We start from the raw sequence: 47,087 nt of genomic DNA on the forward strand, positions 1-47,087 counted from the left end.
GTTTCCGCAGCGCCGGCCGCACCGGAACGGACCGCCGCGGCGGCCGCCCGGATCTGCGGCGTCACCAGCATGACCTGCCCCAGCACGCCGTTGACGAACGCCGGCGAGTCGTCGGTGGACAGCTCCTTGGCCAGCTGCACGGCCTCGTCCACGGCGACCGGCTCCGGGACGTCGTCGGCGTACAGCAGCTCCCACACCGCGACCCGCAGGATGGCGCGATCGACGGCGGGCAGCCGGTCCAGCGTCCAGCCCTGCAGGTGCGAGCTGATCAGGTCATGCTGGTGACGCCGCAGATCCGGGCGGCCGCCGCGGCGGTCCGTTCCGGTGCGGCCGGCGCTGCGGAAACCGAGGAACGCCAGGCGTGACCCGGCTGGAGCTGCGCGCCGTCGTCGCGGGGTTGCTGGCCGCGACGGTGGTGCTGGGCGCCGTCGTATGCGCCGCCTTCGGGTGGACCATCGTCGCGTCGGCGCTGTCGATCTACGCGCTCGCGGTGGGCGCCTGGCTGTATCACTGCGTCGAGCGGCTGATCGTGGCCCGCCGCATCAGCACGGTTCGCACCGCCGCCAGGCCGCTGCAGCCGCTGCTGCCGGTGATGGCCGCGCTCATGGGCCTGACGCAGTCGGTGGTGCGATCGCTGTCCGACGTCACCGAATTGCCGGTCCGCCGCTGGGAGCTTCCGGTGCTGCGCTGGGTGGACAGCACGCGCGCCAACCGGCGCATCGTGGACGCTGACGAGGGTGACGACGAGCTGGACAGCTGAGGAGAGCTCACGCGAAACGATCACGTGGGCGGCGCGGCGGGGTGAGAATACAAGTCGCTCAGAAGAACAGGTGAGGTCATGACTCGATACACCACCCAGCCGCGACGACTCCGCGTCTCCGCGCTGGCGGCGGTGGCCAACCCGTCCTACGCCCGCGTCGACACCTGGAATTTGCTTGACGATGCGTGCCGCCACCTCGCCGAGGTCGACCTGGCCGGGCTCGACAAGACGCACGAGGTGGCCCGGGTGAAACGCCTGATGGACCGCATCGCCGCCTACGAGCGCTACTGGCTGTATCCGGGTGCGGCGAACCTGGCGACCTTCCGCGCGCACCTCGAGAGCCTGTCCACGGTGCGGCTCACCGAAGAGGTTTCCATGGCCGTCCGGCTGCTGAGCGAATACGGCGACCGCGCAGGGCTTTTCGACACCTCGGCGCCGCTCGCCGACCAGGAGCTGGTGGCCCAGGCCAAGCAGCAGCAGTTCTACACCGTGTTGCTCGCCGACGACGCGCCCGCGACGGCTCCCGACTGCCTGGCCGAATGCCTGCGGGAATTGCGCAACCCGTCCGACGATGTCCAGTTCGAGATCCTGGTGGCGCCCAGCGTCGAGGACGCCATCACCGCGGTCGCCCTCAACGGCGAGATTCAGGCCGCCATCATCCGCGACGACCTGCCGCTGCGGTCCCGGGACCGGCTGCCGCTGATGAACAGGCTGCTCGGGCCCAACGAGGACGCGAAGGACGTCGTCCCCGACCGTGCCAACGACTGCATCGAATGCGCTGAATGGATCCGGGAGCTGCGGCCCCACATCGACCTGTATCTGCTCACCGACGAGTCCATCGCGGCGGGCGATGACACCGAGCCCGACGTCTACGACCGGACGTTCTACCGGCTCAACGACGTCACCGACCTGCACAGCACCGTGCTCGCCGGACTTAGAAACCGTTACGCCACACCATTTTTCGATGCGTTACGGGCGTATGCGGCGGCGCCGGTCGGCCAATTCCACGCGCTGCCCGTCGCGCGCGGTGCCAGCATCTTCAACTCGAAGTCGTTGCAGGACATGGGCGAGTTCTACGGCCGCAACATCTTCATGGCCGAGACCTCGACCACGTCGGGCGGCCTCGACTCGTTGCTCGACCCGCACGGCAACATCAAGAAGGCGATGGATAAGGCCGCGCACACGTGGAACGCCAACCACAGCTACTTCGTAACCAACGGGACGTCCACCGCCAACAAGATCGTCGTCCAGTCCCTGACCCGGCCGGGCGACATCGTGCTGATCGACCGCAACTGCCACAAGTCCCACCACTACGGGCTGGTGCTGGCCGGCGCGTACCCGCTGTACCTGGATGCGTATCCGTTGCCGCAGTTCGCGATCTACGGGGCGGTGTCGCTGCGCACGATCAAGCAGACCCTGCTGGATCTCGAGGCGGCCGGTCAGCTGGACCGGGTACGCATGCTGCTGTTGACCAACTGCACCTTCGACGGCGTGGTCTACAACCCGGTGCAGGTCATGCAGGAGGTGCTTGCGATCAAGCCGGACATCTGCTTCTTGTGGGACGAGGCGTGGTACGCGTTCGCCACAGCCGTGCCCTGGGCTCGGCAGCGGACCGCGATGGTGTCGGCCGAGCGCCTCGAGCAGATGCTGGCATCACCGGAATACGCTGCCGAGTACCGAAATTGGGCTGTGTCGATGGAGGGCCTGCAACAAGGGGGAGATCGGTCGGAGTGGGTCGACCGTCCGCTGTTGCCCGACCCCGCCCGCGCGCGGGTCCGCGTGTACGCGACACATTCGACGCACAAGTCGCTGTCGGCGCTTCGGCAGGCGTCGATGATCCACGTCCGCGACCAGGATTTCAACGCGCTGGCCCGCGACGCGTTCGGTGAGGCATTCCTGACGCACACCTCGACCTCACCGAACCAGCAACTCCTGGCCTCGCTGGACCTGGCGCGCCGGCAGGTCGACATCGAGGGCTTCCAGCTGGTCCGGCAGACCTACGACATGGCGCTGGTATTCCGTCATCGAGTGCGGCGAGACCGGTTGATCAGCAAGTGGTTCCGCATCCTCGACGAGTCCGACCTGGTGCCCGAGGAGTTCCGGGCGTCGTCGGTGAGCTCCTACCGCGAGGTCCGGCAGGGGGCGCTGGCCGAGTGGAATGAGGCGTGGCGGTCCGATCAGTTCGTGCTGGACGCGACGCGGGTGACCCTGTTCGTCGGCAAGACGGGCATGAACGGGTACGACTTCCGCGAAAAGATCCTGATGGACCGATTCGGCATCCAGATCAACAAGACGTCGATCAACAGCGTGCTGCTGATCTTCACCATCGGTGTGACGTGGTCCAGCGTGCATTACTTGCTCGATGTATTGCGCAGGGTGGCAACCGATTTCGACCGCGCCGCGAACGCCGCCAGCGTCGCCGACCGGGCGTTGCAGGAGCGCCACGTCGAGGAGGTCACACAGGACCTGCCGCACCTGCCCGACTTCAGCGAGTTCGACGTCGCCTTCCGGCCCGTCGACGCGTGCATGTTCGGCGACATGCGGTCGGCCTTCTACGCCGGATACGAGGAGTCCGACCGCGAGCATGTCCTGATCGGCATGGCGGGGCGACGTCTGGCGGAGGGCAAGACGCTGGTGTCCACCACGTTCGTGGTGCCCTACCCGCCGGGCTTCCCGGTGTTGGTCCCCGGTCAGGTGGTGTCCAAGGAGATCGTCTATTTCCTGGCCCAGCTCGACGTGAAAGAGATCCACGGCTACAACCCGGACCTGGGGCTGTCGGTGTTCACCGAGGCGGCCCTGGCGCGGATGGAGGCCCAGCGGAACGCGGCGTTGGCGGCGGTGGGCACCGCGTATCCCTCGTTCGAGTTGCCGTCGGATGCCTCGGGCATGAACGGGGCCCGCAATGGCGACCGCGCCGCGCGAGCCGTCGGCGAAGACGCCCGGGGCTAGGAACGCGGCGGGACCGAGCCCTGTGGTGCGGGCCCGCCGAGCTCGCCGGCCCGGATCCCTTGGGTGATCTCGTCGCTGCGGGCCGGGCTGCCGGCCGGGGCCGTCTCCGGACAGCTGCAGCTGAGGGTGCTGAACGGGCTCGGGTCGGCGCCGGCGGGCGCCGCCGCCACCAGCCCGGAGCCGACGACGATGGCGACGGAGACCAGCATTCGTGTCGTTACGCGGTTCTTGTGACGCGCCAGGCGTGCAGTACCTCTCATGACGGGGTCAGCCTAGGAGGCGCTCGCTGAGAGGCCGCTGAGAAGCCGGCTGAGCTCGGTGTTTTCCGGCAACGCTCGCCCCTGCAGAATCGGTGGTGTGCAGTCGCCTCGCCTCCCGCACTGGGGCATCCCCGCCCGCTCGGCCGCGGTGTCCGCGGTCGTCGTGCTTTGCGCGCTCGTCCTTGCCGGGGCGGGGTTGGACGCGATCCTGTACCGGTCGCTACTGGTGGGTGTCGATTATGCCGCCGCCGAAAGAGTTCGCGACCTGGCGAAGGCGTTGCAGGCCGAGCCGCCGGCCGGCCTAGACGCCACCCTGTTGATCACCGACCCGCGGGTGGTTGCCGTGCAAGTGATCGCCCCCGACGGCAGGGTGGTCAAGCGGTCCCGCTCCGCACCCGCCACGCCGCTCGTTCCCGTGAGCGAGTTCGATTTCGCTTTGCGCCGCGGTCTGCCCGACGACGCGGTGGCGGGCGACGACATGCGCGTCAGCGGTCAGCGGGTCGCCACCGCATCCGGCGATTACACGGTGCTGGTGGGTGGGGGGAGCGAAGCGGTCGAGGAGACCGCGCGGACCGTCGCCCTGCTCCTGGCGGGCGGTGCGCCCATCGTCATCGCGGGGGCAGCGGCCGCGACGTTTCTGCTGGTTCGCCGATCGCTGCGATCGGTGGACGCGATCCGCGCGCGCGTGGCCGAGATCTCGACATCCGACCTCGCCGAGCGGGTGCCGGTGCCGGCCGGCCGCGACGAGATCGCCGCCCTAGCGGTCACCATGAACCAGATGCTGTCCCGTATCGAGGCCGGCCACCGCGCGCAACAGCGCTTTCTCGGCGACGCGTCGCACGAACTGCGCAGCCCGCTGGCCACCATCATCTCCGGGCTGGAAGTCGCCGAGGCCCACCCGCACCTGCTCGACGCCGAGTTGGCGGTCAACACCCTGCTTCCCGAGGCGCAACGCATGCACACGCTGATCGAAGACCTGCTGCTGCTGGCGCGCGCCGACGAGCAGAGCCTGATGCGGCGCAAGGAAGTGCTCGCCCTCGACGAGGTGGCGGAGGTCGAGGTCGCCCGCTGTCGACGTCAGGCGCGCTGCGCAATCGACGCCGACATCCGCCCGGTGCGTTGCGCGGGCGACCCGATGGCCATCTCGCGAATGATCCGTAACCTGGTGGAAAACGCTGTCCGCCATGCCACTTCGCGCGTCTACGTGGAAGTCGGCGGCAGCGATGGGACGGCCATCCTCACCGTCAGCGACGACGGGCCGGGAATCTCCCCGGCCGACCGGAGCCGGGTGTTCGAGCGCTTCGTGCGACTGGATTCCGACCGTGCCCGCAGCGGCGGGGGAGCCGGCCTGGGTCTCGCGATCGTCGCCGAGGTCGTTGCCGCTCATGGCGGTTCGGTCACGATAGCGGAGCGACCGGGCGGCGGAACCCGAATGAGGGTGTCCCTGCCGCTACGCGGCCCTCAACGCAGCAACCGGTAACCCACACCCCGAATCGTTTCGATGGTGTTGGTACCGAAGGGAATATCGATCTTGCGACGCAGATATCCCACGTAAACCTCGACCACGTTGTCGGGGCCGCTGTAGTGCTCGTCCCACACGTTGCGCAATATCTCGGCCTTGGTGACAACCATGTCCTTATTGCGCATCAGAAACTCGAGCACCCCGAACTCGCGGGGGGTCAACGTGATCGGGGCGGAATCGCGGTGCACGGTGTGCCGCGCGGGGTCCAGCCGCAGCGATCCCACGCTCAGCACCGCCGGCCGCTCCGGCACCCCGCGACGCACCAGGGCGCGCAGCCTCGCCACCAGCACCCGAAACGAGAACGGTTTGGTCAGGTAGTCGTCGGCTCCGAGGTCGAACGCGTCCGTTTCGTCGTACTCACCGTCCTTGGCGGTCAGCATGAGGACCGGCGTCCACACGTTTTGCGCCCGCATCCGGCGCAGCACCTCGTATCCGCTGTGGCCGGGCAGCATGATGTCGAGGATCACCACGTCGAAGCCGGTCTCGACCGCCTCCCGAAGGCCGTCGACGCCCGTGCCGACGGCCACGACGACGAATCCCTCCGCCTTGAGCCCCCGGGCAAGCGTGGCCGACAGTCGCGCTTCGTCCTCGACGAGAAGGACCCTCATGCCGTCACGCTTCTTCGTCGGCCGCCCCCGGGTGGCGACCCGGACGCTGCGGCAGGACGACGATCAACGCCACGATGATCGCCGCGATCACCGCCGAGGCCAGCGGGCGGCTCAGGTTCAGGCCGCCGTCGGCGACCGGCTTGTCGATGAAGTCGCCGATCGTCGCGCCCAATGGCCGGGTCAGGATGAACGCTACCCAGAACAACGCGACCCGCGATATGGCGGTCCAGTAGTACAGCGCGATGACCACGGCCAGGCCGGCGGCGAACACCAACGCTCCACGCTCGTAACCGAATCCGCGGGTGTCGGCGAGCCAATCGCCGAGCGCGGTGCCCAGGGTCTGCGAGAAGGTGATGGTCGCCCAATAGAAGGCCTCGACCTTCGGCGTCGAGACGGTGGTGACCGAGACGGTGCCCTCCGACCAACGCCAAAGGCCCAAGGTGGCCAGGAGGCAACCCAGGAGCAGGAGCGACCCGCCGGTGTAGCCGATGCCGAGCGATCGATCGGCGAAGTCCGCCAGCGTGGTGCCGAACGTCGTCGAGGCCACGATGGTCGCCCAGTACAGGGTGGCGTGGAAACTTTTCGCGAAGATCTGAGCGGCGACCAGTACCACCAGCGCGACGCCGAAGAGCGCGACCCCGGCCGCGTAGCCCCAGTTCAGCGTCATCGTGACGGTGTCGCCGCCCGTCTCGCCCAACGTGGTCGCCAAGATCTTGATGATCCAGAAGCCCAGGGTGACAGCCGGCACCTTGGTCAACGCATGGCGCGTAACGTCACTCATCCACAGTCATCTTCCGGTGTCGTCGTTGATGCATTCCTAGGGTAGCCGCGCTGAGAAATCACTGAGTGCCCGGACAAGAACCGCTGTGTCCATACTGCGAGTCGCGGTCTCGAATAGCCATCCGGTCGCCAAACAGCCACGAGCACAATTCGATTCGCAGGTCAGGCTATCGCAGCAAGTGCATGCATGCTGAGTTTTCACGTCGATTGCCTTAGTAATTAATAACTTACAGCGCTCTTGGCGCGCCAACCTCCCAGCGAACGCCGTGCCACGATGGATTGCACGTTTTCCGAGGCCCGCGCGAGCCAATTGGGCGCAGGCGCGCGGTGGTTCGGTCAGCCCTGCGGACAGGAGAGGCCGGAAAGTGCTGCGCCATAGCGAGTTACGCCGAATCTGGAGGTGATTGGCGCTTCGTGTGATTGCGCTCGGGAGCCTACGCGCGCCGGGCGCTCGACCGAAGCCGGGTAGCGGCGATGCAGTGTGCACCGAGGGCTTCGAGTGTGCGTTCAGGGCGGCGACACGCCGGCGACTCCCGCCCTGGACGCGCACCGTGCTCAGCGCAGGATCCGGGCGTAGAGCAGGCTGTCCTGCGGCTCGGGCCCCAAGTTGGGGTAGACGGCGTGGCGGGCCAATCGCCCCTCCAACACGAAACCGGCGCGTTCCAGCAGCCGCGCCGAACGCTCGTTCTCCACATTGCAGGTGGCCCACACCCGGTACACCGCCCGATCGTTGTCGAGCGCCGTGAGCAACATGTCGATCACCTCGGCCATCAAGCCCTTGCCCCACCACCGTCGACCCAGGCAGTAACCGATCTCGACCGAGTGCGGGACCGGACGCCGGCAGCTGGTCAGCCCGACGACCTCACCGCTGTGCCGCAACTCGATCGCCCAGGTCCGCTCGTCGAGCGTGGCGTTGAGCTTTTCGGTGATCACCCGCCGCGTCGCCGCCACGTCGGGGTGCGGCGCCCACATCAGGTACTTGGTGACCTCGGGGTCGCGGGCCACCCGCTGGAACAGTGCCCCGGCGTCGTCGAGCACGGGGCGGCGCAGCACCAGCCGGGGCCCGGTGATGCGGTCAGGCGGGTAGTCGGCCACAGTGCTAGAGGCCGAGCGCTTGATAGGTGCGGCGGACGAATTTCGGTTGCGCCGATTGGAGTTTCGCCAGGGAGGTGTTACCGGCCACCGCCGCCGCCACGTCCGCGGACATGTCGGGCAGGTTCTGGACCAGATAGAGCAGGATCAGATCGGCGCTCGGATCGGCCTGCCACCACGTCCCGTAGGCGCCCGGCCAGCTGAACGTCCCGAGCCCGCCCGGGCCGAACAGCGGCGCGCTCCTGGCGGGGTCGGTCACCACCGACAGGTTCAGGCCGAAGCCGCGGCCCACCCAATACGGCGCCCCGAGGAAGTTGTGCCGCTTCTGTTCGTCCGTGAGCCGGTCGGTGCGCATCAGGCGCGCGGACTCGGGCGACAACACCCGCACGCCGTCGATCGTCCCGTCGCCGAGCAGCATCCGCACGAACCGCAGGTAGTCGTCGGCGGTCGACCAGAGGCCGCCACCCGCGTTGGGAAAGGACGGCGGCGTGATGTGCGGCGGCCCCATCACGTCGTGGTGCAGCCGGCCCTGCTCGTCGAGCCGGTACATGGTCGCGGCGCGGCGACGGGTTTCGGGGGACACGAAGAAGCCGGTGTCGGGCATGCCCACCGGCCCCAGCACGCGTTCGTCGAGAACCTGGTGGAACGGCTTGCCCTCGATGCGTGCCGCGATGACGCCCAGCAGGTCGATCGAATGGCTGTAGGTGAGCCGGTCGCCCGGCTGATGCACCAGCGGCAGCTTGGCCAGCTCGGCCAGCCAGGCGTCCGGGCCCTGATTGAACGGCAGCCGCACGTAGGCCTTGGCGATCGGCCCCGACACCGAGAATCCGTAGGCCATGCCGCTGGTGTGGGTGAGCAGATCCTCGATGAGGATGGCGCGCCGCGCCGGATGCGTCCGGTCCAGGGGGCCGTGCGGGTCGTCGAGCACCCGCGCGTCGGCCAGCTCCGGCGCCCATCGCACGACCGGGTCTTTCAGCGTCAGCTTGCCCTCGTCGACCAGGCTCATCACCGCCGCGACGGTGACCGGCTTGGTCATCGAGGCAATCCGGAACAGCGTGTCGCGCCGCATCGGCAGGCCCGCGTCCACATCGCGATGGCCGATTTCGTTGACCTGCAGCACTTCTCCGCGCTGCCACACCACCGTCAGCGCACCGGCGAGCAGGCCGGCGTCGCACACTTCGCGGATGGAGGCCGCGTTGCCGTCGAGATTCACCCGATTCACGTTAGCGGCGGCCCCGGGGGAACCATCGTCACACCAGGGCCGTCACGCGTCGAGCGCCTCGTTCACGGTGGGATAGAGGTCGATGAACTCGTCCAGCCCGACGATGCGCAGCGGCCGGCTGGTGGCCGAGCCGTCGGCCGCCACCCGCAGTGACGTCGGGCTGTTCTCGGTCAGGCGATGCACCTCGACCAGCACGGTGATGCCCGCCGAGGACAAGAAATCGACCTCGGTGAGGTCGATGACGAGCACCGCGGGCGTGTCGGCCAGGGCAATGTCGATATGCGTGGCAAGCGAGGGCGCGGTGATGATGTCCACCACACCACTGACCTGCAACACCACCGCGTGCCCGGCATCACGGCGGGTAACCCAGAACTCCTCGCTCCGCACCACCCGAACCTACTGTCTTCTCCGCGACGGCCGATCACCCGGGCCGAATCTCGCCGCGGTGGGCCGGGACGGTTCGCTCAACGCCGGTGCGCGCGGACGTACCAGAACGCCATCTCCACCTGCGCGCCATCGACCTCGCGGCGCATCGTGGCCGGTTCCAGCGACTCGATCTCCCAGCCCCCGCCGCCGAGGACATCGCGCAGCGTCGGCTCCGAGACCGAGGGTCGGGGCCAGCGCTCGTCGGGGGTGTTGGCGTCGGAGAAGCAGCTGATCAACAGCGTGGCGCCCGGCCTGGTCGCGCGGTGGACGGCGGCGGCGTAGTCGCGCTTGCCGTCGTCGTCGAGGCAGTGGAACATTCCGCTGTCGATAACGGTGTCGAACGCATCGGTGTAGCCCTCCAGCTTGGTGGAGTCGGCCACCGCGAACGTCACGTCCACCCCGGCGTCATGGGCCCGGCGCTGGGCAGTGACCAGCGCGGTGGGCGAGATGTCCAAGCCGGTGACCCGGAACCCGTTTTGCGCCAGGTAGATGGCGTTGTCGCCGAGCCCGCAGCCGATGTCCAGGACGTCACCGTGGACCCAGCCGCCGCCGTGCCACGCGACGACATTGTCCTTGGGCGCCTTGGTATCCCACGGGGGTGTGGCCATCGGGGGGATGCCTTCGCCGGGACTCTCGCCGCGGTAGAGCGCGTCGAAGTCCATCCGCTGCAGTCTGGAGAAGCCCGAGCCCGTCATTTTCGCCAGGGTAGCCCGCTCCCAACGGGCGGGGCCAGCGCGCGTCGGGGCTCCAGCGCCGGAGACGGGCATCGGTGAATCGAGGCCAAAATTTCATGACGGTTTCGGTTGGGCAAAGGTACGGCAGCTCACCCGCGCTGCGCGGGTCGGTATCGCCTGGCTGGCTCTAGTGTTGGCTGCTATGGCCGGACTGGACAACTACGTGAAGCGCTGGCGCGCAGCGCTTCACGTATTCGTGTCGGCGTTGATGGTTGCCACCCTCGGACTCGCCGGCACCCCCGTAGCTCATGCGGCCGCGGCCTCGGCGACGCTGTCGGTGGAACATGCGTGGCAGACCGGTTTCATCGCCAACTTCACCGTTACCAACTTGAGCATGGCGCCGCTAACCGATTGGCGGCTCGACTTCGACATGCCGCCGGGACAATCCGTCTTGCACACGTGGAACAGCGCCATCACCCAATCGGGCACCCACTACGTACTCACCCCCGCGAACTGGAATCGCAGCATTGCACCCGGTGGTTCGGCCACGGGTGGCCTGAGAGGCGTGGTCAGCGGTTCCTTCTCGCCCCCGTCGAATTGCCTGCTCAACGGGCAATACCCGTGCACCTAGCCGCTAGCCCACATTGAGGCTCGACGGCTCCGCCCGTTCAGGCTCCATCGTGTCGTCCTCGGCGAGACGCCGGGGGCGGCTGTGGCGGAGCGGCTGATCGAGGTCGACGACACTCGTGGCCACTCGTGCCTCGCGCCGTCGCGCTTCCGAGGAAGTGCTACGCTGCCGGGCAGTCGACATCCTTTAACGATCCGTCCGGCGAGGCGGAGAAGGAGGTCAAGTCTCGTATGGGTGCTGTGGGTGAAAGCGGCGTGGGCCGCGAATCCCGGGAATTGATGTCGGCGGCCGACGTGGGTCGCACCATTTCCCGTATCGCACACCAGATCATCGAAAAGACAGCTCTGGATGGTCCCGACGCGCCACGGGTTGTGCTGTTGGGCATCCCGACCCGCGGCGTGATCCTGGCCAAGCGCCTGGCCACCAACATCGCCGAGTACAGCGGAATCGACGTCGGGCGCGGCGCCCTTGATATCACCCTCTATCGCGACGACCTGATGCAGAAGCCGCCCCGGCCGCTGGAGGCCACCTCGATCCCGGCCGGCGGCATCGACGACGCGCTGGTGATCCTCATCGACGACGTGCTGTACTCCGGGCGCTCGGTGCGCTCCGCGCTGGATGCGCTGCGCGATGTCGGCCGCCCGCGGGTGGTGCAGCTGGCGGTGCTGGTCGACCGCGGCCATCGCGAGCTGCCGCTGCGCGCCGACTACGTCGGCAAGAACGTCCCCACCTCGCGCAGCGAGAGTGTGCACGTGCTGCTGGCCGAACAGGACGGTCGCGACGGGGTGGTGATCTCGCGATGACGCGTCACCTGCTGGCCGCCGGCGACCTGAGCCGCGACGAGGCCACCGCCATCCTCGACGACGCGGACCGGTTCGCCGAGGCGCTGGTGGGCCGCGAGATCAAGAAGCTGCCGACGCTGCGCGGCCGCACCGTGATCACCATGTTCTACGAGAACTCCACCCGCACCCGGGTGTCGTTCGAGGTGGCCGGCAAGTGGATGAGCGCCGACGTGATCAACGTCAGCGCGGCCGGATCGTCGGTGGGCAAGGGGGAGTCGCTACGCGACACCGCGCTGACGCTTCGGGCGGCCGGCGCCGACGCGCTGATCATCCGCCACCCGGCGTCCGGCGCGGCCCACTTGCTCGCCGAGTGGACGTGTGCCGGCAACGACTCCGGGCCGTCGGTGATCAACGCGGGGGACGGCACCCACGAGCACCCGACGCAGGCGCTGCTGGATGCGCTCACCATCCGCCAGCGCCTCGGCGGCATCGAGGGCCGGCGCATCGTGATCGTCGGCGACATCCTGCACAGCCGGGTCGCCCGCTCCAACGTCATGCTGCTGGACACCCTGGGCGCCGAGGTGGTGCTGGTGGCGCCGCCGACGCTGCTGCCGGTCGGGGTCGACGGGTGGCCCGTCACCGTGACCAACGACTTCGACGCCGAGCTGCCCGCCGCCGATGCCGTGCTGATGCTGCGGGTGCAGGCCGAGCGGATGAACGGCGGCTTCTTCCCGTCGGTGCGCGAATACTCTTCGCGCTATGGGCTTTCCGATCGTCGCCAGGCCATGCTGCCCGGCCACGCCGTGGTACTGCACCCGGGGCCGATGCTGCGCGGCATGGAGATCGCCTCGTCGGTGGCCGACTCGTCGCAATCGGCCGTGCTGCAACAGGTTTCCAACGGCGTGCACGTGCGGATGGCGGTGCTCTTCCATGTGTTGGTGGGCGCGGAGTCTGCCGGAGAAGAGGGCGTGGCATGAGCGTGCTGATTCGCGGGGTCCGGTTGTACGGCGAGGGTGATCGGGTCGACGTGCTGGTCGATGACGGCCAGATCGCGGAAATCGGCGCTGGTCTCGAGATCCCCGACACCGCAGATGTCATCGACGCCACCGGTCACGTGCTGTTGCCGGGACTGGTCGACCTGCACACCCATCTGCGCGAGCCGGGCCGCGAATACGCCGAGGACATCGAAACCGGTTCGGCCGCAGCGGCGTTGGGCGGCTACACCGCGGTCTTCGCGATGGCCAACACCAACCCGGTCGCCGACAGCCCGGTCGTCACCGACCACGTATGGCACCGCGGCCGGCAGGTCGGCCTGGTCGACGTGCACCCCGTCGGCGCCGTCACCATCGGGCTGGCCGGCGCGGAGCTCACCGAGATGGGCATGATGGCGGCCGGGGCCGCCCAGGTCCGGATGTTCTCCGACGACGGCATCTGCGTGCACGACCCGCTGGTGATGCGCCGCGCCCTCGAGTACGCCACCGGCCTGGGGGTGCTCATCGCCCAGCACGCCGAGGAACCCAGGCTGACCGTCGGCGCCGTCGCCCACGAGGGACCGACGGCCGCCCGGTTGGGGCTCTCCGGATGGCCGCGGGCGGCCGAGGAATCGATCGTGGCCCGCGATGCGCTGCTGGCGCGCGACGCCGGCGCCCGGGTGCACATCTGCCACGCGTCCACCGCGGGCACCGTGGAGATCGTGAGATGGGCCAAGGAGCAAGGGATTTCGATCACCGCCGAGGTCACCCCGCATCACCTGATGCTGGACGACGGCAGGCTGGTCAGCTACGACGGGGTGAACCGCGTCAACCCGCCGCTGCGCGAAGCCTCCGACGCGGTGGCATTGCGCCAGGCCCTGGCCGACGGTGTCATCGACTGTGTGGCCACCGACCATGCCCCGCACGCCGAGCACGAGAAGTGCGTGGAATTCGCGGCGGCGCGTCCCGGCGTGCTGGGTCTGCAGACCGCGCTGTCTGTCGTGGTGCAGACGATGGTGACGCCCGGTCTGTTGTCCTGGCGCGACGTCGCGCGGGTGATGAGCGAAAACCCCGCCCGGATCGTCGGGCTGCCCGATCACGGCCGCCCGCTGGAGGTGGGGGAGCCGGCCAACCTGACGGTGGTGGATCCGGACGCCACCTGGACCGTCGCCGGGTCGGATCTGGCCAGCCGGTCGGCCAACACGCCATTCGAGTCGATGGCCCTGCCCGCCACCGTGACGGCGACCCTGCTGCGCGGCAAGGTCACCGCTCGAGACGGGAAGTGCCCGGCATGAATTCGGGCACGCTGGTGGGGTCGCTGATCTTCGCGGCCGTGCTGGTGGTGGTGATCGCGGTGCTGATCCAGCTGATGATGCGCAGCTGGCGGCGCCGCTCACAGCGGCAGGCGGAACTGATCGGCGACCTGCCCAACGTGCCCGACCAGGTAGGCGCGGCGATGGTCACCACCCGCGGCCACTATTGCGGTTCCATGATGGCGCCGGGCTGGAACGAGCGGATCGCGGTCGGCGACTTGGGTTACCGAAGCAAAGGGGTGCTGACCCGCTACGCCGGTGGGATCATGGTGGAACGCCTACGGGCCCAACCCATTTGGATTCCACAGGAGTCGATCACGGGTATCCGTATGGAGCGCAGCATGGGCGGTAGGGCCGCGGCTCGGATCGGGATATTGGCGATTCGGTGGCGGCTGCCATCAGGAGTCGAGATCGACACCGGCTTTCGCGCAAACCGCCGCGAAGACTATGCCGAGTGGCTGGAAGAGGAAGCAGCGTGACGAACAAGGCCCTACTGGTGCTCGAGGACGGGCGCGTCTTCACCGGCACGCCATTCGGCAAGATCGGCGAAACGCTCGGCGAGGCTGTGTTTTCTACCGGCATGTCCGGCTACCAGGAGACGCTGACCGATCCCAGCTATCACCGGCAGATCGTGGTGGCCACGGCGCCCCAGATCGGCAACACCGGCTGGAACAACGAAGACGGCGAGAGCCGGGGCGACAAGATCTGGGTCGCCGGCTACGCGGTGCGCGACCCGTCGCCGCGCGCGTCCAACTGGCGCGCCACCGGCACCCTGGAGGACGAGCTGGTGCGCCAGCACATCGTCGGGATCGCCGGCATCGACACCCGGGCGGTGGTGCGCCACCTGCGCACTCGGGGATCGATGAAGGCGGGGGTGTTTTCCGGTGAGGCGCTCGCCGACCCCGCCGCCCTGGTGGAGCGGGTGCGGGAGCAGCAGTCCATGCTGGGTGCCGACCTCGCCGGCGAGGTCAGCACCCCCGAACGCTACGTCGTGGAACCCGAAGGGCCACCGGGATCTTGGAGGTTCACGGTGGTCGCGCTGGACCTGGGCATCAAGACCAACACCCCGCGCAATTTCGCGCGGCGCGGCGTCCGCAGCCATGTGCTGCCGTCGTCGGCGACCTTCGAGCAGATCGCCGATATCAAGCCCGACGGGGTGTTCCTGTCCAACGGCCCCGGCGACCCCGCGACCGCCGACCACGTCGTCGCGCTCACCCGCGAGGTGCTGGGCGCCGGGATCCCCTTGTTCGGCATCTGTTTCGGTAACCAGATCCTGGGCCGGGCGCTGGGCCTGTCCACCTACAAGATGGTGTTCGGCCACCGCGGCATCAACATTCCGGTCATGGACCACGCCACCGGGCGGGTGGCGGTCACCGCACAGAACCACGGCTTCGCGCTGGAAGGCGAGGCGGGCCAATCCTTCGACACGCCGTTCGGGCGGGCCGTCGTCAGCCACACCTGCGCCAACGACGGGGTGGTCGAGGGCGTCAAACTCGCTGACGGGCGGGCGTTCTCGGTGCAGTACCACCCCGAGGCCGCCGCCGGTCCACACGACGCGGAATACCTGTTCGACCAATTCATCGAGCTGATGGCCGCCCAACAGAGCGAAAGGGGGCGCTAGTGCCGCGGCGCAGTGACCTCAAGCACGTGCTGGTGATCGGCTCGGGGCCGATCGTCATCGGCCAGGCGGCCGAATTCGATTACTCGGGCACCCAGGCCTGCCGGGTGCTGCGCGCGGAGGGGCTGCAGGTCAGCCTGATCAACTCCAACCCGGCCACCATCATGACCGACCCGGAGTACGCCGACCACACCTACGTCGAGCCAATCACCCCCGCGTTCGTGGAGCGGGTCATCGCCCAGCAGGCCGGGCGCGGCAACAAGATCGACGCGTTGCTGGCCACGCTGGGCGGGCAGACCGCACTCAACACCGCGGTCGCGCTGTACGAGAACGGGGCGCTGGAGCGCCACGGTGTCGAGCTGATCGGGGCCGACATCGACGCCATCCAGCGCGGCGAGGACCGCCAGATGTTCAAGGACATCGTCGCCAAGGTGGGCGGTGAATCCGCCCGCAGCCGAGTGTGTTTCACCATGGAAGAGGTTCGCGAGACGGTCGAGGAACTCGGCCTGCCGGTCGTCGTGCGGCCCAGCTTCACCATGGGCGGCCTCGGCTCGGGCATGGCGCGATCGGTCGAGGAGGTCGACCGGATGGCCGGGGCCGGCCTGGCCGAAAGCCCCAGCGCCAACGTGCTGATCGAGGAATCGATCTACGGCTGGAAGGAATTCGAGCTCGAGCTCATGCGCGACGGCAACGACAACGTCGTCGTGGTGTGCTCGATCGAGAACTTCGACCCGATGGGCGTGCACACCGGTGACTCGGTCACCGTCGCGCCGGCCATGACGCTGACCGACCGGGAATACCAGCGGATGCGGGACCTGGGCATCGCGATCCTGCGCGAGGTCGGGGTCGACACCGGCGGCTGCAACATCCAGTTCGCGATCAACCCCGCCGACGGCCGGCTGATCGTCATCGAAATGAACCCCCGGGTGTCCCGGTCCAGCGCGCTGGCCTCCAAGGCCACCGGCTTCCCGATCGCCAAGATCGCCGCAAAGCTGGCCATCGGGTACAGCCTGGACGAGATCGTCAACGACATCACCAAGGAGACGCCGGCCTGCTTCGAACCCACGCTTGACTACGTCGTCGTCAAGGCGCCGCGGTTCGCGTTCGAGAAGTTCCCCGGCGCGGACCCCACCCTGACCACCACGATGAAATCCGTCGGTGAGGCAATGTCGTTGGGGCGCAACTTCATCGAGGCGCTCGGCAAGGTGATGCGGTCGCTGGAGACCACTCGCGCGGGTTTCTGGACCAAGCCGGACCCGGACGGGGACCTCCACGAGGTGATCGACCGGCTGCGCACCGCGACCGAGGGCCGGCTCTACGACATCGAACTGGCGCTGCGGCTGGGCGCCTCGGTCGAGCACGTCGCCGAGGCCAGCGGTGTCGACCCGTGGTTCGTCGCCCAGATCGGCGAGCTGGGCAAGCTGCGCACCGAGCTGCTCGACGCCCCGGTGCTCGACGCCGACCTGCTGCGACGGGCCAAACACAGCGGGCTGTCGGACCGCCAGATCGCCGCGTTGCGGCCGGAACTGGCGGGGGAGAACGGGGTGCGCTCGCTGCGCTCGCGGCTGGGCATCCACCCGGTGTACAAGACGGTGGACACCTGCGCGGCGGAGTTCGAGGCCAAGACGCCCTACCACTACAGCAGCTACGAACTCGACCCGGCCGCCGAGACCGAGGTGGCGCCGCAGGCCGAGCGGCCCAAGGTGCTGATCCTCGGGTCGGGACCGAACCGCATCGGCCAGGGCATCGAATTCGACTACAGCTGCGTGCATGCGGCAACCACCCTGAGCCAGGCCGGCTTCGAGACCGTGATGGTCAACTGCAACCCGGAGACGGTGTCCACCGACTACGACACCGCCGACCGGCTGTACTTCGAGCCGCTGACGTTCGAGGACGTCCTCGAGGTGTTCCGCGCCGAACAGCGGTCGGCCGGCCCGGGGCCCGGGGTCGTGGGTGTCATCGTGCAGCTGGGCGGCCAGACCCCGCTCGGGCTGGCGCAGCGCCTGGCCGACGCTGGGGTCCCGATCGTGGGCACCCCGCCCGAGGCGATCGATTTGGCCGAGGACCGCGGCGCCTTCGGCGACGTGCTGACCGGCGCCGGGTTGCCGGCGCCGAAATACGGCATGGCAACGACTTTCGCGCAAGCCCGCCGGATCGCCGAGGACATCGGTTACCCGGTGCTGGTGCGGCCGTCATATGTGCTGGGCGGCCGCGGGATGGAGATCGTCTACGACGAGGAGACGCTGGAGGGCTACATCACCCGCGCCACCGAGCTCTCGCCCGAGCACCCGGTGCTGGTCGACCGCTTCCTCGAGGACGCGGTGGAGATCGACGTCGACGCGCTGTGCGACGGCAGCGAGGTGTACATCGGCGGCATCATGGAGCACATCGAGGAGGCCGGCATCCACTCCGGCGACTCGGCGTGTGCGCTGCCGCCGGTCACGTTGGGCCGCAGCGACATCGAGAAGGTGCGCCGCGCGACGGAGGCCATCGCGCACGGCATCGGGGTGATCGGCCTGCTGAACGTGCAGTACGCCCTCAAGGACGACGTGCTCTACGTCCTGGAGGCCAACCCGCGCGCCAGCCGCACGGTGCCGTTCGTCTCCAAGGCCACCGCGATCCCGCTCGCCAAGGCGTGCGCCCGGATCATGTTGGGCGCCAACATTCCCCAGCTTCGTACCGAAGGCATGCTGGCGGCTTCCGGGGACGGCGCCCACGCGGCCCAGAACGCCCCGATCGCGGTCAAGGAGGCCGTGTTGCCGTTTCACCGCTTCCGCCGCGCCGACGGGGCCGCGATCGACTCACTGCTGGGGCCCGAGATGAAATCGACCGGCGAGGTGATGGGCATCGACCGGGACTTCGGCAGCGCCTTCGCCAAGAGCCAGACCGCCGCCTACGGGTCGCTGCCGGCCGAGGGGACGATCTTCGTGTCGGTCGCCAACCGGGACAAGCGCTCGCTGGTGTTTCCCGTCAAGCGCCTGGCCGACCTGGGTTTCCGCGTCCTGGCCACCGAGGGCACCGCGGAGATGTTGCGCCGCAACGGGATTCCCTGCGACGAGGTTCGCAAGCACTTCGAACCGGCGCAGCCGGGCCGCCCGGCCGTGTCCGCCGTCGACGCGATCAAGGCCGGCGAAGTCGACATGGTCATCAACACGCCCTACGGCAATTCCGGTCCGCGCATCGACGGCTACGAGATCCGTTCGGCCGCGGTGTCGGTCAACATCCCGTGCGTCACAACGGTGCAGGGCGCCTCGGCCGCCATCCAGGGCATCGAGGCCGGCATCCGCGGCGACATCGGCGTGCGGTCCCTGCAAGAACTGCACAGCCTCATGGGCCAGGGCGCCGCGCCCGACGAAGGCGCCCGGTGACGGGGTTCGGCCTCCGGCTGGCCGAGGCCAAGGCGCAACGCGGCCCGCTGTGCGTGGGCATCGACCCGCACCCCGAGCTGCTCCGCGCGTGGGGTTTGCCGACGACCGCCGACGGGCTGGCCGCGTTCTGCGACACCTGCGTCGAGGCGTTCGCCGGCTTCGCCGTCGTCAAGCCCCAGGTGGCGTTCTTCGAGCCCTACGGCGCCGCCGGGTTCGCGGTGCTGGAACGCACCATCGCGGCGCTGCGCTCGGTCGGCGTGCTGGTGCTGGCCGACGCGAAGCGCGGTGACATCGGCACCACGATGGCGGCGTACGCCGCCGCCTGGGCGGGTGATTCGCCGCTGGCCGCCGACGCCGTGACGGCCTCGCCATACCTGGGGTTCGGCTCGCTGCGGCCGCTGCTGGAAGCCGCCGCCGCGCACGATCGGGGCGTGTTCGTGCTGGCGGCCACCTCCAACCCAGAGGGCGCGACCGTCCAGCGCGCCGCCTTCGACGGCCGCACGGTCGCCCAGCTGGTCGTCGACCAGGCGGCGGTGGTGAACAAGTCCGCCACGCCCAACGGGCCCGGGTACGTCGGCGTGGTGGTGGGCGCGACGGTTCTCGAGGCTCCCGACCTCAGCGCGCTGGGCGGACCGGTCCTGGTGCCGGGCCTGGGCGTGCAGGGCGGCCGGCCGGAGGCGCTCGCCGGGCTGGGTGGGGCGGATCCCGGCCAGCTGCTGCCCGCGGTCGCCCGCGAGGTCCTGCGCGCCGGGCCGGGCGTGCCCGAGCTTCGGGCGGCCGGCGAGCGGATGCGGGACGCCGTCGCGTATCTGGGAGCCCCGTAGCCGCCCCTGGGCGCGCGTCAGTCCGACGTGATCGCGGTGCTGGGCCGGGCGGTCTCCACGATCACCGTGGTGGCCTTGACGACGGCCACGGCGACGCTGCCGGGCCGCAGCTGCAATTCCTCGGCGGCCTCGGTGCTCATCAGCGAGACGACGGTGAACGGGCCGCACTGCATCTCCACCTGGGCCATCACCTTGTCGCTGGTGACCTTGGTGACCAGTCCGACAAACCGGTTGCGGGCCGAGCTGCCGATGCTTAGCGGGTCCGGTGGCGGCGCCGGGGCGTTGGTCCGGGAAAACCGGGCCAGGTCCTCGCTGGCGATTACCTTCCGGCCGGCGGCGTCGTGACCGACCGACAACGATCCCTGGTTGATCCATCGCCGCACGGTGTCGTCGCTGACTCCGAGCAGCTCAGCGGCCTGACGGATCCGCAGGTTCGACACCGCTAGATCGTAACCCGATGAGTGTTAGCTGGGGCACGTACCAGCAATCGGGACGGGATCGAACCGCGACGGACGGCGCGACGCGACACGCGCGACACGCGACGAAAAATGCGTGATCCCCGGCACGAGGCGTTTGCGGCCACCGACACCGCCCCGCGCCACCGCTCCCGCGACGGAACCCGCGCCGGCCCGATGAGCTAAAACTGCAGCTCAGGAGGGTTATGTTGGCGTCGCAAAGCGCGCTGCGATCGCCAGGGCGGCGCCGCTCGCGGCCGTCGCCGGCGGTGCCTGATCAATCCGATTTTCGGGCCGCACGCGGGGCTCATGCTGGGACTTTGCCCCCCGAACCAGGGGGTCGGGTTAGATTTCGTCAGAAGGCCTGAGTACGGTCGTCTCCGCTGGCTGAAGTGCCGGCAGAGACAAAAAGCGATCGATTGAGATTGATTGATCAGATACGGAGGAATCGTGGCCCTTCCCCAGTTGACCGACGAGCAGCGCGCGGCCGCGTTGGAGAAGGCGGCTGCCGCACGTCGAGCGAGAGCAGAGCTCAAGGACCGGCTGAAGCGCGGCGGCACCAACCTCACGCAGGTGCTCAAGGACGCCGAGACCGACGAAGTCCTGGGCAAGATGAAGGTTTCCGCGCTGCTTGAGGCGTTGCCCAAGGTGGGCAAGGTCAAAGCACAGGAAATCATGACCGAGCTGGAGATCGCCCCCACCCGCCGCCTGCGGGGCCTGGGCGATCGGCAGCGCAAAGCCCTGCTGGAAAAGTTCGGCTCCTAACCCGGCCTCGGCCAACCCGCCCTGTGGGCGCACCGGCCAGGGAGCGCCAGTGAGCGCCGGCGGGGGACCGGACGTCGAGCATGGGACGCGTCCCGAACCACCTGGTAAGGGACGTGTGGTCGTGCTGTCCGGTCCCTCCGCGGTCGGCAAGTCGACGGTGGTCCGGTGCCTGCGTGAGCGGATACCGGACCTGCATTTCAGCGTCTCGGCCACGACCCGGGCGCCGCGGCCGGGCGAGGTCGACGGCGTCGACTATCACTTCGTCAGCCCCGCCCGGTTTCAGCAGCTCATCGACGACGGCGCGCTGCTGGAGTGGGCCGACATCCACGGCGGACTGCACAGGTCGGGCACCCTGGCCGAGCCGGTGCGGACCGCCACCGCCGCCGGGATTCCCGTGCTCATCGAGGTGGACCTGGCCGGCGCCAGGGCGGTCAAAAGGGCGATGCCCGAGGCCATCACCGTTTTTCTGGCCCCACCCAGTTGGCAGGACCTGGAGGCCCGGCTCGTCGGCCGCGGCACGGAAACACCCGAGGCCATCCAGCGTCGCCTCGAGACCGCCCGCATCGAAATGGCGGCCCAGGACGACTTTGACGAGGTCGTGGTCAACAGTCAATTGGAGTCTGCGTGCGCCGAATTGGTATCCTTGCTGGTGGAAACTGCGCCGGCTCGGCATGACGCGCCCGGCCAGACCAATCGGACCAGATCCAATCGGGATTGAGCATCGAACTGCCAGCGGCAGTAAGCCGTTTCGGGGCTCTGACCGCCTTCGAACGTTGAGGAGATTGACCTAAGTGACCATTCCGCAGTCCGACGCCGCGTTGGCCGCCGTCCCCGATCGGTTTGACCCTTCGGCGGGCGGGCAGGGCGCCTACGACACCCCGCTGGGCATCACCAACCCGCCGATCGACGAGCTGCTGGACCGCGTGTCGAGCAAGTACGCCCTGGTGATCTACGCCGCCAAGCGGGCCCGCCAGATCAACGACTACTACAACCAGCTCGGCGAAGGCATCCTCGAATACGTTGGGCCGCTGGTCGAGCCGGGGCTTCAGGAGAAGCCGCTGTCGATCGCGCTGCGCGAAATCCACGCCGACCTGCTCGAGCACACCGAGGGCGAGTAACAGGGCAGGGCCGGGGCAGCCTGTGGACCGTAAACGGATCGTCGTCGGCGTCTCCGGTGGCATCGCCGCCTACAAGGCGTGCACGGTCGTTCGCCAGCTCTCAGAGGCCGGCCACCTGGTCCGGGTCATCCCCACCGAATCCGCGTTGCGGTTTGTCGGGGCCGCCACATTCGAGGCGCTCTCCGGGCAGCCGGTGCACACCGGGGTTTTCGAGAACGTCCCGGAGGTGCCACACGTCCAGCTCGGCCAGAAGGCCGACCTGGTTCTGGTGGCGCCGGCCACCGCGGATCTGCTGGCCCGCGCGGTGCACGGCCGCGCCGACGACCTGCTGACCGCGACCCTGCTGACGGCGAGATGCCCGGTGTTGTTCGCGCCGGCGATGCACACCGAGATGTGGTTGCACCCGGCCACCGCCGAGAACGTGGCGACGCTGCGTCGCCGCGGAGCGGTGGTGCTGGAACCGGCGTTCGGCCGCCTCACCGGCACCGACAGTGGGTCGGGCCGCCTGCCCGAAGCGGAGGAGATCACCACGCTGGCCCAGCTGCTGCTGGAACGCCACGACGCGCTGCCCTACGACCTCGCCGGCTGCAAGGTGCTGGTGACCGCCGGCGGCACCCGCGAACCGATCGACCCGGTGCGCTTCATCGGTAACCGCAGTTCGGGCAAGCAGGGCTACGCGGTGGCCCGCGTAGCCGCCCAGCGCGGAGCCGAAGTCACGCTGATCGCCGGGCACACGGCGGGATTGATCGACCCCGCCGGGGTCGAGGTGGTCCACGTCAGCTCGGCGGAGCAGCTCGGCGACGCGGTGGCCAAGCACGCGCCCGCGGCGGACGTGCTGGTGATGGCGGCGGCGGTCGCCGATTTCCGGCCCGCGCAGGTTTCCGCCGCCAAGATCAAAAAGGGCCTGAACGATCAAGAAGGGCCGCCGACGATCGAGCTGGTGCGTAACGACGACGTGCTGGCCGGCGCGGTGCGGGCGCGGGCCAACGGCGAGCTGCCCAACATGCGGGCCATCGTCGGGTTCGCCGCGGAGACGGGCGACGCCAACGGCGATGTGTTGTTTCACGCCCGCGCGAAGTTGCGCCGCAAGGGCTGTGACTTGTTGGTGGTCAACGCGGTGGGCGATGGCAGGGCATTCGAGGTGGACAACAACGACGGGTGGTTGCTCGCGTCCGACGGCACCGAGTCCGCGCTGCAGCACGGCTCCAAGACGCTGATGGCCAGTCGTATCGTGGATGCGATCGCCACGTTCCTGCACGGCGGCGGGTAATACGGTTCGGTTTTCCTGTGGTGCCAGGCCAGGTGCTGGCCGGCCATGCCCGCCGATATAATTCGGTTAACTAATTATTCGGAAGGATTGAGATTGTGAGCGAAAATGGTCGCCTGTTTACCAGTGAGTCGGTGACTGAGGGACATCCCGACAAGATCTGTGACGCGATCAGCGACTCGGTCCTCGACGCCTTGCTGGCGCAGGACCCCCGCTCACGTGTCGCGGTCGAGACGCTGGTGACCACCGGCCAAGTGCACGTCGTCGGCGAAGTGACGACGACGGCGAAGGAGGCGTTCGCCGACATCACCAACACGGTCCGCGAGCGCATCCTCGAGATCGGCTACGACTCGTCGGACAAGGGTTTCGACGGGGCGTCGTGCGGGGTGAACATCGGCATCGGCGCGCAGTCGCCCGACATCGCCCAGGGCGTCGACACCGCCTTCGAGGCCCGCGTCGAGGGCACCGCGGACCCGCTGGACGCGCAGGGCGCCGGTGACCAGGGCCTGATGTTCGGCTACGCGATTGCCGACACCCCGGAACTGATGCCGTTGCCCATCGCGCTGGCCCACCGCCTGTCCCGGCGGCTGACCGAGGTGCGCAAGAACGGCGTGCTGCCCTACCTTCGCCCGGACGGCAAGACCCAGGTCACCATCGAATACGAGGACAACGTCCCGGTCCGGCTCGACACCGTGGTGATCTCCACCCAGCATGCGGCCGACATCGACTTGGAGCACACCCTGACCCCCGACCTGCGGGAGAAGGTGGTCAACACCGTGCTCGACGACCTGGCACACGAAACGCTGGACACCTCGTCGACGCGCTTGCTGATCAACCCGACGGGCAAGTTCGTCCTCGGCGGGCCCATGGGCGACGCGGGGCTGACCGGCCGCAAGATCATCGTCGACACGTACGGCGGATGGGCCCGCCACGGCGGCGGCGCCTTCTCCGGCAAGGATCCCTCCAAGGTGGACCGGTCGGCCGCGTACGCGATGCGCTGGGTGGCCAAAAACATCGTCGCGGCGGGGCTGGCGGAGCGGATCGAGGTGCAGGTGGCCTACGCGATCGGTAAAGCCGCCCCGGTCGGCCTGTTCGTCGAGACCTTCGGGACCGCCACGGTCGACCCGGTCAAGATCGAGAAGATCGTTCCGGAGGTGTTCGACCTGCGGCCCGGCGCCATCATCCGCGACCTGGACCTGCTGCGCCCGATCTACGCGCAGACCGCCGCCTACGGCCACTTCGGCCGCACCGACATCGAGCTGCCGTGGGAGCAGCTCAACAAGGTCGACGACCTCAAGCGCGCCGTCTAGGGCGCGCCGGCCGTGGTGAACCGGTAGTCGTCGAGGTCGAACCGCCGGCTGCGCCAGTAGGCCTCCACCGTGGTGGTGGGGCGTAGCGGCACGTCGCCGTTCTTGTCGAAGTAGTAACTGTTGGCCAGGCGGCAGCTGTCCTGCCAGAAGATCTGCCGGTGCCGTCGGCGCATCATTTCGGCGAAATACCGGTCGTTGGCTTCCTCGGTGACCTCGACGCGCGTCGCGCCCTCGCGCTGCGCCCGTTTCAGGCACCGCACGATGTGGTGGGTCTGCGTCTCGATCAGCGCGAAGTACGACGAGCCGACGTAGCCGTACGGGCCGAAAACCGTGAACAAGTTGGGGAAGTCGGGAACGCTGACCCCCTCGTAGGCCTGCAGCCGGTGTTCGTCCCAGAACCGGCTCAACGATTTGCCGCCGCTTCCGGTGACCGCGAACGTCGGGACGTCGTCGGGGTCCATCACTTTGAAGCCGGTGGCCAGGATCAGCACGTCGATCTCGTGGTTCTCCCCATCGGTGGTCGCCACGGCCGTGGGCGTGACCTTGTCGATCGGCTCCGTGACCAGCCGCACGTTGTCCCTGTTGAACGTGGCCAGATACTCGTTGTGGAACCCGGGGCGCTTGCAGCCGACCGCGTAGCGAGGGGTGAGCTGGTCGCGCACCGCCGGGTCGTGCACCTGTTTGCGCAGATAGGCCAGTCCCGCCGACTCCATCCTCTTGGCCAGTGGCACGACCGTGAAGTAATGCGCGGAGATCGGGAAGGTGACTTCCACGAAGGCCTGGCTGAGTAGCCGCTGCACGACTTTGCCGCCCGGGATCCGCATCGCCCAGCGGGCCGGCGCGGGCAGCGCGACGTCCACTTTGGGGAAGCACCAGATCGGGGTGCGCTGAAATACGGTGAGCTGCTTGACAATCGGCGCGATTTCGGGAATGACCTGGACGGCCGAGGCGCCGGTGCCGATGATCGCGACGCGCTTGCCGCTCAGGTCCTGGTCGTGATCCCAGCGCGCGGTGTGCATGGTGACGCCGCCGAAGGTGTCCACGCCGTCGATGTCGGGCAGGTTGGGAACCGTGAGGACGCCGCAGGCGCTGATCAGGAATCGGGCGGTCACCGTGCCGCCGGGGTCGGTCTGCACCCGCCACAGGCAAAGCTCGTCATCGAATTCGGCGGCTTGCACCTTGGTGTTGAACCGGATTCGGGAGCGGAGGCCGTACTTGTCGACGCAGTGTTCGGCGTACGCCTTGAGCTCGCGCCCCCGCGCGTAGGTGCGCGACCAGTCCGGGCTCTGCTCGAAGGAGAACTGGTAAGAGAACGACGGAATATCAACGGCGATACCGGGATAGGTGTTCCAATGCCATGTCCCGCCGACGCCGTCGCCGGCCTCGACCACGAGATAGTTGGACAGTCCGGCGTTGTCGAGCTTGATGGCGGCGCCGATTCCGGAGAAGCCGGCGCCCACGATCAGCGTGTGGTAGTCAGGAGTGCTGCTCATCGGTGCCCACCTAGGGGTGCAGTGCCTTCTTGAGTGCGGCCAGCCCCCGGTCGGTGGCGTCGCCGGCCGCGGGTATCACCAGAGCGAAGCTGGCGTAGCCGTGCACCAGGTTCGGCTCGTTGCTCAATTCCGCGGGCACACCGGCGGCGTCCAGCAGCTCGGCGTAGCGGGCCCCGTCGTCGCGCAGCGGATCGTGTTCGGCGGTGCCGATGTAGGCGGGCGGCAGCCCGGACAGGTCCGACGCATTCGCCGGGGCGAGGGTGACGGGCAGCGCCGTCGGGTCGCTGATGTCGAGGTCGGGCAGATACCAGGACAGGAAGGCGTCGATCACGTCGCGGTCCAGGATGGGCGCGTTGGCGTTCTCGGTGTACGACGGCAGCGACAGGTCCGCGGTGACGACCGGGTACCACAGCAGCTGGAAGCTGAGCTCGGGTCCGGCATTCTGGTTCGCCAGGTGCGCCATCACGGCGGCCAGGTTGCCGCCGGCCGAGTCGCCCGCGACGGCGATACGGCTGGGGTCACCGCCCAGCTCGGCGGCGTGCTCGGCCACCCACTGCAACGCCGCCCAGGAGTCGTCGACCCCGGCCGGGAACGGATGCTCCGGCGCCAGCCGGTAGTCGACGGACACCACGATGGCCTCGGCGCCGACGGCGTGCGCGCGGGCGAGCGGGTCATGGGTGTCCAGGCCGCCGAGGCAGAAGCCGCCGCCGTGGTAGAAGACGACGACGGGCAACGCCTCCTCCGGCTCCAGGGGCGGCCAGTAGATGCGCACGGGAATGTCGGTGAGCTCGCCGTGACCGATCGTACGGTCCTCGACGCGCAGGTCCGGCAGCATTTCGGGCGGCACCTGGAGCAGCCGCAGGCGCGAGCGCGCGACCTCCACGCCGTCGGCTGCGCTGAAGGTCATCGGGACGGCGTCCAGCAACGCCTTGAACGTCGGATCGATGCCGGATCGGGCGAAGGGGAGCTCCGTCATGAACTCACCGTACGCCCCGGATTCACGCGCGCAGCCCAGATCGCAGGGCCCTCAGGCCACGTTCCATCGCGGCGGTCGCCGCGGGCACCACACCGCCGTAACCGAGGTAGCCGTGCACGAGGGTCTCGGCGTTGTGCACCTCGACGGTCACCCCCGCTTCGGCCAGCAGCTCGCCGTACCGGATGCCGTCGTCGCGCAGCGGGTCATAGCCCGCGACGGCGATGTATGCGGGCGGCAGGTTTGACACGTCTGCGGCTCGTCCCGGCGCCATACCCGGTGGCGGAGCGGACAAGTCGACTTCGCCTGCATACCAACGCGAGAACTCGGCGACGGCTTTGACGTCCAGGATCGGCGCGCCGGCGTTTTCGGTGAAGGAGGGCAGGGAGGCGTCCCACATCGTGGAGGGATACCACAGCAGCTGGAACGCGATGAGCGGTGCGCCGCTGTCGCGCGCTCGTTGTGCCAGCACGGCCGTGATGTTTCCGCCGGCCGAATCCCCGGCCAGGGCCATCCGATTCGGGTCACCGCCCAACTCGCCGGCGTGCTCGGCGGCCCAAAGCGTTGCGGCCCAAGCGTCTTCGATGGCGGCGGGGTACGGATGCTCGGGCGCCAGCCGGTAGTCGACGGACACCACGATCGCGTCGGCGCCCACCGCGTGCTGGCGGGCCGTGCCGTCATAGCTGTCGAGGTCGCCCACGACGAAGCCGCCGCCGTGGAAATACAGCACGACGGGTGGCGCGGTGCTCCCGGTGCTCGCACCCGAATCGATTGGCGGCCAATAGATCCGGATGCCGACCTGCCCCGCCGGGCCGGGGATGGCGCGGTCTTCGACGCGCAGCTCGGGATGCAGTGGCCGGCGGGGCAGGTCGCGGAACCGCTGCCGCGCCGCATCAACACCGTCGTCGGTGGATAGCCGGAACGGAACCGCATCCAGTACCTTCTGCAGGATGGGGTCGATCCCGGGCTTTTCGTCGGCTGTGTTATCCAAGCTTGGCATGGACGTACCGTACGCACCTCGGCTGGTGCTCGGCGGCTGGGTGGTGGCCGGCTGGGCGGCCCTCGGCTATGGCGTCTACCTGACGGTGTTGGCGCTGGGTTCGCCGCCGGGAACCGAGCTGACCGGGCACTGGGTGCTGCAGCCGCTGTTCAAGGCGTCGATGGCGGTGTTGCTGACCGCCGCCGCGGTCGGCCACGCCGTCGTCCGCGAGCGGCGGTGGCTGATGCCGGCGCTGCTGCTGTCGGCCATCGGCGACTGGGCGCTGGCGATCCCGTGGTGGGAGCCGTCCTTCGTCGTGGGGCTGGCCGCATTCCTGTTGGCACACTTGTGCTTCCTGGGCGCGCTGCTGCCGCTGGCGGCCAGGCGCCCGTCGAAGCCGCGCATCGCCGCCGTGGTGGCCATGTGCCTGGCCGCCAGCGCGCTCCTGGCGTGGTTCTGGCCGCACCTCGACAAGCTGACGCTTCCGGTGACGGCCTACATCCTGGTGCTGACCGCGATGGTGTGCGCCGCCCTGGTGGCGCAGCTGCCGACGATCTGGACGGCTGTGGGCGCGGTGTGCTTCGCGGTGTCCGATTCGCTGATCGCCATCGGCCGCTTCATCCTGGGCAACGAGGCACTGGCGGTGCCGATCTGGTGGTCCTACGCCGCCGCGCTGATCCTGATGACGGCCGGGTTCTTCTTCGGTCGTGAGGCACCGGTCGACGCCGGCACCCCAGGGCCGGCCGAAAGCTGACCGCTTCCGAGTCGGACGGTAGAGTCGTTGAGCGACAGCCTAATTCGATACTGCGGGACGCCGTGAGCGGCGCCGCGCGCAACCCCGTTCAGGTGGAACCCATCGCCCGGGTGCTGCCGATGCTCTCCGTGCCGCACCTGGACCGCGAGTTCGACTACCTGGTGTCGGCTGAGCAGTCCGACGACGCCCAGCCCGGGACGCGGGTGCGGGTCCGGTTTCACGGCCGCCTGGTCGACGCGTTCCTGCTCGAGCGCCGCAACGACACCGACCACCAGGGCAAGCTCGGCTATCTGGACCGCGTCGTGTCGGCCGAACCCGTGCTGACCCCCGAGATCCGCCGGTTGGTCGACGCGGTGGCGGCCCGCTACGCCGGGACCCGGCCGGACGTGCTGCGGCTCGCGGTGCCGGCCCGGCACGCCCGGGTGGAACGGGAACCCACGGCGGCCCACCGGCTGCCGGTGCCCGCGCCCGTCGACCCGTCGGCGTGGGAAGGGTACGCCCGCGGCGACCAGTTCCTGGCCGCCCTGGCCGAGTCCCGGGCCGCTCGGGCCGTCTGGCAGGCGCTGCCGGGGGAGTCCTGGGCGGACCGATTCGCCGAGGCCGCCGCGCAAACGATTCGCGCGGGCCGGGCGGTGCTGGCGATCGTGCCCGATCAGCGGGACCTGGACGCGTTGCAGCGGGCCGCGACCGCGCGGATCGACGAGAGCGGCGTGGTGGCGCTTTCGGCCGGGCTCGGGCCTGCCGCCCGCTACCGGCGGTGGCTCGCGGCGCTGCGCGGTCAGGCGCGGATGGTGATCGGCACTCGCAGTGCGGTTTTCGCGCCCCTGAGCGACCTGGGGCTCGTCATGGTGTGGGCCGACGCCGACGACTCGCTGGCCGAGCCGCGGGCACCGTACCCGCACGCCCGGGAGGTGGCGATGCTGCGGGCGCATCAGGCGCGCTGCGCCGCGCTGATCGGGGGCTACGCGCGCACCGCCGAAGCCCAGGCGCTGGTACGCAGCGGGTGGGCGCACGACATCGTCGCGGCCCGGGCGGTGGTGCGCGCCCGCACGCCGCGGGTGGTCGCCCTCGACGACACGGGCTACGCCGACGAACGCGACCCGGCCGCGCGCACCGCGCGCATCCCGTCGATCGCGCTGCGCGCCGCCCGCTCCTCGCTCGACGCGGGTGCGCCGGTGCTCGTGCAGGTACCGCGGCGCGGGTATGTTCCGTCGCTGGCCTGCGCGCGGTGCCGCACGATCGCCCGGTGCCGGCACTGCACGGGCCCCTTGTCGCTGCAGGAGGGCGGCCAGGCGCTGGTCTGCCGGTGGTGCGGGCGCATCGACCCGACGCGGCGGTGCGCCCGGTGCGGCTCGGACGCGGTGCGCGCCGTCGTCGTCGGGGCCCGCCGCACCGCCGAGGAACTCGGGCGCGCGTTTCCCGGTACCGCGGTGGTCACCTCGTCGGGGGACGGTGTCGTGCCGGAAGTCGCCGCCGGCCCGGCCCTGGTGGTGGCCACCCCCGGGGCGGAACCCGCCGCGTCGTGCGGCTACGGGGCCGCATTGCTGTTGGATACCTGGGCGCTCCTGGGCCGGCAAGACCTGCGCGCCGCCGAGGACGCGCTGTGGCGGTGGATGACTGCCGCCGCGTTGGTGCGTGCCCGCGGCGACGGCGGGGTGGTACTGGTGGTGGCCGAATCGGCAATCCCCACAGTGCAATCGCTGATCCGCTGGGATCCGGTGGGTCACGCCGACGCAGACTTGACCGCTCGGGCCGAAGTGGGCTTGCCGCCGAGCGTGCACATGGCGGCCCTCGACGGCACGCCCGACGCGGTGGCGGCGCTGCTCGACGAGGCCGGGCTGCCGGACGGGACCGACGTGCTGGGGCCGGTGGATTTGCCGGCGGGCGTTCGCCGCCCGGCGGGGACCCCGCCCGGCGCCCCAGTGACGAGGATGCTGGTGCGCGCCCGGCGTGAGCAGGGTCTGGCGCTGGCCGCGGCGCTGCGTCGCGGCGTGAGCGTGCTCTCCGCCCGCCAGGCCCACGAGCCGGTCCGGGTGCAAATCGACCCGCTGCACATCGGGTGACCTCGCCAAATCCTGCCCGAGGGGATAGTATGCGTCGGAAATAATGCCTGACTACGACATTGTAAGGTTGTTACACTTCCTGATCTTTAGCCGCCGGTATGCCGGAGACGGTCCGGAGAAGGGGCGACATGGCAGCGGACAACGCGACGACGGCGGGCGAGTCGCTGGACGTAATCACTGACGCTTTGCTGACGGCTTCCCGCTTGCTGGTTGCCATTTCGGCGCGCTCGATCGGTCAGGTGGACGAGACGATCACGATCCCGCAATTCCGGACGCTGGTGATCCTGTCCAATCGGGGCCCGGTCAACCTGGCCACGCTGGCAGGCCTGCTCGGGGTGCAACCATCCGCAACCGGGCGGATGGTCGACCGACTCGTCGCGGCCGGGCTCATCGACCGCCTACCGCACCCCACGTCCCGGCGCGAGCTGTTGGCCGCGCTGACCAAGCGGGGGCGGGAGGTCGTTCGTCAGGTCACCGCGTACCGGCGCAGCGAAATCGCGGCCATCGTGGAGAAGATGCCACCGCCGGAGCGCCACGGGCTGGTGCGGGCACTCACCGCGTTCACCGCCGCCGGCGGTGAACCGGACGTGCACCTGGATGCCGATATCGATCTCTAGCGCTTCTCGGCGCTGACCAGCAGGTACTCCCAGTTCATAATCCCGTCGGCGAGGTAGTGCTCGGCGAGTTCGACGAGTTGGGCGTCCAGCTCGGCGGCCAGCACCCGGTTGTGCCCGATGTTCGCATAGGCCTCGATCGTCGGGCCGTAGTGGTTCTTGAAGTACGTGTGCACGGCGTCGGCGCTGTCGAACCGGTTCACTTCCAGCATTCCCCGCACCGCGGTCAACCGGCTGACGCGCTCGCCGAGCAATCCGGTGACATAACCCTCGCGTCCCCACAGCGCGGCCGGCGGCACGGCCTGCGACAGGCTGGGCCGGTAGGGCCGGATGGTGGCGAGCATGCGGCCGAAGAAACCGTCCGGGGTCCAGCTGATCACGCCGATCGTCCCGCCCGGCCGGCAAACCCGGACCAATTCGTCGGCGGCCCGCCGCTGATCCGGTGCGAACTGCACGCCGATCGCGGAGATGACGACGTCGAACTCGCCGTCGCCGAACGGCAGCGCGTGGGCGTTGGCTTCCCGGTAGTCGATCGTCAGGCCCTGGACCGCGGCGCGGGCTCGCGACCGCTCCAAGAGCTCGGGGGTCAGGTCGCTGGAAACCACGGCGGCACCCGTCGCGGCGGCGGGCAGCGAGATGTTGCCCGAGCCGGCCGCGACGTCGAGCACCCGCATGCCCGGTCCGATGCCGGCGGCCTTGACCAGGGCCGGACCCAGCGGGGCCATCACTTCCTCGGCCATCAGGGCGTAGTCGCCGAGCGCCCATACTGCGCGATGGGGTGCGGCGTCGCTGATTGCGGTGTCGAGAGTCATCGGACCTCCTTGAAGATAAGGAAAGGGCTGCCCACTCGACCTCGTTGTCCCTAGTACGGCAGTGCGGTCACCGAGCTAAATAGCGACCTGTAGCAATAGTATGCATTAGAAATAATGTACTCGCGCAACTTCAGGCGAGGCGGCGGTCGTGGCTTTCTAGACTGTGCCGGTGCGCCTTGTCTTCGCCGGCACCCCCGAACCCGCGCTGCCCTCGCTGCGCCACCTGATCGACTCTCCCCGTCACGAGGTGATCGCCGTGCTGACGCGGCCCGACGCGGCGGTCGGGCGGCACGGCAAGCCGCAGCCCTCGCCGGTGGCCCGCGAAGCGCTCGATCGTGGCATCCCGCTGCTGCGGCCGGCACGGCCGAACGCGCCAGAGTTCGTCGCCGAACTGGCCGAGTTGGCACCGGACTGCTGCGCGGTTGTGGCCTACGGCGCGCTGCTGCGCGCCGGCCTGCTCGGGGTGCCCCCGCACGGGTGGATCAACCTGCACTTCTCGCTGCTACCGGCCTGGCGCGGGGCGGCCCCGGTGCAGGCGGCGATCGCGGCCGGCGACACCATCACCGGGGCGACCACGTTCCGGATCGAGCCCAGCCTCGACTCCGGCCCCATCTACGGCGTCGTCACCGAGACGATCCGGCCGACCGATACGGCGGGCGAACTGCTTGAGCGGCTGGCCGTTTCGGGCGCGACGCTGCTGTCGACCACGCTGGACGGCATCGCCGATGAGACGTTGACGCCCCGGCCGCAATCCGCCGACGGGGTCAGCATCGCGCCGAAGATCACCGTCGAGCAGGCCCGGGTGCGCTGGGACCTGCCTGCGCTCGTCGTGGAGCGCCGGATCCGCTCGGTCACGCCCAACCCGGGTGCCTGGACGATGATCGGCGACCTCCGCATCAAGCTCGGCCCGGTGCACATCGATGCGGATGGTCCGGAATCGTTGGCGCCCGGCGCTATTCACGTCGATCGTAAGAACGTGTGGGTCGGCACCGGTTCGCAAGCGGTGCGGCTGGGCCAAATCCAGCCGCCCGGAAAGAAACTCATGAACGCCGTCGACTGGGCCCGCGGCGCGCGACTCGACTCCGCTGCGCGGGTTACGTGAACCGGCCCCGACCGCCGGATCGCGGACGCAACAAGCGGCGCCGGCCGCTCGACCCCGCGCGTGCCGCCGCTTTCGATGTGCTGCGGGCGGTCAGCGAGCGCGACGCATACGCGAACCTGGCCCTGCCGGCGCTGCTGCGCGAACGCGGGCTCAGTGGCCGCGACGCCGCGTTCGCCACCGAGCTGACCTACGGCACCTGCCGCATCCGGGGATTGCTCGACGCGGTCATCGGCGCCGCCGCGGGCCGCGCCCCGGCCACCATCGACCCGGTGCTGCTCGATCTGCTGCGGCTCGGCACCTATCAGCTGTTGCGCACCCGGGTCGACAAGTACGCCGCGGTGTCCACCACGGTCGAACAGGCCGGGATCGAATTCGATTCGGCCCGAGCGGGTTTCGTCAACGGCGTGCTGCGAACGATCTCCGCGCGCGACGAGAAGTCCTGGGTCGAGGAACTGGCGCCCGACCCGTCGCGGGATCCGGTCGGCCATGCCGCCTTCGTGCACGCGCACCCGCGCTGGATCGCGCAGGCCTTCGCCGACGCGCTGGGGGCGGCCGCGGCCGAACTCGAGGCGGTGCTGGCCAGCGACGACGAACGGCCTCAGGTGCACCTGGCGGCGCGGCCGGGAGTAATGACAGCGGCGGAACTGGCCGAGGCCGTGGGGGGCACGGTCGGCCGGTATTCGCCCTATGCGGTGTACCTGCCGGGCGGCGACCCCGGGCGGCTGGCGCCGGTGCGCGACGGCGCCGCGCTGGTCCAGGACGAGGGCAGTCAGCTGGTGGCGCGGGCGCTCACGCTGGCGCCGGTCGAGGACGACACCGGGCGGTGGCTCGATCTGTGCGCCGGACCGGGCGGCAAGACCGCGCTGCTGGCCGCGCTGGGTGCCGGATCCGGCGCCCGTGTCACGGCGGTGGAGCCGAACCCGCGCCGCGCAGACCTCGTGGCCGAGAACACCCGCGGGCTCCCGGTCGAGGTGCTGCGCGTTGATGGGCGGCAGACCGAACTCGAGCCGACCTTCGACCGGGTGCTTGTCGACGCGCCCTGCACCGGGCTGGGTGCGCTGCGGCGCCGGCCCGAGGCGCGCTGGCGGCGCCAGCCGGCCGACGTGCCCGCGCTCACCAAGCTGCAACGCGAGTTGTTGGGCGCCGCGATCTCGCTGACCCGCCCCGGCGGTGTGGTGCTGTATGCGACCTGCTCGCCCCACCTCGCCGAAACCGTCGGGGTGGTCGCCGACGCGCTGCGCCGGCACCCGGTGTGCGCGTTGGACACCCGGCCGCTGTTCGAGCCCGTCACGGGGCTGGGGGATGGCCCGCACGTGCAGCTGTGGCCGCACCGGCAGGGCACCGACGCCATGTTCGCCGCCGCGCTGCGCCGCGAAGCGGAGTAGCGGGGTGGCGACTCGACGGATCCAGCCGCCGCCGCGCTGCGCCGCGAAGCGGGGTAGCGGGGTGGCGACTCGACGGATCCAGCCGCCGCCGCGCTGCGCCGCGAAGCGTGAAGCCTCCGGCGCGGCTCAGTAGTGTGGCGCACATGCCTGGTAACGCCGGTAGGCCCCTGATCGCGCCGTCCATCCTGTCCGCCGATTTCTCGCGGCTGGCCGACGAGGCGGCAGCGGTAGTGGGCGCCGACTGGCTGCACGTCGACGTGATGGACAACCACTTCGTGCCCAACCTGACCATCGGCCTGCCGGTGGTGGAGAGCCTCCTCAGCGCCACGACCATCCCGATGGACTGCCACCTGATGATCGAGGACCCCGACCGTTGGGCGCCGGGTTACGCCGAGGCGGGCGCCTACAACGTCACCTTCCACGCCGAGGCCACCGACAACCCGGTCGGGGTGGCGCGTGACATCCGCGCCGCGGGCGCCAAGGCGGGCATCAGCGTCAAGCCGGGAACCCCGCTGGAGCCTTTCCTGGAAATCCTGCCCCATTTCGACACCCTGCTCATCATGTCGGTCGAGCCGGGCTTCGGCGGCCAGAGCTTCATCCCCGAGGTGCTGAGCAAGGTCCGCACGGCGCGCAAACTGATCGACGCGGGGGAGCTGACGATCCTGGTCGAAATCGACGGCGGCATCAACGACGACACGATCGAGCAGGCCGCCGAGGCCGGCGTCGACTGCTTCGTCGCCGGGTCGGCCGTCTACGGGGCGGAGGACCCGGAGGCCGCCGTGGCGGCGCTGCGGAGGCAAGCGGCCGCCGCGTCGCCGCACCTGCGCCGATGAGTCAGCCCGCCGACGGCCTCGACGCGGCCATGCGCCTGGCGATCGAGCAGTCCAACCACGTCAAGGGCGTCACCTATCCGAATCCGCCGGTGGGCGCCGTCATCCTGGACGCCGGCGGCGTGGTCGTCGGAGTCGGCGGCACCGAACCCACGGGTGGCGACCACGCCGAGGTGTTGGCGTTGCGGCGGGCCGGCGAGCTGGCGGTCGGCGGGACCGCAGTGGTCACCCTGGAGCCCTGCAACCACCACGGCAAGACGCCGCCCTGTGTGAACGCCCTGCTGGAAGCCAAGGTGGGCGCGGTGGTATACGGGGTCGCCGACCCGAACCCGGTCGCCGCCGGCGGCGCGGCCCGGCTGACGGAGGCGGGCGTGCGGGTGACGTCCGGGGTGCTGGCCGACAAAGTGGCCGGCGGGCCGCTGCGGGAGTGGCTACACAAGCAGCGGACCGGGCTGCCGCACCTGACCTGGAAGTACGCCAGCAGCGTCGATGGCCGCAGCGCGGCCGCCGATGGCACCAGTCAGTGGATTTCCAGCGAGGCCTCGCGGCTGGACCTGCATCGCCGCCGTGCGGCCGCTGACGCGATCGTGGTGGGCACCGGCACCGTGCTGGCCGACGATCCGGCGCTGACCGCCCGGTTGCCCGACGGCTCGCTGGCCGACCGGCAGCCGCTGCGCGTCGTGGTCGGCATGCGCGAGATACCGCCGGAGGCAAAGGTTCTCAACGACGACTCGCGGACCATGGTGATTCGCACGCACGATCCCATGGAGGTGATCAAGGCGCTGTCGGATCGCACCGACGTCCTGCTGGAAGGCGGCCCCACCCTCGCCGGCGCCTTCCTGCGGGCCGGGGCGGTCAATCGCATCCTGGTTTACATCGCGCCGATGCTGCTGGGCGGGCCGGTCTCGGCGGTCAACGACGTCGGGGTGCCCACCATCGCGCGGGCGTTGCGCTGGCATTTCGACGGCGTCGACCGCGTGGGGCCGGATCTCTTGCTCAGCCTGGTGCCGCGCGGCGACTAGGAGTCGTCTAGCGCTCACTCAATGAGATCGTCTGCGGCTCAGGGACTTCCGGCTCCTCGGCGTGCTCCTTGCGGCCACCGATCAACAGGCCCAGCAGCGCCCCCACGATGCAGATGACCACGGTCGCGCTGAAGATGTCGCCGTACATCATGGCGAACGCCTTCAGGTACATCGTCCCCTGCGCGGCGATCCGCTCCAGCAGGGAGGCGTTGGGGGGTATCGCGGCCGTCAAGCCGGCGACGATCTGGTTGAACCGGTAGAGGCCCCACGCGCTCAGCGCGGCCACACCGATGAGCATGCCCGTCATCCGGGCCACCACCACCGCCGCCGAGGCGATGCCGTGCTGGGCCGAGGGCACAACCCGAAGGGCGGCCGAGGTCAGCGGCCCGATCACCAGGCCGAGGCCCACACCGGCCACCAGCAGGTCGGCATGCAGCGCGGGGACGCTGAACACCCCGAAGATGTCGTGCTTCTGGCTCAATACGTCCTGGCGCCAGAAGTGAATCAGCCAGTAGCCGTAGGCCGCGATCAGCAGCCCGATGAAGGTCATCGCCCGGTCGCCGACGCGGGTGGCGATCCAGCCACCCAGCACCGCCCCGATGGGCAGCGCGATCAAGAACCACAGCAGCAACCCGGCGGCCTGCGTCTGGTCCATCTGCAGCACGCCCTGGCCGAACAGCTCCACGTCGACCAGGGTCACCATCAACGCCGCGCCCGCGGCCAGCGATGCGCCCAGCGCGGCCAGGAACGGGCGGAAGTGCACCCCCGCCGGCTCGATCAGGCGGGTGCGTGAGAACCGTTCCCAGAGCAGGAACAGCACCGCGACGACGACCGCCCCGATGACCAGCGGCAGGCCGTAGCTCGGCAGGATCTGTTTGCCATCGGGTTGGGGGTTGTACAGACCGATGACGGCAAGGCCGAGGGCGACCGCGAGCAGCACACCACCGACCAGGTCGACGCGCTCGGGGTTCTCGACCTTTTCATGCGACGGCAGGCTGAACTGGATCATCGCCATCGCGATGAGGGTCAGCGGCACGTTGATCCAGAACACGTAGCGCCAGTCGTGGAACAGGTACACGATGAAAATCCCGTACAGCGGGCCCAGCACGCTGCCCAGCTCCTGTGCGGCGCCGATGCCGCCCAGCACGCCGGCGCGGTTGCGCTGTGCCCACAGGTCGGCGCCCAGGGCGAGCGTGACCGGCAGCAGCGCGCCGCTGGCCACACCCTGGATGGTGCGCCCGGCGATCAGCAGGTGGAAATCGCCCCAGTGCCCGGCCAGCGCGGTCACCACCGACCCCACCATGAACAGGGCCAGGCTGACCTGCAGCACCAGCTTGCGGCCGAACCGGTCGGAGGCCCGTCCCAGCAGTGGCATCGCGGCGATGTAGCCCAGCAGGTACATCGTGATGATCCAGGTGATGCGCTGCAGCTGGTTGATCGGGATGTGAACGTCGCTCATGATGTCGCGCATGATCGTCACGACGACGTAGGCGTCCAGGGCGCCCAGCAGGACCGCCAGACTGCCGGCGCTGATCGCGACGCGGCGACCGGTCTGCGAACTCATGAACTCACCGGGGGCTTGGTGACCTGAACCTGCTCACCCCAGTTGGACAGGGTGACCTGGATGGAATTGCCCGAGCTCTTCTGCATGTTGGCCTGGACCAGCTGGTGGTCACCGGTCTCCTGGATCCACACCTTGCTCGGCACCGGTTGCGTCGCGTTGAACTGCGGCATGATCTTGTTCACCGCATCCGCCGAGACGTTCCCACTGATGCGGATCGTGCTCTGACCATTGATGGTGTCGCGGCCCTCGGCCTTGGCGTTGGTGAGGTTCGTCAGCGCGTTGGCCAGGCCGGTGTCCGGGTTCAGCAGCACCGACACGTCGTAGATGTCGGACGCCTTGCCGAAGTCGCTCCACTTGTTGGGCGTCAGCGTGGCGTACAGGTTGCCGTCGACGACGACGAAGTTGGCGTCGATGTCGGATCCACCGAGGGTGATGGTGGCGTTGCCGGATGCGGCGGTGGCCGGCGTCGTGGTGAGGTCACCGGTGAGCGTCTTGATGGGCAGCCCCTGGATCTTGCCCTGAATGCCCAGCACGAGGTGCACGCTCTTCACATTCTTGGTGGCGTCGGCCGACTGCTTGACCAGGGTGGTGGCGTCGGGCAGCGGGGCGCCGCTCTGCTTTGAGCCCGACGAACAGCCGGCGATCGAGGCGGTGGCGAGGGTAAGGGATGCGAGGACGGCCGATAGACGGCGGCGGGTCTGCATACCTTGCATCGTAGAGGGTGCCGGTGACCGGCTCGGGAGACGTTGGGCCCCGTTGGCCGCCCGGCGCTGACGCTTTGGCCTGTTCACCGGCGCGGCCGCGGCTGCTGAGCGGCCGATTAACCTGATGGAATGTTCACCGGAATTGTCGAGGAGCTTGGCGAGGTGACCGGTCGCGACGTGCTCCCCGACGCCGCCCGGCTCACCATCCGCGGACCCGTCGTGACATCCGATGCCGAGCACGGCGATTCGATCGCCGTCAACGGTGTCTGCCTGACCGTCGCCGAGCTGCTGCCCGACGGTCAGTTCACCGCCGACGTGATGGCCGAGACCCTCAACCGGTCCAACCTGGGCGCCTTAGAGGTCGGCAGCCCGGTCAACCTGGAGCGCGCGGCGGCGGTGAACAGCCGGCTCGGCGGCCACATCGTGCAGGGGCACGTGGACGCGACCGGCCGGGTGGTAAGCCGGGCGCCGTCCGAGCACTGGGAAGTGGTGCGGATCGAAATCCCCGCGGAGGTGGCCCGCTACGTCGTCGAAAAGGGGTCGATCACCGTCGACGGGATTTCGTTGACGGTCTCCGGGCTCGGCCATGGACCGGGGGACTGGTTCGAGGTTTCGCTGATCCCCACCACCCGCGAGCTGACCACCTTGGGTCGCGCCCCAATCGGAACGCAGGTCAACCTCGAAGTGGACGTGATCGCGAAATACGTTGAGCGGTTGCTCACCCCGCGCTAGCCGCGTGTGGGGAAGTGCGCCCCCGGGCCGGTTCGGTCAGCAGGGCTCGCCCGGCGGAGTCCAGTACGGTTCGCCGGTCGGGGTGTAGCACGGCGGTGGTGCGTCGGGCGGCGGGACCGTCATCGCACCGGCCGGAAGGACCCAGTTGCCCCAGCGCCCCGGATCGGTGCACCCACCGACGCTCACATGCCGACCGCCGACGTCAGCGCACGCGTCGGCCGTCGCCCGTTGCGGGCAGGCGACACCCGCTGCAAATCCGGCCGCGAACATGAAGGTCACGGCCGGTACCACCAGTCTTGACGCGATTCTCATGCGCCCAGCGTAGATTGCTGGCGCCCGATCAGGAGCCGTTTCGCCGCAGGCGGCTTATTGCTGCGGCGCTCCTGGAGCAGAAGGCGCGGACGGGGTGTCTTCTGTCCACAGTTAAGGCCGATTGTGCAGTGCGAACCGGCTGCCCGGGGTTGGACCGGGTCGCAGCGTTGGTCGTCCGGCGCCGTGGGCGCCGGGTCCACGGTCGGCGAAGGGGCCGCGTCGGCCGCGTGTGAGCAGCTTGGCAATAACGCGCTCCGCGCGGTGGTTCATACTGAATGCAACACTTGGGCTCTTCCTGCGGACCCCTGAGACAGCAAGGTAGCGACGATGACGAGGTTGGACTCCGTCGAGAGGGCGGTTGCCGACATTGCGGCCGGAAAGGCCGTGGTCGTCATCGACGACGAGGATCGCGAAAACGAAGGCGACCTGATCTTCGCCGCGGAAAAGGCGACACCGGAGCTGGTGGCGTTCATGGTCCGCTACACCTCGGGGTACCTGTGCGTGCCGCTGGACGGCGCGATCTGCGACCGGCTGGGGCTGCTGCCCATGTACGCGGTGAACCAGGACAAGCACGGAACGGCCTACACGGTCACCGTCGATGCGAAGAATGGTGTGGGCACTGGCATTTCGGCCTCCGATCGCGCGACCACCATGCGCCTGTTGGCCGATCCCGCCAGCATCGCCAACGATTTCACGCGCCCCGGCCACGTGGTTCCGTTGCGCGCCAAGGACGGTGGCGTGCTGCGCCGCCCCGGCCACACCGAGGCCGCCGTCGACCTCGCCCGGATGGCGGGATTGCAACCCGCGGGCGCGATTTGCGAAATCGTCAGTCAAAAGGACGAAGGCTCGATGGCGCAGACCGACGAACTGCGGGTCTTCGCCGACGAGCACGACCTGGCGATGATCACCATTGCCGATCTGATCGAGTGGCGGCGCAAGCACGAGAAGCACATCGAGAGGATCGCCGAGGCCCGCATACCGACTCGGCACGGAGAATTTCGCGCGATCGGCTATACCAGCATCTATGAGGACGTCGAGCACGTGGCGCTGGTGCGCGGTGAGATCGCCGGGCCGAACGCCGACGGCGACGACGTGCTGGTCCGGGTGCACTCCGAGTGCCTGACCGGTGACGTGTTCGGTTCCCGCCGCTGCGATTGCGGGCCCCAATTGGACGCCGCGATGGCGATGGTCGCGCGGGAGGGCCGCGGCATCGTGCTCTACATGCGCGGGCACGAGGGCCGCGGCATCGGCCTGATGCACAAACTGCAGGCCTACCAGCTGCAAGATGCCGGCGAGGACACCGTCGACGCCAACCTCAAACTCGGATTGCCCGCCGACGCAAGGGATTACGGAATCGGGGCGCAGATCCTGGTCGACCTCGGCGTCCGCTCGATGCGGCTGCTGACCAACAACCCGGCCAAGCGGGTCGGGCTGGACGGCTACGGCCTGCACATCATCGAGCGGGTGCCGCTTCCGGTGCGCGCGAACGCGGAGAACATCCGCTACCTGATGACCAAGCGCGACAAGATGGGTCACGACCTGGCCGGCCTCGACGACTTTCACGAATCGGTTCATCTGCCAGGCGAATTCGGCGGCGCTCTGTGACCGCCGGCCACGATGCAGGCCGAGCGATGCTGAGGTGGGGGCACCACCCGCTTGCGGGGGACGGCGCAAGTGAGCGGTAGCGGGGAGCCGGCGATCCCGGCGCTCGACGCGTCCGGTCTGCGGCTCGGCATCGTGGCGAGCACCTGGCACAGCACGATCTGCGATGCACTGCTCGCCGGCGCCCGCAAGGTGGCTGCCGAGTCGGGCATCGACGACCCAACGGTGGTCCGCGTGCTGGGCGCCATCGAGCTACCGGTGGTGGCGCAGGAGCTAGCCCGCAACCATGACGCCGTCATCGCCCTCGGCGTCGTAATACGCGGCGGAACACCACATTTTGAGTATGTCTGCGATTCGGTGACCCAGGGTTTGACCCGGGTCGCGCTGGACGCGTCGACGCCCATTGCCAACGGGGTGCTGACCACCAACACCGAACAGCAGGCGCTCGATCGCGCCGGGCTTCCCGATTCGGTTGAAGACAAGGGCGCCCAGGCGGCAGGGGCGGCCCTGACCGCGGCGCTGACGCTGCGTGACCTGCGCGCTCGATCGTGACTGAGCGCGAGGAATGGGACGTCGTATTGCGTCCCCACCGCACACCGATGTTCGTCTACGGGGCAGCCTTGACCATCGCCGCCGTGCACATCGCAATCGGCTTCCTGCTCAAGGTCGGATCCACCGGGGTGGTCTTCCAGACCAGCGACCAGGTGGCGATGGCGCTGCTCGGTTTGGTCCTCGCGGGCGTGGTGCTGCTGTTCGCCCGGCCCCGGCTGCGCATCGGGGCGGCCGGCATATCGGTGCGTAACCTGCTGGGCGACAAATTGATCGAGTGGCCCGACGTCGCCGGTGTTTCGTTCCCGGTGGGGAACCGCTGGGCCCGCATCGACCTGCCCGACGACGAGTACATCCCCGTCATGGCCATCCAGGCCGTGGACAAGGACCGCGCTGTCAACGCCATGGACACCGTGCGGTCGCTACTGGCCCGGTATCGGCCCGACCTGCATACCCACTGAACGGGCTATCCGTGCTCGCACGGATAGCCCGTCAGGTGGATGGATCAGAAGTTCTTACAGTCGGTCATCATCTGCTGGAAGATCGGCAGAGCCTGCTGCGCGCCCTGGTTGTGCTCGATGGCGTGGAGCAGGTTCACGCGCTCATCCGGTGACGACGCCAGGTACTGCTGCAAGAACTGCTGGTTCGGCGGCGACTGGTCGAGGTACCGGGCGGCCATCGGGTTTTCCGCGTGCACCGCCCGCATCGCCTGGTCGTAGCTGCAGGTCGTGTTGATCATCGGGCCGTAATCGGGGGCAGCGGATGCGACCCCGGCAGCGGCGGTCGACGCCAATGCCAGACCGCCAACCCCGATCGCGAGCCTGGTCAACGAGCGCTTGAACATCTGTGGACTCCCTCCATTGATTGCCACCCACTGTAACGTCCGGCTACACCCTTGGTAACCGGAATGGGAGCCGCCCAAACCGGCCGCACTCTCGCTCAGTCATCGTCCTCACTGGTCACGGGGCCCTTTGTTGGCGGATTCGCCGGTTTCGGACGTCCAGCCGGTCGGCAGCATGGGCACGGCCGGGCCGCGCCCCGCATCGTCACTGGGCAACCTGGTCAGGCCTGCCGCTTGCCCGGCGCCGGGCGAGCCGGTAGCGCCGGGCAACCCCATGATCCCCGCACCTTGATCCGAGGCCTCCGTCGAGGCGGCGTGCTCGTCCGAGTGGAGGTATTCGTAGCGGCGCCCGGGGTCGATCAAACCGGGCCGAGTGCGCCGGCGACGCCGTCTCTGTTCCCGCCGGGCCGAGGCCGCAGGCGTCGCGACGGCGTCGGGCGCGGGCGACTTCCGGGCGATGCGCGAGGCGAGGCTGATGTCCGTGGCGGTCCCTAGGTCGGGAGGGCCGACCGCGTAGGGGTAGTTGAAAGCGGGGACGCCGGAAGCGGGCGGCGCCGGCGCCGGGGTGGACACCGATGCCGCGGCGGGCGCGGACGAGTGCATTGAGGCGGTCGCCGGGGTTGGACTGGGTGCGCCGAGACCGGGCGCCATTGCGACGGGCGCCCCCGCACGGGACGGAGCCGGCGCCGCGGCCGCGCCCGGCAGCGTGGGTGCGGGTTGAGCTCCGCCGGCCAACCCGGCCAGCCCCGCCATCCCCGCCGCGCCCGCAACGGGGATGAAGGGGGCGATCAGGCCGACGGAGAGCTGCGTCAATTGCGGCACTTGGGGGAGGAACGTGTACAGCGCCTCGCCCGCCCAGTGCGGAACCTGGGCGGCGAGCAACGGGTCGTCCATGAGGGTGTTGAGGACCGTGGAGGGGTTGGATCCGGACTGGCTGAGATCCGCGTTGAGTTCTTGCGCGACCTCTTGCACGCGAGTTACCCACCAGCTCAGCTGATCTGCACCCCCGCCCGCGTCTTGGTTGGGGGGGTTGGCCAGCTGGATCGGCGGTGGCGGGGCGGTCGGTGGGACCCACGTCTGCGCCGTCTGGGACACCGCTTCATAGATCGCCATCGTGGTGGCCGCCTGCAGCCACATCCGCAGATAGTCCATTTCGTTGAGCGCGATCGGGATCGTGTTCACGCCAAAGAAATTGGTCGCCACCAATTGCGCGAAAGCGGCGTGGTTGGCTTCGATCTCCTCCAGGGTCGGCATGGCAGACAGCGCAGCGGTATAGGCCGCGGCAACGGTCGCGGCCTCGAGGGCCGCCGCCGTGCTGTTGGCGCTGTTCTGCAAAAGCCATGCCAGGTAGGGCACATGGGCGGCCACGTAGGCCTCCGCGCTGGGGCCCTGCCACGTCCCTGCCTGCACCGCCGCCAACAAGTCGCCGAGTTCTTGGGCCGCCGAGTCGTATTCGGCGCTCAGCGCCTGCCACGCCTGCTCGGCCGCCAGCAGGGAACCTGGCCCGGGGCCGCTGGACAGCGCTGCCGAATGCACCTCCGGCGGGAACGCGGCCCAGATCGGCATGGTCATCGCCGGTCACTCCCGTGCGCCCGTGCCGCCATCTGGCGCTCCTCCCGGCTAACGGGTCAGCGGTCCCGGGTGGACGGCGGGCGGCGCTCCGACCGGCCACGCGAGCAAGTGCTAGCCCCGGCCTCTTTGGGGGTTTACAGCGTTGCGGCAATGCGACCTTGCGCGGTCTCGGCGGAGGCTGGGCGCCGAAATCGCGGCGTGGGGTCAACTGGCTATCCGCATGTGCCGAATTCTACGCAGATAAAACCCGCAAATACGGATAAAATCCCACTTTCACCGGAGATGTGAAGGTAATTGTCAGCCGGCGGACAGCCGGACCAGGAATCCGTTCAGGATCAGCGTCTGCGCCAGCCCGGTCTGCTGTGGGGCGTTCAGCCCAGGCAGCTCGCCGACCCGAAACGGCTCGCTGCTTCCGGCGAGGAACAGCATCGCCGCTTCATGGTCGGCGCCGGCGGCGACAGACAGTCGTGCGAATTTCAGGACAACCCTGTCGTCGACGCGCGCTACCCGCGCATAGAGCGGTTCATATTTCGCGACCAGTGTTTCCCCGTTGATCCCGACGGTGTCGCTGACCCGTCCGACCGGAGGGCATCGGCCCCGCCGGACCAGGACGTCGGCCAGCGCGTCGAGGCTTTCGGTGAGAATTTCGGGATCCTCGAGGTATCGCAGGCTGTCGCGCACGAGGGCGCGCAGGCCGGCGCGGGCGGTTGCGTCATCCAGGTGCCGTGGCGACAAGCGCGCGTGCACGCGGGGGTCGCGCAAACTCAGCGCGTGCAGCTCGTGCGTGAGGAGCGTGAGCACGGTGGGTGCATGCAGCCCGATCGTCAGATGGACCGACGGCTCGGAGCACGTTTCGGCCGAATGCACTTGGCCGCGCGGCAAATACAGCGCGTCACCGGGTTGCAGGTTCACGTCGGTCGACGACGTGAACCCGTCGGTCCCGACCCCCTTGCGCCGTTGGATCTCGTGCGGCGGCACGGCGGCTGCGTCGGACACATGCCACGTCTTGGATCCTTCGATCTGCAGGACCAACACATCATGCGGGTCGCAGTGCGGGACAAAGCCGGTCGACTCAGGCGGCGTGACGTAGGCATTCACCCGGGTCGGGAAGTTCAGCTCGACCTCGATGGAATGCGACAATGACGCGATGGCGCGCAGGTAGCGCTCGACCCCGTTCACGACGATCGTGTAGCCGCCGGCCAGGCCGTCGCGTACCCGGACCGAGTCCAGGCCGCCGTCGGTGCGGCGGTAGGTCGCCGGATTCCGATCCTCCCCGCTCTTGACCATCCGCACCGCCGACGCGTCCGGTTGTACATGCTCTAGGAGTACGTCGACGGCCGACGGCCCGGGAAGCAGCCGGTCGAAGTAGCCTGGCCGGCAGCGCTGGATGTGGTGGTGGGTGGTCGCCCAGATCTCGTCGAGGAAGGTGTCAACGCCGACGGGGTGCAGCAACCAGGCTAGCGAAGATTCGACGGAACTCCCCCTGAACATCGTGCCGACCGGTATGCACCACACTAAGCCTGCACCCGCACGCGCCCCGCCTTCCTCGGCACCCCCTCCGCGACCACTAGCCTGGATGGGTGCCAGATCCCGCCACGTACCGTCCCCCGCCCGGGTCCATCCCGGTCGAGCCGGGGGTCTACCGATTCCGGGATACGCACGGGCGAGTCATCTACGTTGGGAAGGCCAAGAGCCTGCGGAGCAGGCTGACGTCATACTTCGCCGACGTCGCCGGCCTGCATCCGCGAACCCGGCAGATGGTGACCACCGCAGCCAAGGTCGAGTGGACGGTGGTCAACACCGAAGTCGAGGCGCTGCAGCTCGAATACAACTGGATCAAGGAATTCGACCCGCGCTTCAACGTCCGCTACCGCGACGACAAGTCCTACCCGGTGCTGGCCGTCACCCTCAACGAAGAGTTCCCCCGGCTGATGGTTTACCGCGGCCCGCGCCGCAAGGGCGTGCGCTATTTCGGGCCCTACTCCCACGCGTGGGCGATTCGGGAAACGCTGGACCTGCTCACCCGCGTCTTCCCGGCCCGCACCTGTTCGGCCGGTGTGTTCAAGCGGCACAAGCAGATCGACCGTCCGTGCCTGCTCGGCTACATCGACAAATGCTCGGCACCCTGCATCGGCCGGGTCACCGCCGAGCAGCACCGCCAGATCGTCGACGACTTCTGCGACTTCCTGTCCGGCAAGACCGACCGCTTCGCGCGCGAGTTGGAACACCGAATGCACGCCGCCTCCGACGAACTCGACTTCGAACGGGCCGCGCGCCTGCGCGACGACCTGGGTGCGCTCAAACGCGCCATGGAGAAGCAGGCCGTGGTGCTCGGCGACGGCACCGATGCCGACGTGGTGGCCTTCGCCGACGACGAGCTGGAGGCGGCGGTCCAGGTGTTCCACGTCCGCGGCGGCCGGGTGCGCGGCCAGCGCGGCTGGATCGTCGAAAAGTCCGCTGAGGCCGGTGATT

Annotated in this window: 46 protein-coding genes and 1 pseudogene; 28 read left to right on the plus strand and 19 right to left on the minus strand. The window is 69.2% G+C overall.

Features of this window, described 5'->3' with window-relative positions:
* Window positions 1–275: pseudogene (gene nusB, locus A5678_RS18485) on the minus strand (transcription antitermination factor NusB); the annotation flags it as partial.
* Window positions 276–361: 86 nt separating this feature from the next.
* On the opposite strand from nusB, the gene A5678_RS18490 reads away from it, so the two are divergent.
* On the plus strand, window positions 362–760 hold the full coding sequence (locus tag A5678_RS18490) for an antitermination protein NusB (protein ID WP_068044937.1): 399 nt from the start codon (window positions 362–364) through the stop codon (window positions 758–760).
* Between the two features lie 78 nt (window positions 761–838).
* Window positions 839–3,709, plus strand: a complete 2,871-nt coding sequence (locus A5678_RS18495; protein ID WP_068044939.1) for an aminotransferase class I/II-fold pyridoxal phosphate-dependent enzyme — start codon at window positions 839–841, stop codon at window positions 3,707–3,709.
* On the opposite strand, the gene A5678_RS18500 is transcribed toward A5678_RS18495, so the two are convergent.
* Window positions 3,706–3,969, minus strand: a complete 264-nt coding sequence (locus A5678_RS18500; RefSeq protein ID WP_156746982.1) for a hypothetical protein — start codon at window positions 3,967–3,969, stop codon at window positions 3,706–3,708. The two genes, A5678_RS18495 and A5678_RS18500, sit on opposite strands and share 4 nt — an antisense overlap.
* Before the next feature lie 58 nt (window positions 3,970–4,027).
* Between A5678_RS18500 and A5678_RS18505 the strand changes: the two genes are divergently transcribed.
* Window positions 4,028–5,449 carry a HAMP domain-containing sensor histidine kinase gene (locus A5678_RS18505; RefSeq protein WP_068044942.1) on the plus strand — a complete coding sequence of 474 codons (1,422 nt, stop codon included), beginning with the start codon at window positions 4,028–4,030 and terminating at the stop codon, window positions 5,447–5,449.
* Here the strand turns inward: A5678_RS18505 and A5678_RS18510 are convergent.
* The 6 genes from A5678_RS18510 to A5678_RS18535 all read right to left on the minus strand — a co-directional run bounded on the left by A5678_RS18510 (window position 5,431) and on the right by A5678_RS18535 (window position 10,290).
* The gene (locus A5678_RS18510; protein WP_068044943.1) at window positions 5,431–6,099 is read right to left on the minus strand and encodes a response regulator transcription factor; all 669 of its coding nucleotides are present in this window, start codon (window positions 6,097–6,099) and stop codon (window positions 5,431–5,433) included. The genes A5678_RS18505 and A5678_RS18510 overlap by 19 nt on opposite strands.
* Window positions 6,100–6,103: 4 nt before the next feature.
* Window positions 6,104–6,880 (minus strand): hypothetical protein, encoded by a 777-nt coding sequence (locus A5678_RS18515; protein ID WP_068044944.1) that lies wholly within the window; start codon window positions 6,878–6,880, stop codon window positions 6,104–6,106.
* A 554-nt stretch (window positions 6,881–7,434) separates the two neighbouring features.
* Window positions 7,435–7,998, minus strand: coding sequence for a GNAT family N-acetyltransferase (locus A5678_RS18520; protein ID WP_197502193.1), 564 nt, complete (start codon window positions 7,996–7,998; stop codon window positions 7,435–7,437).
* A complete protein-coding gene (locus tag A5678_RS18525) occupies window positions 7,979–9,184 on the minus strand; it encodes a serine hydrolase (protein ID WP_068045040.1) in 1,206 nt (401 codons plus the stop codon). Before A5678_RS18525 ends, A5678_RS18520 begins: the two co-directional genes overlap by 20 nt.
* A 51-nt stretch (window positions 9,185–9,235) precedes the next feature.
* Window positions 9,236–9,580, minus strand: coding sequence for an STAS domain-containing protein (locus A5678_RS18530; protein WP_197502192.1), 345 nt, complete (start codon window positions 9,578–9,580; stop codon window positions 9,236–9,238).
* A gap of 77 nt (window positions 9,581–9,657) precedes the next feature.
* A complete protein-coding gene (locus tag A5678_RS18535) occupies window positions 9,658–10,290 on the minus strand; it encodes a class I SAM-dependent methyltransferase (RefSeq protein WP_156746986.1) in 633 nt (210 codons plus the stop codon).
* A gap of 205 nt (window positions 10,291–10,495) precedes the next feature.
* On the opposite strand from A5678_RS18535, the gene A5678_RS18540 reads away from it, so the two are divergent.
* The 8 genes from A5678_RS18540 (at window position 10,496) to pyrF (ending at window position 19,797) form a co-directional block, all read left to right on the plus strand.
* Window positions 10,496–10,924, plus strand: a complete 429-nt coding sequence (locus A5678_RS18540; RefSeq protein WP_068044952.1) for a cellulose-binding domain-containing protein — start codon at window positions 10,496–10,498, stop codon at window positions 10,922–10,924.
* A gap of 227 nt (window positions 10,925–11,151) precedes the next feature.
* Complete coding sequence (pyrR, locus tag A5678_RS18545) at window positions 11,152–11,724, plus strand: bifunctional pyr operon transcriptional regulator/uracil phosphoribosyltransferase PyrR (protein ID WP_068044954.1); 573 nt, start codon at window positions 11,152–11,154, stop codon at window positions 11,722–11,724.
* Entirely contained in the window at window positions 11,721–12,680 is a 960-nt protein-coding gene (locus A5678_RS18550) for an aspartate carbamoyltransferase catalytic subunit (protein ID WP_068044957.1), read from the plus strand. The genes pyrR and A5678_RS18550 overlap by 4 nt, the downstream gene beginning before the upstream one ends.
* Window positions 12,677–13,969: a dihydroorotase gene (locus tag A5678_RS18555; protein WP_068044959.1), complete on the plus strand. Its 1,293-nt coding sequence runs from the start codon at window positions 12,677–12,679 to the stop codon at window positions 13,967–13,969. Before A5678_RS18550 ends, A5678_RS18555 begins: the two co-directional genes overlap by 4 nt.
* Window positions 13,966–14,466: a transporter gene (locus A5678_RS18560; protein WP_068045043.1), complete on the plus strand. Its 501-nt coding sequence runs from the start codon at window positions 13,966–13,968 to the stop codon at window positions 14,464–14,466. The genes A5678_RS18555 and A5678_RS18560 overlap by 4 nt, the downstream gene beginning before the upstream one ends.
* Window positions 14,463–15,608, plus strand: coding sequence for a glutamine-hydrolyzing carbamoyl-phosphate synthase small subunit (carA, locus tag A5678_RS18565; protein WP_068044964.1), 1,146 nt, complete (start codon window positions 14,463–14,465; stop codon window positions 15,606–15,608). Before A5678_RS18560 ends, carA begins: the two co-directional genes overlap by 4 nt.
* Window positions 15,608–18,973 carry a carbamoyl-phosphate synthase large subunit gene (carB, locus tag A5678_RS18570; RefSeq protein WP_068044968.1) on the plus strand — a complete coding sequence of 1,122 codons (3,366 nt, stop codon included), beginning with the start codon at window positions 15,608–15,610 and terminating at the stop codon, window positions 18,971–18,973. The genes carA and carB overlap by 1 nt, the downstream gene beginning before the upstream one ends.
* Window positions 18,970–19,797 (plus strand): orotidine-5'-phosphate decarboxylase, encoded by an 828-nt coding sequence (gene pyrF / locus A5678_RS18575; RefSeq protein WP_068044970.1) that lies wholly within the window; start codon window positions 18,970–18,972, stop codon window positions 19,795–19,797. The genes carB and pyrF overlap by 4 nt, the downstream gene beginning before the upstream one ends.
* 17 nt (window positions 19,798–19,814) lie before the next feature.
* Here pyrF and A5678_RS18580 read toward each other — a convergent pair whose 3' ends face one another.
* A complete protein-coding gene (locus tag A5678_RS18580) occupies window positions 19,815–20,237 on the minus strand; it encodes a molybdopterin-binding protein (protein WP_068044972.1) in 423 nt (140 codons plus the stop codon).
* Window positions 20,238–20,702: 465 nt separating this feature from the next.
* Between A5678_RS18580 and mihF the strand changes: the two genes are divergently transcribed.
* From mihF to metK, 5 genes are all read left to right on the plus strand, one after another.
* Window positions 20,703–21,017 carry an integration host factor, actinobacterial type gene (gene mihF, locus A5678_RS18585; RefSeq protein WP_007171927.1) on the plus strand — a complete coding sequence of 105 codons (315 nt, stop codon included), beginning with the start codon at window positions 20,703–20,705 and terminating at the stop codon, window positions 21,015–21,017.
* Between the two features lie 49 nt (window positions 21,018–21,066).
* Window positions 21,067–21,735, plus strand: coding sequence for a guanylate kinase (gene gmk / locus A5678_RS18590; RefSeq protein ID WP_156746984.1), 669 nt, complete (start codon window positions 21,067–21,069; stop codon window positions 21,733–21,735).
* A 73-nt stretch (window positions 21,736–21,808) separates the two neighbouring features.
* Window positions 21,809–22,135 (plus strand): DNA-directed RNA polymerase subunit omega, encoded by a 327-nt coding sequence (rpoZ, locus tag A5678_RS18595; RefSeq protein ID WP_055403752.1) that lies wholly within the window; start codon window positions 21,809–21,811, stop codon window positions 22,133–22,135.
* Window positions 22,136–22,157: 22 nt separating this feature from the next.
* Window positions 22,158–23,405, plus strand: coding sequence for a bifunctional phosphopantothenoylcysteine decarboxylase/phosphopantothenate--cysteine ligase CoaBC (gene coaBC, locus A5678_RS18600; RefSeq protein WP_068044976.1), 1,248 nt, complete (start codon window positions 22,158–22,160; stop codon window positions 23,403–23,405).
* A 95-nt stretch (window positions 23,406–23,500) separates the two neighbouring features.
* Window positions 23,501–24,712 (plus strand): methionine adenosyltransferase, encoded by a 1,212-nt coding sequence (metK, locus tag A5678_RS18605; RefSeq protein ID WP_068044978.1) that lies wholly within the window; start codon window positions 23,501–23,503, stop codon window positions 24,710–24,712.
* On the opposite strand, the gene A5678_RS18610 is transcribed toward metK, so the two are convergent.
* From A5678_RS18610 to A5678_RS18620, 3 genes are read right to left on the minus strand one after another with little or no spacing between them, the layout of a single operon-like run.
* Window positions 24,709–26,205, minus strand: coding sequence for an NAD(P)/FAD-dependent oxidoreductase (locus A5678_RS18610; RefSeq protein WP_068044980.1), 1,497 nt, complete (start codon window positions 26,203–26,205; stop codon window positions 24,709–24,711). The two genes, metK and A5678_RS18610, sit on opposite strands and share 4 nt — an antisense overlap.
* A gap of 10 nt (window positions 26,206–26,215) precedes the next feature.
* Entirely contained in the window at window positions 26,216–27,181 is a 966-nt protein-coding gene (locus A5678_RS18615; RefSeq protein WP_068044984.1) for an alpha/beta hydrolase, read from the minus strand.
* A 22-nt stretch (window positions 27,182–27,203) separates the two neighbouring features.
* Window positions 27,204–28,178, minus strand: coding sequence for an alpha/beta hydrolase (locus A5678_RS18620; RefSeq protein WP_068044986.1), 975 nt, complete (start codon window positions 28,176–28,178; stop codon window positions 27,204–27,206).
* On the opposite strand from A5678_RS18620, the gene A5678_RS18625 reads away from it, so the two are divergent.
* The 3 genes from A5678_RS18625 to A5678_RS18635 all read left to right on the plus strand — a co-directional run bounded on the left by A5678_RS18625 (window position 28,177) and on the right by A5678_RS18635 (window position 31,591).
* Window positions 28,177–28,911: a lysoplasmalogenase gene (locus A5678_RS18625; RefSeq protein WP_068044993.1), complete on the plus strand. Its 735-nt coding sequence runs from the start codon at window positions 28,177–28,179 to the stop codon at window positions 28,909–28,911. The two genes, A5678_RS18620 and A5678_RS18625, sit on opposite strands and share 2 nt — an antisense overlap.
* A 119-nt stretch (window positions 28,912–29,030) precedes the next feature.
* The gene (locus A5678_RS18630; RefSeq protein WP_068045045.1) at window positions 29,031–30,974 is read left to right on the plus strand and encodes a primosomal protein N'; all 1,944 of its coding nucleotides are present in this window, start codon (window positions 29,031–29,033) and stop codon (window positions 30,972–30,974) included.
* A 128-nt stretch (window positions 30,975–31,102) separates the two neighbouring features.
* Window positions 31,103–31,591 carry a MarR family winged helix-turn-helix transcriptional regulator gene (locus A5678_RS18635; protein ID WP_068044996.1) on the plus strand — a complete coding sequence of 163 codons (489 nt, stop codon included), beginning with the start codon at window positions 31,103–31,105 and terminating at the stop codon, window positions 31,589–31,591.
* Here A5678_RS18635 and A5678_RS18640 read toward each other — a convergent pair.
* The gene (locus tag A5678_RS18640) at window positions 31,588–32,400 is read right to left on the minus strand and encodes a class I SAM-dependent methyltransferase (RefSeq protein ID WP_068044999.1); all 813 of its coding nucleotides are present in this window, start codon (window positions 32,398–32,400) and stop codon (window positions 31,588–31,590) included. The genes A5678_RS18635 and A5678_RS18640 overlap by 4 nt on opposite strands.
* A gap of 169 nt (window positions 32,401–32,569) precedes the next feature.
* Between A5678_RS18640 and fmt the strand changes: the two genes are divergently transcribed.
* From fmt to ribD, 4 genes are all read left to right on the plus strand, one after another.
* Window positions 32,570–33,502 carry a methionyl-tRNA formyltransferase gene (fmt, locus tag A5678_RS18645; protein ID WP_068045047.1) on the plus strand — a complete coding sequence of 311 codons (933 nt, stop codon included), beginning with the start codon at window positions 32,570–32,572 and terminating at the stop codon, window positions 33,500–33,502.
* Entirely contained in the window at window positions 33,499–34,887 is a 1,389-nt protein-coding gene (locus A5678_RS18650) for an RsmB/NOP family class I SAM-dependent RNA methyltransferase (protein WP_068045006.1), read from the plus strand. Before fmt ends, A5678_RS18650 begins: the two co-directional genes overlap by 4 nt.
* 134 nt (window positions 34,888–35,021) lie before the next feature.
* Window positions 35,022–35,720 (plus strand): ribulose-phosphate 3-epimerase, encoded by a 699-nt coding sequence (gene rpe / locus A5678_RS18655; RefSeq protein ID WP_156746985.1) that lies wholly within the window; start codon window positions 35,022–35,024, stop codon window positions 35,718–35,720.
* On the plus strand, window positions 35,717–36,739 hold the full coding sequence (gene ribD, locus A5678_RS18660) for a bifunctional diaminohydroxyphosphoribosylaminopyrimidine deaminase/5-amino-6-(5-phosphoribosylamino)uracil reductase RibD (protein WP_068045012.1): 1,023 nt from the start codon (window positions 35,717–35,719) through the stop codon (window positions 36,737–36,739). Before rpe ends, ribD begins: the two co-directional genes overlap by 4 nt.
* A 7-nt stretch (window positions 36,740–36,746) precedes the next feature.
* Here the strand turns inward: ribD and A5678_RS18665 are convergent, their stop codons facing one another.
* Complete coding sequence (locus tag A5678_RS18665; RefSeq protein ID WP_068045014.1) at window positions 36,747–38,303, minus strand: MFS transporter; 1,557 nt, start codon at window positions 38,301–38,303, stop codon at window positions 36,747–36,749.
* Window positions 38,300–39,016 (minus strand): LppX_LprAFG lipoprotein, encoded by a 717-nt coding sequence (locus A5678_RS18670; RefSeq protein ID WP_304528368.1) that lies wholly within the window; start codon window positions 39,014–39,016, stop codon window positions 38,300–38,302. Before A5678_RS18670 ends, A5678_RS18665 begins: the two co-directional genes overlap by 4 nt.
* A 120-nt stretch (window positions 39,017–39,136) precedes the next feature.
* On the opposite strand from A5678_RS18670, the gene A5678_RS18675 reads away from it, so the two are divergent.
* The gene (locus A5678_RS18675) at window positions 39,137–39,739 is read left to right on the plus strand and encodes a riboflavin synthase (protein ID WP_068045018.1); all 603 of its coding nucleotides are present in this window, start codon (window positions 39,137–39,139) and stop codon (window positions 39,737–39,739) included.
* 36 nt (window positions 39,740–39,775) lie between these two features.
* Here A5678_RS18675 and A5678_RS18680 read toward each other — a convergent pair whose 3' ends face one another.
* A complete protein-coding gene (locus A5678_RS18680) occupies window positions 39,776–40,051 on the minus strand; it encodes a hypothetical protein (protein ID WP_231983714.1) in 276 nt (91 codons plus the stop codon).
* Window positions 40,052–40,378: 327 nt separating this feature from the next.
* On the opposite strand from A5678_RS18680, the gene A5678_RS18685 reads away from it, so the two are divergent.
* From A5678_RS18685 to A5678_RS18695, 3 genes are all read left to right on the plus strand, one after another.
* A complete protein-coding gene (locus tag A5678_RS18685) occupies window positions 40,379–41,656 on the plus strand; it encodes a bifunctional 3,4-dihydroxy-2-butanone-4-phosphate synthase/GTP cyclohydrolase II (protein WP_068045024.1) in 1,278 nt (425 codons plus the stop codon).
* Window positions 41,657–41,725: 69 nt separating this feature from the next.
* Window positions 41,726–42,205, plus strand: a complete 480-nt coding sequence (ribH, locus tag A5678_RS18690; protein WP_068045027.1) for a 6,7-dimethyl-8-ribityllumazine synthase — start codon at window positions 41,726–41,728, stop codon at window positions 42,203–42,205.
* Between the two features lie 47 nt (window positions 42,206–42,252).
* Window positions 42,253–42,663 (plus strand): PH domain-containing protein, encoded by a 411-nt coding sequence (locus A5678_RS18695; RefSeq protein WP_068045050.1) that lies wholly within the window; start codon window positions 42,253–42,255, stop codon window positions 42,661–42,663.
* A 44-nt stretch (window positions 42,664–42,707) separates the two neighbouring features.
* Here A5678_RS18695 and A5678_RS18700 read toward each other — a convergent pair whose 3' ends face one another.
* From A5678_RS18700 to A5678_RS18710, 3 genes are all read right to left on the minus strand, one after another.
* Window positions 42,708–43,046 carry a hemophore-related protein gene (locus tag A5678_RS18700; RefSeq protein WP_068045030.1) on the minus strand — a complete coding sequence of 113 codons (339 nt, stop codon included), beginning with the start codon at window positions 43,044–43,046 and terminating at the stop codon, window positions 42,708–42,710.
* 108 nt (window positions 43,047–43,154) lie between these two features.
* A complete protein-coding gene (locus A5678_RS18705; protein ID WP_068045033.1) occupies window positions 43,155–44,615 on the minus strand; it encodes a PPE family protein in 1,461 nt (486 codons plus the stop codon).
* A gap of 297 nt (window positions 44,616–44,912) precedes the next feature.
* Window positions 44,913–46,106: a cupin domain-containing protein gene (locus tag A5678_RS18710; RefSeq protein WP_068045036.1), complete on the minus strand. Its 1,194-nt coding sequence runs from the start codon at window positions 46,104–46,106 to the stop codon at window positions 44,913–44,915.
* 89 nt (window positions 46,107–46,195) lie between these two features.
* Between A5678_RS18710 and uvrC the strand changes: the two genes are divergently transcribed.
* Window positions 46,196–47,087 (plus strand): excinuclease ABC subunit UvrC (uvrC, locus tag A5678_RS18715; RefSeq protein WP_082945619.1); only part of this gene is annotated, 892 nt, incomplete at its 3' end.

This window comes from Mycobacterium sp. E2733 (assembly GCF_001667585.1).
Taxonomy (GTDB): Bacteria; Actinomycetota; Actinomycetes; order Mycobacteriales; family Mycobacteriaceae; genus Mycobacterium.

Excerpts from the sequence above, each read along its gene's own strand:
- A5678_RS18635 (WP_068044996.1), top strand. The coding sequence starts at position 31,103 with ATGGCAGCGGACAACGCGACGACGGCGGGCGAGTCGCTGGACGTAATC.
- A5678_RS18640 (WP_068044999.1), bottom strand. The coding sequence starts at position 32,400 with ATGACTCTCGACACCGCAATCAGCGACGCCGCACCCCATCGCGCAGTA.
- A5678_RS18500 (WP_156746982.1), bottom strand. The coding sequence starts at position 3,969 with ATGAGAGGTACTGCACGCCTGGCGCGTCACAAGAACCGCGTAACGACA.
- A5678_RS18610 (WP_068044980.1), bottom strand. The coding sequence starts at position 26,205 with ATGAGCAGCACTCCTGACTACCACACGCTGATCGTGGGCGCCGGCTTC.
- A5678_RS18510 (WP_068044943.1), bottom strand. The coding sequence starts at position 6,099 with ATGAGGGTCCTTCTCGTCGAGGACGAAGCGCGACTGTCGGCCACGCTT.
- A5678_RS18675 (WP_068045018.1), top strand. The coding sequence starts at position 39,137 with ATGTTCACCGGAATTGTCGAGGAGCTTGGCGAGGTGACCGGTCGCGAC.
- A5678_RS18680 (WP_231983714.1), bottom strand. The coding sequence starts at position 40,051 with ATGAGAATCGCGTCAAGACTGGTGGTACCGGCCGTGACCTTCATGTTC.
- A5678_RS18630 (WP_068045045.1), top strand. The coding sequence starts at position 29,031 with ATGCTCTCCGTGCCGCACCTGGACCGCGAGTTCGACTACCTGGTGTCG.
- A5678_RS18700 (WP_068045030.1), bottom strand. The coding sequence starts at position 43,046 with ATGTTCAAGCGCTCGTTGACCAGGCTCGCGATCGGGGTTGGCGGTCTG.
- A5678_RS18625 (WP_068044993.1), top strand. The coding sequence starts at position 28,177 with ATGGACGTACCGTACGCACCTCGGCTGGTGCTCGGCGGCTGGGTGGTG.
- ribD (WP_068045012.1), top strand. The coding sequence starts at position 35,717 with ATGAGTCAGCCCGCCGACGGCCTCGACGCGGCCATGCGCCTGGCGATC.
- A5678_RS18705 (WP_068045033.1), bottom strand. The coding sequence starts at position 44,615 with ATGACCATGCCGATCTGGGCCGCGTTCCCGCCGGAGGTGCATTCGGCA.
- pyrR (WP_068044954.1), top strand. The coding sequence starts at position 11,152 with ATGGGTGCTGTGGGTGAAAGCGGCGTGGGCCGCGAATCCCGGGAATTG.
- A5678_RS18695 (WP_068045050.1), top strand. The coding sequence starts at position 42,253 with ATGTTCGTCTACGGGGCAGCCTTGACCATCGCCGCCGTGCACATCGCA.
- A5678_RS18685 (WP_068045024.1), top strand. The coding sequence starts at position 40,379 with ATGACGAGGTTGGACTCCGTCGAGAGGGCGGTTGCCGACATTGCGGCC.
- A5678_RS18620 (WP_068044986.1), bottom strand. The coding sequence starts at position 28,178 with ATGCCAAGCTTGGATAACACAGCCGACGAAAAGCCCGGGATCGACCCC.
- A5678_RS18615 (WP_068044984.1), bottom strand. The coding sequence starts at position 27,181 with ATGACGGAGCTCCCCTTCGCCCGATCCGGCATCGATCCGACGTTCAAG.
- A5678_RS18555 (WP_068044959.1), top strand. The coding sequence starts at position 12,677 with ATGAGCGTGCTGATTCGCGGGGTCCGGTTGTACGGCGAGGGTGATCGG.
- A5678_RS18540 (WP_068044952.1), top strand. The coding sequence starts at position 10,496 with ATGGCCGGACTGGACAACTACGTGAAGCGCTGGCGCGCAGCGCTTCAC.
- A5678_RS18495 (WP_068044939.1), top strand. The coding sequence starts at position 839 with ATGACTCGATACACCACCCAGCCGCGACGACTCCGCGTCTCCGCGCTG.
- A5678_RS18665 (WP_068045014.1), bottom strand. The coding sequence starts at position 38,303 with ATGAGTTCGCAGACCGGTCGCCGCGTCGCGATCAGCGCCGGCAGTCTG.
- A5678_RS18710 (WP_068045036.1), bottom strand. The coding sequence starts at position 46,106 with ATGTTCAGGGGGAGTTCCGTCGAATCTTCGCTAGCCTGGTTGCTGCAC.
- A5678_RS18560 (WP_068045043.1), top strand. The coding sequence starts at position 13,966 with ATGAATTCGGGCACGCTGGTGGGGTCGCTGATCTTCGCGGCCGTGCTG.
- A5678_RS18550 (WP_068044957.1), top strand. The coding sequence starts at position 11,721 with ATGACGCGTCACCTGCTGGCCGCCGGCGACCTGAGCCGCGACGAGGCC.
- A5678_RS18670 (WP_304528368.1), bottom strand. The coding sequence starts at position 39,016 with ATGCAAGGTATGCAGACCCGCCGCCGTCTATCGGCCGTCCTCGCATCC.
- A5678_RS18515 (WP_068044944.1), bottom strand. The coding sequence starts at position 6,880 with ATGAGTGACGTTACGCGCCATGCGTTGACCAAGGTGCCGGCTGTCACC.